At 71.2% G+C, this 53,965-nt stretch carries 60 protein-coding genes and 1 pseudogene (1 of these 61 cut by a window edge); 36 read left to right on the forward strand and 25 right to left on the reverse strand.

Annotated features, from left to right (window positions below; genetic code table 11):
• The first annotated feature begins 202 nt into the window (after positions 1–202).
• Complete coding sequence (locus tag ACIBAD_RS33765; protein ID WP_134072273.1) at positions 203–472, forward strand: DUF1876 domain-containing protein; 270 nt, start codon at positions 203–205, stop codon at positions 470–472.
• Between the two features lie 238 nt (positions 473–710).
• On the opposite strand, the pseudogene ACIBAD_RS33770 reads toward ACIBAD_RS33765, so the two are convergent.
• Positions 711–992 (reverse strand): annotated as a pseudogene (locus ACIBAD_RS33770) (Scr1 family TA system antitoxin-like transcriptional regulator); the annotation flags it as partial.
• 162 nt (positions 993–1,154) lie between these two features.
• On the opposite strand from ACIBAD_RS33770, the gene ACIBAD_RS33775 reads away from it, so the two are divergent.
• Positions 1,155–2,309, forward strand: coding sequence for a polymorphic toxin type 44 domain-containing protein (locus ACIBAD_RS33775; protein WP_398910611.1), 1,155 nt, complete (start codon positions 1,155–1,157; stop codon positions 2,307–2,309).
• Positions 2,306–2,617 (forward strand): hypothetical protein, encoded by a 312-nt coding sequence (locus ACIBAD_RS33780; RefSeq protein ID WP_134072267.1) that lies wholly within the window; start codon positions 2,306–2,308, stop codon positions 2,615–2,617. The genes ACIBAD_RS33775 and ACIBAD_RS33780 overlap by 4 nt, the downstream gene beginning before the upstream one ends.
• 7 nt (positions 2,618–2,624) lie before the next feature.
• Here the strand turns inward: ACIBAD_RS33780 and ACIBAD_RS33785 are convergent, their stop codons facing one another.
• Positions 2,625–3,353: a hypothetical protein gene (locus ACIBAD_RS33785; RefSeq protein ID WP_398910613.1), complete on the reverse strand. Its 729-nt coding sequence runs from the start codon at positions 3,351–3,353 to the stop codon at positions 2,625–2,627.
• Between the two features lie 121 nt (positions 3,354–3,474).
• A complete protein-coding gene (argS, locus tag ACIBAD_RS33790) occupies positions 3,475–5,268 on the reverse strand; it encodes an arginine--tRNA ligase (protein WP_134072263.1) in 1,794 nt (597 codons plus the stop codon).
• 181 nt (positions 5,269–5,449) lie between these two features.
• Between argS and lysS the strand changes: the two genes are divergently transcribed.
• Positions 5,450–7,186: a lysine--tRNA ligase gene (gene lysS, locus ACIBAD_RS33795; RefSeq protein ID WP_134072261.1), complete on the forward strand. Its 1,737-nt coding sequence runs from the start codon at positions 5,450–5,452 to the stop codon at positions 7,184–7,186.
• Between the two features lie 111 nt (positions 7,187–7,297).
• On the opposite strand, the gene ACIBAD_RS33800 is transcribed toward lysS, so the two are convergent.
• The 3 genes from ACIBAD_RS33800 to ACIBAD_RS33810 all read right to left on the reverse strand — a co-directional run bounded on the left by ACIBAD_RS33800 (position 7,298) and on the right by ACIBAD_RS33810 (position 10,738).
• Positions 7,298–8,830 carry a DUF2637 domain-containing protein gene (locus ACIBAD_RS33800; protein WP_398910616.1) on the reverse strand — a complete coding sequence of 511 codons (1,533 nt, stop codon included), beginning with the start codon at positions 8,828–8,830 and terminating at the stop codon, positions 7,298–7,300.
• A 116-nt stretch (positions 8,831–8,946) separates the two neighbouring features.
• A complete protein-coding gene (locus ACIBAD_RS33805) occupies positions 8,947–9,723 on the reverse strand; it encodes a DUF3558 family protein (protein WP_398910618.1) in 777 nt (258 codons plus the stop codon).
• A 166-nt stretch (positions 9,724–9,889) separates the two neighbouring features.
• Positions 9,890–10,738, reverse strand: a complete 849-nt coding sequence (locus ACIBAD_RS33810; protein ID WP_398910620.1) for a DUF3558 domain-containing protein — start codon at positions 10,736–10,738, stop codon at positions 9,890–9,892.
• Between the two features lie 172 nt (positions 10,739–10,910).
• Here ACIBAD_RS33810 and ACIBAD_RS33815 point away from each other — a divergent pair, with 172 nt between their 5' ends.
• On the forward strand, positions 10,911–12,104 hold the full coding sequence (locus tag ACIBAD_RS33815) for an RtcB family protein (RefSeq protein ID WP_398910622.1): 1,194 nt from the start codon (positions 10,911–10,913) through the stop codon (positions 12,102–12,104).
• Positions 12,105–12,279: 175 nt separating this feature from the next.
• Entirely contained in the window at positions 12,280–13,347 is a 1,068-nt protein-coding gene (locus tag ACIBAD_RS33820; RefSeq protein WP_398910624.1) for an MBL fold metallo-hydrolase, read from the forward strand.
• Between the two features lie 44 nt (positions 13,348–13,391).
• Here the strand turns inward: ACIBAD_RS33820 and ACIBAD_RS33825 are convergent, their stop codons facing one another.
• Complete coding sequence (locus ACIBAD_RS33825; RefSeq protein WP_134072253.1) at positions 13,392–14,156, reverse strand: SDR family oxidoreductase; 765 nt, start codon at positions 14,154–14,156, stop codon at positions 13,392–13,394.
• Positions 14,157–14,218: 62 nt separating this feature from the next.
• On the reverse strand, positions 14,219–14,554 hold the full coding sequence (locus ACIBAD_RS33830) for a YnfA family protein (RefSeq protein WP_134072251.1): 336 nt from the start codon (positions 14,552–14,554) through the stop codon (positions 14,219–14,221).
• Between the two features lie 121 nt (positions 14,555–14,675).
• Between ACIBAD_RS33830 and ACIBAD_RS33835 the strand changes: the two genes are divergently transcribed.
• On the forward strand, positions 14,676–15,176 hold the full coding sequence (locus ACIBAD_RS33835; protein ID WP_134072248.1) for a hypothetical protein: 501 nt from the start codon (positions 14,676–14,678) through the stop codon (positions 15,174–15,176).
• A gap of 20 nt (positions 15,177–15,196) precedes the next feature.
• Here the strand turns inward: ACIBAD_RS33835 and ACIBAD_RS33840 are convergent, their stop codons facing one another.
• Positions 15,197–15,934: a Mut7-C RNAse domain-containing protein gene (locus ACIBAD_RS33840; protein WP_134072246.1), complete on the reverse strand. Its 738-nt coding sequence runs from the start codon at positions 15,932–15,934 to the stop codon at positions 15,197–15,199.
• Positions 15,935–16,063: 129 nt separating this feature from the next.
• Here ACIBAD_RS33840 and ACIBAD_RS33845 point away from each other — a divergent pair, with 129 nt between their 5' ends.
• Positions 16,064–16,465 carry a hypothetical protein gene (locus ACIBAD_RS33845; RefSeq protein WP_134072244.1) on the forward strand — a complete coding sequence of 134 codons (402 nt, stop codon included), beginning with the start codon at positions 16,064–16,066 and terminating at the stop codon, positions 16,463–16,465.
• A 35-nt stretch (positions 16,466–16,500) separates the two neighbouring features.
• On the opposite strand, the gene ACIBAD_RS33850 is transcribed toward ACIBAD_RS33845, so the two are convergent.
• Positions 16,501–16,917, reverse strand: a complete 417-nt coding sequence (locus ACIBAD_RS33850) for a helix-turn-helix domain-containing protein (RefSeq protein WP_134072241.1) — start codon at positions 16,915–16,917, stop codon at positions 16,501–16,503.
• A gap of 186 nt (positions 16,918–17,103) precedes the next feature.
• Here ACIBAD_RS33850 and ACIBAD_RS33855 point away from each other — a divergent pair, with 186 nt between their 5' ends.
• Complete coding sequence (locus ACIBAD_RS33855; protein WP_398910677.1) at positions 17,104–18,006, forward strand: NADP-dependent oxidoreductase; 903 nt, start codon at positions 17,104–17,106, stop codon at positions 18,004–18,006.
• A gap of 312 nt (positions 18,007–18,318) precedes the next feature.
• Positions 18,319–19,407, forward strand: a complete 1,089-nt coding sequence (locus ACIBAD_RS33860) for a serine hydrolase domain-containing protein (protein WP_398910628.1) — start codon at positions 18,319–18,321, stop codon at positions 19,405–19,407.
• Positions 19,408–19,422: 15 nt separating this feature from the next.
• On the opposite strand, the gene ACIBAD_RS33865 is transcribed toward ACIBAD_RS33860, so the two are convergent.
• On the reverse strand, positions 19,423–19,860 hold the full coding sequence (locus ACIBAD_RS33865) for a hypothetical protein (RefSeq protein WP_030161262.1): 438 nt from the start codon (positions 19,858–19,860) through the stop codon (positions 19,423–19,425).
• 305 nt (positions 19,861–20,165) lie between these two features.
• Here ACIBAD_RS33865 and hemL point away from each other — a divergent pair, with 305 nt between their 5' ends.
• From hemL to ACIBAD_RS33905, 8 genes are all read left to right on the forward strand, one after another.
• Positions 20,166–21,500 (forward strand): glutamate-1-semialdehyde 2,1-aminomutase, encoded by a 1,335-nt coding sequence (hemL, locus tag ACIBAD_RS33870; protein ID WP_134072239.1) that lies wholly within the window; start codon positions 20,166–20,168, stop codon positions 21,498–21,500.
• On the forward strand, positions 21,497–22,171 hold the full coding sequence (locus ACIBAD_RS33875; RefSeq protein WP_099890064.1) for a histidine phosphatase family protein: 675 nt from the start codon (positions 21,497–21,499) through the stop codon (positions 22,169–22,171). Before hemL ends, ACIBAD_RS33875 begins: the two co-directional genes overlap by 4 nt.
• A 75-nt stretch (positions 22,172–22,246) precedes the next feature.
• Positions 22,247–23,476, forward strand: coding sequence for a hypothetical protein (locus ACIBAD_RS33880; protein WP_134072237.1), 1,230 nt, complete (start codon positions 22,247–22,249; stop codon positions 23,474–23,476).
• A 66-nt stretch (positions 23,477–23,542) separates the two neighbouring features.
• On the forward strand, positions 23,543–24,139 hold the full coding sequence (locus tag ACIBAD_RS33885) for a TlpA disulfide reductase family protein (RefSeq protein WP_134072235.1): 597 nt from the start codon (positions 23,543–23,545) through the stop codon (positions 24,137–24,139).
• 76 nt (positions 24,140–24,215) lie between these two features.
• The gene (locus ACIBAD_RS33890; RefSeq protein WP_078860573.1) at positions 24,216–24,923 is read left to right on the forward strand and encodes a cytochrome c biogenesis protein CcdA; all 708 of its coding nucleotides are present in this window, start codon (positions 24,216–24,218) and stop codon (positions 24,921–24,923) included.
• Between the two features lie 11 nt (positions 24,924–24,934).
• Positions 24,935–26,632, forward strand: a complete 1,698-nt coding sequence (locus ACIBAD_RS33895) for a cytochrome c biogenesis protein ResB (protein WP_398910631.1) — start codon at positions 24,935–24,937, stop codon at positions 26,630–26,632.
• The gene (gene ccsB, locus ACIBAD_RS33900; protein WP_134072229.1) at positions 26,629–27,747 is read left to right on the forward strand and encodes a c-type cytochrome biogenesis protein CcsB; all 1,119 of its coding nucleotides are present in this window, start codon (positions 26,629–26,631) and stop codon (positions 27,745–27,747) included. The genes ACIBAD_RS33895 and ccsB overlap by 4 nt, the downstream gene beginning before the upstream one ends.
• 42 nt (positions 27,748–27,789) lie before the next feature.
• On the forward strand, positions 27,790–28,299 hold the full coding sequence (locus tag ACIBAD_RS33905) for an SRPBCC domain-containing protein (protein WP_134072227.1): 510 nt from the start codon (positions 27,790–27,792) through the stop codon (positions 28,297–28,299).
• Here ACIBAD_RS33905 and ACIBAD_RS33910 read toward each other — a convergent pair.
• Together ACIBAD_RS33910 and ACIBAD_RS33915 are read right to left on the reverse strand one after the other, a co-directional pair.
• Positions 28,275–28,745, reverse strand: a complete 471-nt coding sequence (locus ACIBAD_RS33910) for a hypothetical protein (RefSeq protein WP_398910634.1) — start codon at positions 28,743–28,745, stop codon at positions 28,275–28,277. The genes ACIBAD_RS33905 and ACIBAD_RS33910 overlap by 25 nt on opposite strands.
• A gap of 31 nt (positions 28,746–28,776) precedes the next feature.
• The gene (locus ACIBAD_RS33915) at positions 28,777–29,256 is read right to left on the reverse strand and encodes a MarR family transcriptional regulator (RefSeq protein WP_134072225.1); all 480 of its coding nucleotides are present in this window, start codon (positions 29,254–29,256) and stop codon (positions 28,777–28,779) included.
• A 76-nt stretch (positions 29,257–29,332) separates the two neighbouring features.
• On the opposite strand from ACIBAD_RS33915, the gene ACIBAD_RS33920 reads away from it, so the two are divergent.
• Positions 29,333–29,704 carry a cupin domain-containing protein gene (locus ACIBAD_RS33920; protein ID WP_398910637.1) on the forward strand — a complete coding sequence of 124 codons (372 nt, stop codon included), beginning with the start codon at positions 29,333–29,335 and terminating at the stop codon, positions 29,702–29,704.
• A 10-nt stretch (positions 29,705–29,714) separates the two neighbouring features.
• Here the strand turns inward: ACIBAD_RS33920 and ACIBAD_RS33925 are convergent, their stop codons facing one another.
• Positions 29,715–29,999 (reverse strand): PLD nuclease N-terminal domain-containing protein, encoded by a 285-nt coding sequence (locus tag ACIBAD_RS33925; RefSeq protein WP_385580534.1) that lies wholly within the window; start codon positions 29,997–29,999, stop codon positions 29,715–29,717.
• Positions 30,000–30,090: 91 nt separating this feature from the next.
• On the opposite strand from ACIBAD_RS33925, the gene ACIBAD_RS33930 reads away from it, so the two are divergent.
• From ACIBAD_RS33930 to mqnP, 3 genes are read left to right on the forward strand one after another with little or no spacing between them, the layout of a single operon-like run.
• Positions 30,091–31,548 carry a menaquinone biosynthesis decarboxylase gene (locus ACIBAD_RS33930; RefSeq protein WP_048474519.1) on the forward strand — a complete coding sequence of 486 codons (1,458 nt, stop codon included), beginning with the start codon at positions 30,091–30,093 and terminating at the stop codon, positions 31,546–31,548.
• Positions 31,545–32,021, forward strand: a complete 477-nt coding sequence (locus tag ACIBAD_RS33935) for a hypothetical protein (protein WP_398910639.1) — start codon at positions 31,545–31,547, stop codon at positions 32,019–32,021. The genes ACIBAD_RS33930 and ACIBAD_RS33935 overlap by 4 nt, the downstream gene beginning before the upstream one ends.
• On the forward strand, positions 32,018–32,941 hold the full coding sequence (gene mqnP / locus ACIBAD_RS33940) for a menaquinone biosynthesis prenyltransferase MqnP (RefSeq protein WP_398910641.1): 924 nt from the start codon (positions 32,018–32,020) through the stop codon (positions 32,939–32,941). Before ACIBAD_RS33935 ends, mqnP begins: the two co-directional genes overlap by 4 nt.
• Before the next feature lie 7 nt (positions 32,942–32,948).
• On the opposite strand, the gene ACIBAD_RS33945 is transcribed toward mqnP, so the two are convergent.
• Positions 32,949–33,551 carry a rhomboid family intramembrane serine protease gene (locus tag ACIBAD_RS33945; RefSeq protein ID WP_398910643.1) on the reverse strand — a complete coding sequence of 201 codons (603 nt, stop codon included), beginning with the start codon at positions 33,549–33,551 and terminating at the stop codon, positions 32,949–32,951.
• Between the two features lie 79 nt (positions 33,552–33,630).
• On the opposite strand from ACIBAD_RS33945, the gene ACIBAD_RS33950 reads away from it, so the two are divergent.
• Positions 33,631–34,317, forward strand: coding sequence for a UbiX family flavin prenyltransferase (locus ACIBAD_RS33950; protein WP_134072217.1), 687 nt, complete (start codon positions 33,631–33,633; stop codon positions 34,315–34,317).
• 20 nt (positions 34,318–34,337) lie between these two features.
• Here the strand turns inward: ACIBAD_RS33950 and ACIBAD_RS33955 are convergent, their stop codons facing one another.
• Positions 34,338–34,478, reverse strand: coding sequence for a hypothetical protein (locus ACIBAD_RS33955; protein ID WP_166682056.1), 141 nt, complete (start codon positions 34,476–34,478; stop codon positions 34,338–34,340).
• Positions 34,479–34,616: 138 nt separating this feature from the next.
• Here ACIBAD_RS33955 and ACIBAD_RS33960 point away from each other — a divergent pair, with 138 nt between their 5' ends.
• From ACIBAD_RS33960 to ACIBAD_RS33990, 7 genes are all read left to right on the forward strand, one after another.
• Positions 34,617–35,072, forward strand: a complete 456-nt coding sequence (locus ACIBAD_RS33960) for an Lrp/AsnC family transcriptional regulator (protein WP_134072215.1) — start codon at positions 34,617–34,619, stop codon at positions 35,070–35,072.
• A gap of 56 nt (positions 35,073–35,128) precedes the next feature.
• Entirely contained in the window at positions 35,129–36,292 is a 1,164-nt protein-coding gene (gene mqnE, locus ACIBAD_RS33965) for an aminofutalosine synthase MqnE (RefSeq protein ID WP_134072213.1), read from the forward strand.
• Between the two features lie 88 nt (positions 36,293–36,380).
• Positions 36,381–36,905, forward strand: coding sequence for a GNAT family N-acetyltransferase (locus tag ACIBAD_RS33970; protein ID WP_134072211.1), 525 nt, complete (start codon positions 36,381–36,383; stop codon positions 36,903–36,905).
• A gap of 136 nt (positions 36,906–37,041) precedes the next feature.
• A complete protein-coding gene (locus ACIBAD_RS33975) occupies positions 37,042–37,308 on the forward strand; it encodes a DUF4229 domain-containing protein (RefSeq protein WP_051696588.1) in 267 nt (88 codons plus the stop codon).
• Between the two features lie 340 nt (positions 37,309–37,648).
• A complete protein-coding gene (locus tag ACIBAD_RS33980) occupies positions 37,649–38,956 on the forward strand; it encodes a dicarboxylate/amino acid:cation symporter (RefSeq protein ID WP_398910647.1) in 1,308 nt (435 codons plus the stop codon).
• Between the two features lie 214 nt (positions 38,957–39,170).
• A complete protein-coding gene (locus ACIBAD_RS33985; RefSeq protein ID WP_398910649.1) occupies positions 39,171–39,557 on the forward strand; it encodes a hypothetical protein in 387 nt (128 codons plus the stop codon).
• On the forward strand, positions 39,554–40,417 hold the full coding sequence (locus ACIBAD_RS33990) for a hypothetical protein (protein ID WP_398910651.1): 864 nt from the start codon (positions 39,554–39,556) through the stop codon (positions 40,415–40,417). Before ACIBAD_RS33985 ends, ACIBAD_RS33990 begins: the two co-directional genes overlap by 4 nt.
• Before the next feature lie 6 nt (positions 40,418–40,423).
• On the opposite strand, the gene ACIBAD_RS33995 is transcribed toward ACIBAD_RS33990, so the two are convergent.
• From ACIBAD_RS33995 to ACIBAD_RS34005, 3 genes are read right to left on the reverse strand one after another with little or no spacing between them, the layout of a single operon-like run.
• The gene (locus ACIBAD_RS33995) at positions 40,424–40,744 is read right to left on the reverse strand and encodes a hypothetical protein (protein WP_134072202.1); all 321 of its coding nucleotides are present in this window, start codon (positions 40,742–40,744) and stop codon (positions 40,424–40,426) included.
• The gene (locus tag ACIBAD_RS34000) at positions 40,741–42,132 is read right to left on the reverse strand and encodes a hypothetical protein (RefSeq protein WP_398910653.1); all 1,392 of its coding nucleotides are present in this window, start codon (positions 42,130–42,132) and stop codon (positions 40,741–40,743) included. Before ACIBAD_RS34000 ends, ACIBAD_RS33995 begins: the two co-directional genes overlap by 4 nt.
• A complete protein-coding gene (locus ACIBAD_RS34005; RefSeq protein WP_398910655.1) occupies positions 42,129–42,566 on the reverse strand; it encodes a hypothetical protein in 438 nt (145 codons plus the stop codon). The genes ACIBAD_RS34000 and ACIBAD_RS34005 overlap by 4 nt, the downstream gene beginning before the upstream one ends.
• Positions 42,567–42,704: 138 nt before the next feature.
• Between ACIBAD_RS34005 and ACIBAD_RS34010 the strand changes: the two genes are divergently transcribed.
• Positions 42,705–43,364 (forward strand): hypothetical protein, encoded by a 660-nt coding sequence (locus tag ACIBAD_RS34010; protein ID WP_398910659.1) that lies wholly within the window; start codon positions 42,705–42,707, stop codon positions 43,362–43,364.
• A gap of 9 nt (positions 43,365–43,373) precedes the next feature.
• Here the strand turns inward: ACIBAD_RS34010 and ACIBAD_RS34015 are convergent, their stop codons facing one another.
• A complete protein-coding gene (locus tag ACIBAD_RS34015; RefSeq protein WP_134072198.1) occupies positions 43,374–43,565 on the reverse strand; it encodes a DUF397 domain-containing protein in 192 nt (63 codons plus the stop codon).
• The gene (locus ACIBAD_RS34020; RefSeq protein WP_134072196.1) at positions 43,562–44,422 is read right to left on the reverse strand and encodes a Scr1 family TA system antitoxin-like transcriptional regulator; all 861 of its coding nucleotides are present in this window, start codon (positions 44,420–44,422) and stop codon (positions 43,562–43,564) included. Before ACIBAD_RS34020 ends, ACIBAD_RS34015 begins: the two co-directional genes overlap by 4 nt.
• Before the next feature lie 158 nt (positions 44,423–44,580).
• Between ACIBAD_RS34020 and ACIBAD_RS34025 the strand changes: the two genes are divergently transcribed.
• The 3 genes from ACIBAD_RS34025 to ACIBAD_RS34035 all read left to right on the forward strand — a co-directional run bounded on the left by ACIBAD_RS34025 (position 44,581) and on the right by ACIBAD_RS34035 (position 46,585).
• A complete protein-coding gene (locus ACIBAD_RS34025; RefSeq protein ID WP_398910661.1) occupies positions 44,581–44,988 on the forward strand; it encodes an ATP-binding protein in 408 nt (135 codons plus the stop codon).
• A 325-nt stretch (positions 44,989–45,313) separates the two neighbouring features.
• Complete coding sequence (locus ACIBAD_RS34030) at positions 45,314–46,105, forward strand: helix-turn-helix domain-containing protein (protein WP_398910663.1); 792 nt, start codon at positions 45,314–45,316, stop codon at positions 46,103–46,105.
• Positions 46,106–46,150: 45 nt separating this feature from the next.
• A complete protein-coding gene (locus ACIBAD_RS34035; RefSeq protein ID WP_134072190.1) occupies positions 46,151–46,585 on the forward strand; it encodes a VOC family protein in 435 nt (144 codons plus the stop codon).
• Positions 46,586–46,602: 17 nt separating this feature from the next.
• Here ACIBAD_RS34035 and ACIBAD_RS34040 read toward each other — a convergent pair whose 3' ends face one another.
• Positions 46,603–47,697: a hypothetical protein gene (locus ACIBAD_RS34040; protein WP_398910666.1), complete on the reverse strand. Its 1,095-nt coding sequence runs from the start codon at positions 47,695–47,697 to the stop codon at positions 46,603–46,605.
• A 529-nt stretch (positions 47,698–48,226) separates the two neighbouring features.
• Positions 48,227–49,846 (reverse strand): ATP-binding cassette domain-containing protein, encoded by a 1,620-nt coding sequence (locus ACIBAD_RS34045; RefSeq protein ID WP_134072186.1) that lies wholly within the window; start codon positions 49,844–49,846, stop codon positions 48,227–48,229.
• Between the two features lie 179 nt (positions 49,847–50,025).
• On the opposite strand from ACIBAD_RS34045, the gene ACIBAD_RS34050 reads away from it, so the two are divergent.
• Positions 50,026–51,882 carry an AMP-dependent synthetase/ligase gene (locus tag ACIBAD_RS34050; protein WP_398910679.1) on the forward strand — a complete coding sequence of 619 codons (1,857 nt, stop codon included), beginning with the start codon at positions 50,026–50,028 and terminating at the stop codon, positions 51,880–51,882.
• Between the two features lie 171 nt (positions 51,883–52,053).
• On the opposite strand, the gene ACIBAD_RS34055 is transcribed toward ACIBAD_RS34050, so the two are convergent.
• On the reverse strand, positions 52,054–52,482 hold the full coding sequence (locus tag ACIBAD_RS34055; protein ID WP_398910668.1) for a heme-binding protein: 429 nt from the start codon (positions 52,480–52,482) through the stop codon (positions 52,054–52,056).
• A gap of 119 nt (positions 52,483–52,601) precedes the next feature.
• On the opposite strand from ACIBAD_RS34055, the gene ACIBAD_RS34060 reads away from it, so the two are divergent.
• Positions 52,602–53,033, forward strand: coding sequence for a MarR family transcriptional regulator (locus ACIBAD_RS34060; protein WP_134072180.1), 432 nt, complete (start codon positions 52,602–52,604; stop codon positions 53,031–53,033).
• 88 nt (positions 53,034–53,121) lie between these two features.
• Here ACIBAD_RS34060 and ACIBAD_RS34065 read toward each other — a convergent pair whose 3' ends face one another.
• Positions 53,122–53,965: the 3' portion of a lipase family protein gene (locus ACIBAD_RS34065; RefSeq protein ID WP_134072178.1), read on the reverse strand. Its footprint extends 317 nt past the window's final position; 844 of the gene's 1,161 nt are visible here — the last part of the coding sequence; its start codon lies off the right edge, out of view — the gene reads right to left on this strand; it ends in the stop codon at positions 53,122–53,124.

Raw genomic sequence — 53,965 nt, forward strand, 5'->3', positions numbered from 1 at the left:
GAAGGCCATCGCGAAGCGACGCGACCGCAGGGAGCGCCCTTGACGGACCGACCCGACACGGAAGGACAGTGGACTGACGGGACGCCCCCGGACACACCACCGACCCCGACCGGCCGGGATCCCGACCTCCTCGCCCCCGCTCGCGTTCCTGGTGCCCCAGGCGCACCCTGGAGGCAGGGTGACCCCCTGGAGGTGATGCACCATGCCCACACTCGTCGGGTGGCACGTGGAGCTCGAATTCACCGAGGAAGGCCACCGCACCAGCGCGGCGGCCATGGTCAGGCTCGGTGACGGCTCCGAGATCAGGGCGCGTGGCTACGCCATGCGCCACCCCTCCGACCCGGAGCAGCTGCGGGTCGGGGAAGAGATCGCCGGCGCTCGCGCGCTGATGGATCTCGCGTCCCAGATGTTGCAGAAGGCCCACTCGGAGATCGACGAGGCGACGGGCCGACACTCCTACCCGATCAGCTAGTGACCCACTGAGCGAGGTGGGACCACGCTGGGAGAAAGAGCGAGGGAGAGCGAGCGAGGGGCCGTGAGGGACTTTCGAGTCCCTCACGGCCCCTCGCAGGGCCAGAGCGGCCACCTCCGCGCAGGCGCCGCCCCCGTCGCCGCTGTAGCTCGACTTGCGCCGTCCGACCGCGACCTCGCTCCCGGACGACGAAGCTGAGGGTCGGGGGACCGGGCGCGCCAGGTCCAGGCGCCGGCCGCCTTCGCTGACGCTGCCGCTGGGCTCTCCCGGCGCTCCGTACGGCGGGCGGCCTGCACCTCGATCTCCTCGGCGACGAGCCCGGGTACGGCATGCGGCACCCGAAGAGCGCGCGGACGTACGCCTCCGACTGCAGGAGGCCCCGTACGACCCGACCGGGTGTCGAACCGGAAATCGCAGCGGCCTCCCGCTCGTGGTCCATGTACTCCTCCGCCCACGGCGGGGTCACGTCCACCGACGGCGTCCACCGACGGCGTCCACCGACGGCGTCCACCGCCGGCATCTGGTCCCGGGACGGCGGCCGGGGCCTGCTCGTCGGCGAGGCGGGTTGCCGATCTCTGGGGCGTGAGCCGGTGCATGCCTGGCAAGGTGGTGTGGTGCGAGTTTCGAACTCACCTTGCTGACATGCACAGTTGGGGGAAATGTGCTCACGTACCAGGAAGTGATGACCACGAACTTCGGCCTGCTCGCCACGGCGGCGAGCGCGTGGGACGCGATGGCCGGTGAACTGAAGAAGGTCGAGGACCGGTACGCCGCGAGCGTCCAGAAGGTCACCATGGGCCCGTCCGTCGGCCAGAACTGGCTCGGTCTCAGCGCCGGGGTCGCGCAGAACAACTTCGCCACCACCCGGCGCGAGTACGCCGCCGCCCAGACCGAGGCGAAGGCGGTCGCCGCGCTCCTGCGCGACGCCCACGCCGGTTTCGTGGACCTGAAGAAGAAGGTGGAGTCGGCCCGCAAGGACGCCGTCGACGCCGGTATGGCGGTGTCCACGGCGGGCCGGGCCAGCTTCGACTTCACCCGGGTCGAGGACCCCGCCCAGGCGCGCGTCCTGCGCCGCGACCCCGGGATGCGGGAGGCCGAGGACTCGTGGACCGCGCACATCGCGGAGGCGGTGCGCGCGGTGGACGAGTTCGACAAGGCCATCAGGCAGGCGCTCCAGGCCGTGGTGGTCGACTCCAACCCCTTCGACGGCACCATGGGCGGCTTCAACGCCACCGCCAAGCCGGTGATCCCGCCGACCGGATCGGCGCGCAGCGAGCAGAAGTTCACCGAGGCCGAGAAGTGGATCTTCGACGAGATGAAGCGGAACGTGGACTCCGACACCGTCCACCAGCTTCAGACCCTGCTGCGCGAGCCGCACTGGTACGACTTCGGGCGCGACTACGGCGGCGACATCAACGCGGCGCTCGTGATGTGGGGCCTGAAGGTGGCGCCCGGCCAGGACTGGGACCACAAGCCCCAGCTCCAGCAGCACTTCGACCTCCAGACGAAGAACGACTACTTCTTCAAGCAGCCGGGCCAGAACCGGGAGGTGTTCTACGACATCTACTCCAACATCCACTACGGGTACATCGGCCGGGCCGCCGGATTCGACCCGGACACCCTCATCAAGGGCGCCTCGCTGGGGGAGACGCTGCTGACGGGTGACGACGACGAGGGCGATCAGATCACCATGAGGATCGGAATGGACCTGTACGACAAGTACGGCAAGGACATGACGGAAGACCAGCTCAAGCAGGGGATCGAGGACGCCATGGACCGGATGGAGCAGGCGAAGCGGGAGGGCAAGGACGTCCCGCAGATCAGGAGCACCCCGTGACGCGCGGGCAGCTGGGCTGTGTGGTCGCCCCGCTGGCCGGGGTGGGGACGGGCGTGCTCGGGGCGGTGTTGCTGGGTGCCGCCTGGCGGGCCTGCGACGTCGGGGTGAACGGGGCCGCCAACGGCCTCGCCCTGCTCTTCTACGGGGCGCTGCTCGCCCTCCTCGCGACGGCCTGGTGGGGCGTGCTCGTCGCGTACGTCGGCCGCTGGAACCTGGCCGCCGCCCTCATCGGCGGCCTGGCCGGCGCGGCGGTCATGGTCTGGGTCTTCGTGGCCCTCCTCCAGGTCCCCGACGGCTACCGCTGCTAGAGCCTGATCAAAAGGAGAGGCCGACGTACCGGCTGCCACCGATCAGCAGGGCCACGACCAGGAGGTTCAGTGCCGTGCCCGCGTAGACCAGCACGCTGGACGGGCCACGGAACAGGAACAGGCCGCGGACGAGGCCGAAGAGGGCCATGAGCAGCGAGACGACCCCCATGGCGAGCGCGATGGTGAGCGACACCGGGAGATCGAGCATGACCACGAGCCAGGCGAGGAGCAGGAAGACCGTGAACTGGGGCAGCCCGAGCATGAAGACCAGCCACGCGCTCGAACGGTAGGGCCGGTACGCGGGCATCGGCGGGATCACCACCACCTGGGGCGCCGTGGGGGCCACGGGTGCCGGTGGTCCCCAGGGCGGGGCCGGGGGCCCCTGGAAGGGGATCTGGTTCGCCGTCACCGAGCCCAGGCCGATCGAACCCGTCGTGGCGGTGGATCCCGCGGTGCTTGCGGCGGGCGGCACTCCGTACGCCGCCACGGCCGCCGCTCCGCCCAGCAGCTGCTCCAGCAGGTCGTTCAGGGTGTCCCCGAACGCCGGGTCGCGGGAGATCTCGTCCGCGACCACCGGTACGGCGATGGCGGTGGAGGCGTCACCCGGCTCGTCGCGGAGCTTCGTCAGCACCGCGGTGCCCAGCGCGCCGCTGCGCAGCCTGTCCTCCACGTGGACCCGTATCCGCGCCTGGAGGGCGGACTGCGCCTGCGTGCCGCCACCGGCGCCGGTCAGCACTCTCAGCGCGGCGCGCGCCAGTGGTAAACCGTGCCCACCCTGTGATCCGTTCACGATCGGCCTCCCCTGCCGTCAGTACGGGAAGGCCGATCGTACGGAGCAGTGCGCCCCGCGAACAGGGTCAGAGGCGCTCGGGCGTGCGGATGCCCAGCAGGGACATGCCCTTCGTGAGCGTGCGGGCGGTCAGGTCGCACAGGAACAGGCGGTTCTCGCCGACGACGAGCTCCGGCTCCGGCTTGATGACGGGGCACTGGTCGTAGAACGTCGTGAACAGGGAGGACAGCTGGTAGAGGTACGCGGCCAGCTTGTGCGGGGCGTGCTCCGCGGCCGCCTCGGCGATCAGCTCGCCGAAGCCGTCCAGGTGCAGGCCCAGCGCGCGCTCGGCCGGGGCCAGCTCCAGCTCCGGGTGCGCCAGCGGGGTGCGCTCGCCCGCCTCGGCCGCCTTGCGCAGGATCGACTTGATCCGGGCGTACGCGTACTGGAGGTACACGGACGTGTCGCCGTTCAGCGAGACCATCTGGTCCAGGTCGAACTTGTAGTCGCGCGAGGGGGAGGTGGAGAGGTCCGCGTACTTGACCGCGCCGATGCCGACGTACCGGCCGTTCTCGACGATCTCCTCCTCCGACAGGCCGACCTTCTCCGCCTTCTCGCGGACGACCGCCGTGGCCCGGTCCACCGCCTCGTCGAGCAGGTCGACCAGCCGGACCGTCTCGCCCTCACGGGTCTTGAACGGCTTGCCGTCCTTGCCGAGTACCGTGCCGAAGGCCAGCTGCACGGCCTTGACCTCGTCGTTCAGCCAGCCCGCGCGGCGGGCCGTCTCGAAGACCATCTTGAAGTGCAGCGACTGGCGGGCGTCGACCACGTAGATGAGGGTGTCCGCCTTCAGGTTGCCCACGCGGTCCCGGATCGCCGACAGGTCGGTCGCGGCGTAGCCGAAGCCGCCGTCCGACTTCTGGACGATCAGCGGGGTCGGGTTGCCGTCCGGGCCCTTGTACTCGTCGAAGAACACGCACAGCGCGCCGTTGGAGCGGACGGCGACGCCCGACGCCTCCAGCAGCTCGCACGTCTCGACCAGCATGTCGTTGTAGCCGGACTCGCCGACGACGTCCGGGTCCTGGATGTCCATGTCCAGCTTGTCGAAGACGGAGTAGAAGTAGATCTTCGACTCGTCGACGAACCGCTGCCACATCGCGAGGGTCTGCTCGTCGCCCGCCTGCAGGTCGACCACGCGGGCCCGGGCACGCGTCTTGAACTCCTCGTCCGAGTCGAACAGCGCGCGCGAGGCCTTGTAGAGGCGGTTGAGGTTGGACATGGCCTCCTCGCCGGAGGCCTCGATGTCCGCGTCCGCGTCCGCCGACTTGTGGTCCAGCTCGTGCGGGTGCTCGATCAGGTACTGGATGAGCATGCCGAACTGGGTGCCCCAGTCGCCGATGTGGTGGCGCCGGACCACCTTCTCGCCCGTGAACTCCAGGATCTCGACCATCGCGGCGCCGATCACGGCGGACCGCAGGTGGCCGACGTGCATCTCCTTCGCGACGTTCGGCTGCGCGTAGTCGATGACCGTCGTGCCCGCGTCCGCGGCGTACGGGACGCCGAGGCGGTCGTCGCCGGCGCGGGCGGCGAGCGTCTCGATGATCGCCCGGTCGGAGACGGTGATGTTGAGGAAGCCGGGGCCCGAGACCTCGATGTCCTTGATCAGGTCACCGGTGGGGATGGACCCGACCACGGTCGTCGCCAGCTCGCGCGGATTGGCCTTGGCCTTCTTCGCGAGCGCCAGGATGCCGTTGGCCTGGAAGTCGGCCCGGTCGCTTCGTCGCAGCAGCGGGTCGGCGCCACCGGCCTCCGGCAGGGCCGAGGCGAGGGCGTCCGCGACGCGCTGATTGACGGAAGAAGCGAGGGAAGGGACCGAGGCCATGAGCTGCCGTTCCTGTGAGGTCGTGCCTGAGGGTGCACTTGGTTGTTCCGACAAGCCCCGAGTATCCCACGTGGGGCCGTCTCGTTTCCCGAGATGAAGGGGGCCCGCGGGCAACCCCGGAGTGTCCCGCTCCGTCTGGGAGAATGGCTGACAGCCAGCATTCGAGATAGAAGGACGTGTCGTGGCTCAGAGCGCCCAGAGCAGCACCGAGACCGACTGGGTCTCCCGTTTCGCGGACGAGGTCATCGCCGAGGCGGAGCGCCGAGCCCCGGGTAAAGCCGTCGTCGTCGCGTCCGGACTCTCCCCCTCCGGCCCGATCCACCTGGGCAACCTCCGCGAGGTCATGACCCCGCACCTGGTCGCCGACGAGATCCGCCGCCGCGGCATCGAGGTCCGCCACCTCATCTCCTGGGACGACTACGACCGCTACCGCAAGGTCCCGGCCGGCGTCCCCGGCATCGACGAGTCCTGGGCGCAGCACATCGGCAAGCCGCTGACGTCCGTGCCCGCCCCGGCCGGTTCCGCGTACCCGAACTGGGCCGAGCACTTCAAGGCCGCCTTCGTCGAGGCCCTGGCCGAGATGGGCGTCGAGTACGACCCGATCAGCCAGACCGAGCAGTACACCTCCGGCGCGTACCGCGAGCAGGTCCTGTTCGCGATGAAGCACCGCGGCGACATCGACGCGGTGCTCGCCCAGTACCGCACCAAGCAGAAGCCGGGCGGCAAGAAGCCCCAGCAGAAGCAGGTCGACGAGGCCGAGCTGGAGGCCGCCGAGGGCTCGGGCGCGGCCGCCGAGGACGACGGCAGCGCCGGCGAGAGCGGGTACTTCCCGTACAAGCCGTACTGCGGCCGGTGCGGCAAGGACTTCACCAAGGTCACCTCGTACAACGACGAGACGACCGAGATGACGTACGTCTGCACCGAGGACGAGTACACCGAGACGGTCAAGCTCAGCGAGTTCAACCGCGGCAAGCTGGTCTGGAAGGTCGACTGGCCGATGCGCTGGGCCTTCGAGGGCGTGATCTTCGAGCCCTCGGGCGTCGACCACTCCTCGCCCGGCTCGTCCTTCCAGGTCGGCGGCCAGATCGTGCACATCTTCGGCGGCGAGCAGCCGATCGGACCCATGTACGCGTTCGTCGGCATCAGCGGCATGGCCAAGATGTCGTCCAGCAAGGGCGGGGTCCCCACCCCGGCCGACGCGCTGAAGATCATGGAGCCGCAGCTGCTGCGCTGGCTGTACGCGCGCCGCCGCCCCAACCAGTCCTTCAAGATCGCCTTCGACCAGGAGATCCAGCGGCTCTACGACGAGTGGGACAAGCTGGAGTCCAAGGTCGCCGACGGCTCCGTGCTGCCGGCCGACGCCGCGGCGCACACCCGTGCCGTGCGCGTCGCCTCGCACGAGCTGCCGCGCACCCCGCGGCCGCTGCCCTACCGCACGCTCGCGTCGGTCGCGGACATCACCGCCGGGCACGACGAGCAGACCCTGCGGATCCTGGCCGACCTGGACCCGTCGCAGCCGCTGACCTCCCTGGACGAGGTACGGCCGCGGCTGGACCGCGCCGAGAACTGGATCACCACCCAGGTCCCGGCCGACCAGCGGACGCTGGTGCGCGAGGACGCCGACACCGAGCTGCTGGCGTCCCTGGACGCCGAGGGCCGCGAGTCGCTGCGGCTGCTGCTGGACGGGCTCGACTCGCACTGGTCGCTCGACGGGCTGACCACGCTCGTGTACGGCGTGCCGAAGGTGATGGCGGGGCTGGAGCCGGACGCGAAGCCGACGCCGGAGCTGAAGGTCGCGCAGCGCACGTTCTTCGCGCTGCTGTACCGGCTGCTCGTGACCCGGGAGACCGGTCCGCGCCTGCCCACCCTGCTGCTGGCGGTGGGGGCGGAGCGGGTGCGCAAGCTGCTGGCCGCCTGAGCCGTTCCGCTCCGCAGGTACGCGGAAGGGCCCGCACCCCTCGGGGTGCGGGCCCTTCCGCTTGCTGCGTCCCTCGCGCTGCCTGCCGTGCGCTGCCTCGGGCGGTGTCCGCTAGGCGATGTGCTCGCTCTCCAGCTCGCGCTGGTAGCGCAGCTTCAGGCCCGGCATCAGCTTGCGGATCATCGAGGAACTGCGCGGGTGGTCGATCCCGTGGCGGTCCGAGAGGTGTATGTCCACCTGCTCCGGGGTCGGGAAGTCCGAGTGCTCGTCGAGGTACGACCGGAACACCTCGTAGGCCGCCTCGTTGAACTTGGCCTGGTCGAAGCCGGCCTCGGCGTCGGCCTTGGCGTCGGCATCGGCCTCGGCGCCTTCGGCGGTCGCCGGCGGTACGGGGAGCTGCCCCTGCTGCGGAACCTCCTCGTCCGGGCCGGTCGGGGGCATGACCGGGGTCGGCTCCAGGCCCTCGACGTACTGGGGGTTGTACCCGCCCTCGTACGCGGCCTGCGGGGCCAGGGGCGCGGCGAACCAGGCGCTGTCGTGTGCGGCGGGCATGGCCGTCGGGTCGACCGCGAAGGGCGGCGGGGTGTGGCCCTGGGGGGCTGCGCCCCTGGCTTCCCCGTCCCGAACGTGGGGCTCCGCGCCGGCGGCGTACGCGGCGGCCGCCGCTTGCGGCGCGCCCTGCCCCGCCGGCCCCCCGGCTCCACCGGGCAGACCCGGCAGACCCGGCAGACCCGGCTGTCCCGGGATGCCCGCGGCCGCTCCGGCCAGGCCGGGCTGGCCCGCTGCGCCCGGCTGTCCGGGGATGCCCGCGGCCGCCCCGGCCACGCCCGGCCGACCCGCCTGGCCCGGAAGGCCGGCGGCTTGCGCGTCCCGGCCCGCCTCCAGGGCCGGAGCGGGCGGCGCCGACACCGCCGCACCCGTCGCGATGGCCGCGGCCGCCGGAGGCAGCAGGATCGGGTCGATGCCCGCCGCCGCCAGGCCCTCCGGGGCCGTCTGGGACAGCGGAACGCCGATGCGGGCGAGGCGGAGCGGCATCAGGGCCTCCACCGGGGCCTTGCGGCGCCATGCGCGCCCGTACCGGGCCTGAAGCCGCGCCTGGTATATCAGCCGGTCCTGCTCCATGCCGACGGCCTGCTCGTAGGAGCGCAGCTCCCACAGCTTCATCCGGCGCCACAGCTTGAACGTCGGGAGGGGGGAGAGCAGCCACCGCGTGATGCGGACGCCCTCCATGTGCCGGTCCGCGGTGATGTCCGCGATCCGGCCCACCGCGTGCCGGGCCGCCTCCACCGTGACCACGAACAGGATCGGGATCACGGCGTGCATGCCCACGCCCAGCGGGTCCGGCCACGCCGCAGCCCCGTTGAACGCGATCGTCGCCGCGGTCAGCAGCCACGCCGTCTGGCGCAGCAGCGGGAACGGGATCCGGATCCACGTCAGGAGCAGGTCCAGCGCCAGCAGTACGCAGATGCCCATGTCGATGCCGATCGGGAACACCAGCGAGAAGTTCCCGAAACCCTTCTGCAGGGCGAGCGCGCGCACCGCGGCGTACGAACCGGCGAAACCGATCCCCGCGATGACCACGGCTCCTGCGACCACGACGCCGATGAGTATCCGGTGCGTACGAGTCAGCTGCATCGCGGCCACCCGCGATCCCCTCCCCTTGTCGAGCTACGGCAGGCACAGCGTACGGGTGACCGCACAGGTGACTGAATGTCAGCCTCCTGTTAAGCGCCCGCCACGCCGCCCGGACCCGCCTGCGCCTACTGCGCGGAGGGAGAAGCCTGCTGTTCAGGCTGCTGCGAGGGCTGCTGCTGCTGGTTGGCGGCCGCGACCGAGGCCACCGTCTCCTTCGCCGCGGCGATCGCGTTCTCCAGCAGCTTGGCCTGATCCGGAGCGCCGGCGCCCTCGTACGCCGCACCGTTGTAGTCGAGCGTGATCACCACGTTCTGCGAGCGCGCCACGATCGTCGTGTTGAAGAAGTCCACGTCCTTCTTCACGCCGTACACGACCGACGACGCCTGGTCGCCGATCCCGCCCGCCTGCTCGACCTTCACGTTCTGCGCGCCCTCGGCCGCCTTCGCGGTCGCGACCTGCTTGTTGAACTGGTCCTCGGCGCGCTTGTTCGCACCGCCGAGCGAGGAGTGCGACTCGTAGCGGACCAGGGAGATCGACAGCCAGCGGTACTGCGAGCCCTTCAGCCCGTCCTCGTCCAGGCCGTTCCAGGAGCAGCTGGCGCGGGAGGCCAGGTCGTTCGACTTGGTGGCGGTGCCGTTCTTGTCCTTCGCCTCCGGGACGAGGGTGTCGACGGTCTTCGCCTGGATCGACTTGCACGGGTCGGGCAGCGTCGCGAACGCCGCCTTCTCCAGCGCGGCCGAGGCCTTGCCGCTCGGCTTGGCGGAGGAGGACGCGCCGGGCTTCTTGTCGCCGCCCGAAGCGGAGTCCTTGCCCGAGTCGGACGAGCAGCCGGCGACGGTGAGGATCACCGGGACGGCTGCGCAGGCGAGAACGCGAGTGAGGCGCGAGGCAGATCGGTGCATGGTTCCTTCAGTCAGTACGTTGTGGGGCGCGTTCTGTGGACGCGGTGCGGGCTCGGTTCGGGCTCGGTTCGGGTTCGGCGGGCGGGCGCGGGGCCCGAACAACGGTAGCCCGACCCGGCGCGCGCCTGCTGTGCGCGCCGTCACGCCGAGCCCCGCGCGCCCCCTCTCACTCGTTGAAACGCTCGACGAGGGCCTGGGTCAACTGCCGTGCCTTGTCCTGGGTTTCGGGGCTCGACGGCACCGTCCCGGGCAGCGCGGGCTGCACGCTGTACTCGACCGTGACGATGACGTTCGAGGTGCGGAACACAATCCGCACGGTCCGTGCCTGCGCCGCGCTCGCACCGGCCGCGCTCAGTTTGTCCTCGATGTACGCCTCGGTCCCGAGCCCTTCGAGCACGCGGGACCCGAGCTCGGGCGGCGGCGCGGAAGGACTCCCGGCCCCGGGGGAGGGCGACTGCCCGGCGGGCGGCGGGGGAGTGCTGGCGACGGGGGCGCCGGAGCTCGCAGCCGTACTCGGCGTGGGGCTCGTGGTGGGACCGGGGAACGGCAGGTGCGCGTCCGTCAGCCGGCGCACATACACCTGGTGCGCCTTGTCGTCGTCGCTGGTGAGCGTCCGGTCGTACGAGACCACGCGCTCGAAGCCCACCGACAGCAGCCGGGTCTCCTCGGGCGTCTGCGCCGTCCAGCGGCAGCCGACGTGCCGGTCGCCGTCGTAGGAGGTGTCCGCGACCCCCGCGTACAGCTGGGCGCGCTGCTCGTCGGTGAGGCTGTCCCCGGTCGGGAGCATGGCCTTGAGGCGCTTGCCGTCGGCGGCCTTGCAGGGCGCGGGCAGGCTGCGGTACTTGCCGGCCGGCGCGGGCGCGGGGCTGCTGTCGCCCGCCTTGGAGTCGGTGTCGGACCCGTCGCCGCTGCCGCTGGTGCACCCGGTCAGGCCGGTCAGGCCGGCCGTGAGTGCGGTGAGCATCGCGATGCCCGGCAGGACCCGCCGTCGTTGCCGTACCGCCTTGCGCTGCACGTCCACTGGCTCCCTTCGACCGGCCGGCGTCCCGGCGGTCAGGAAAATGCGTTGCCGCGCTTTGGACGCGGATGAACACAATGTCTATCGCACACGCTGGTGCCGGCGCCGGTCCCCTGTCTGGTTTGGGACCAAGAGCGAGGTTTTTGCTTATTCGGGGGATTCAAGTCGTATGTCGTATGTAGAGGTGCCGGGAGCGAAGGTCCCGATCCGGATGTGGGCCGACCCCGCGTCGGTCGAGGCGAGCGCGATGCAGCAGCTGCACAACGTCTCCGGCCTTCCCTGGATCAAGGGCCTGGCGGTCATGCCGGACGTCCACTACGGCAAGGGCGCCACGGTCGGCTCGGTGATCGCGATGAAGGACGCGGTGTGCCCGGCGGCGGTGGGGGTGGACATCGGCTGCGGCATGTCGGCGGTCAAGACCTCTCTGACGGCGAACGACCTCCCGGGGGACCTGTCCCCCCTCCGCTCGAAGATCGAGCGCGCCATCCCGGTGGGCGCGGGCATGCACCGTGACCCGGTGGACCCGGACCGGCTGTACGGCTTCCCGGTGAAGGGGTACGGGGGGCTGTGGGAGCGGTTCGACTACATCGCGGATGCGGTGAAGTTCCGGCGGGACCGGGCGATGCGACAAATGGGAAGCCTTGGCCAAGGCAATCACTTTTGTGAAGTCTGCATCGATGAATCCGGTTCGGTGTGGCTCATGCTGCACTCGGGCTCGCGGAACATCGGCAACGAGCTGGCCGACTTCCACATCAACGTGGCCCGCGGGCTCTCGCACAACCAGAACCTGGTCGACCGGGACCTCGCGGTCTTCCTCGCGGCGACGCCCGAGATGGAGGCGTACCGCAACGACCTCTTCTGGGCCCAGGAGTACGCCAAGTACAACCGCGCCGTGATGATGAGCCTGTTCAAGGAGGTCATCCGCCGCGAGTTCCGGAAGGCGAAGGTCTCCTTCGACCAAGAGATCAGCTGCCACCACAACTACGTGGCGGAGGAGCGGTACGAGGGCATGGACCTGCTGGTCACCCGCAAGGGCGCGATCCGCGCCGGCAGCGGCGACTACGGGATCATCCCGGGTTCCATGGGGACGGGCTCGTACATCGTGAAGGGCCTCGGCAACGAGAAGTCGTTCAACTCGGCCTCGCACGGCGCGGGCCGGAAGATGAGCCGGACGGCAGCGAAGAAGCGCTTCTCGGCGCGCGACCTGGCGGATCAGACCAAGGGCGTCGAGTGCCGCAAGGACTCGGGCGTGGTCGACGAGATCCCGGGCGCGTACAAGTCGATCGAGCAGGTCATCGACCAGCAGACGGACCTCGTCCAGGTCGTGGCCAAGCTCAAGCAGGTCATCTGCATCAAGGGCTGAACCCTGGGTGCAGGTGTCGGGGGAATGGAGGGGCCCGGACCGAACTCGGTCCGGGCCCCTCCGTGTGCCCCCTGCCCGCCGGAGGGCTCCCGGGGACAGGGGGGCGGGTGCGGCGTACGCTCGGCGTGAGGGGGACTCGCGGCGGGCAGGGCCCGACGGGACCTCGGGAGGATCCATGGCCGCGCTCGGTGAGCTGATCGGGATCGACGACCGGACCGTGCTGGTCCTCGGCCAGGAACTGGACGTCGAGCGAGGTCAGCCGGACGTCGGCAACGCCCTGGTCCACCGGGCCGGCGACACCCTGGTGGTCGTGGACACCGGCGTCACCGCGGCCTTCCGCGCGGCCCTGCGGGAGGCGATGGACCGGGTCGGTCCCTGGTCCCGCGCGCTGTTCCTGACCACGCACGGCCACCCCGACCACGTCGCCAACAACGACCTGGCCGACGAGCTGGGCGTGCCGGTCGAGCACTGCGTACCCGCCCCCGACCTCGACCAGATGCGGGACCCGGACTCGTACTGGGTGCGGTCCTTCGAGCGCATCGCCGGGGCCGCGCCACTGCCCCCTCCCGCACTGGCCGGCCCCCGCCTGGTGTCGCTCTTCCAGCCGTACCGGCCCTTCGGCGCCACGACCCGGACCTACGAGGAGCGGCCCCTGGAGCGGATCCGGATCGGCTCGGCGCGCTTCACCGGCTGGACCTTCGCCCACGGCGCGGTCCGCGTGCTGCGCAGCCAGGGCCACTGCGCCGGGCACGTGATCGTGCACCTGAGGGACAGCGGCGTCCTCCACCTGTCCGACGAGGCCAACGGAGCCTGCGGTGCGATGGCCGACGCCGACCAGCTCAAGATCCAGAGCGTGCTCGGCGCCGTCGCCCTCCTCTTCGAGGAGGGGGAAGCCGCGTTCCTCACCGACGGGCACACCTTCGCCGTGCGCCGTGGCGCCGAGACCGTGGTGCCGTATCTGGACGGCCTGCTGGAGCAGGCCGCCGCCCTGCAGGCGGCGGCGCTGGAGCTGGCCGGGGGGGACGGCCCGGTCCGGCCGGGCGAGTTCACCGCCCGGTACGCGGAGGCCTGCGCCGAACTGGGCGCCGGCGGGGCCAACCCGAGCGTGATGTTCACCGCGATGATGGCGGTCAACCAGCTCCGCGAGCTCGGGCTGCGGCCGGAGTCCGCCGAGGCCGACGCCCCCTGGTCCCGCCCCGCGCTCCACGATCGCCCGCCGGGGGCCAGGCCCTCTGCGGGGTGACCGGGGGATTGACGGGGCGGGGGGCGGCTGGAGGTCGGCGGCGGTTACAGGTCGCGGTGGACCTTCGTGTTCGAGGCCTGGGCGCGGGGGCGGACCACCAGGAGGTCGATGTTGACGTGGCTGGGCCGGGTCACGGCCCAGGTGATGGTGTCGGCCACGTCGTCGGCGGTCAGGGGGGCCGCGACGCCCGCGTAGACCTTCTCGGCCTTCTCGGCGTCGCCGCGGAAGCGGGTCTTCGCGAACTCCTCGGTCTTCACCATGCCCGGGGCGATCTCGATGACGCGGACCGGCTGGCCGACGATCTCGAGGCGGAGGGTCTCGGCCAGGACGCGGGCGCCGTTCTTGGCGGCGACGTAGCCGGCGCCGCCCTCGTACGTGGCGTGGCCCGCGGTGGAGGACAGGACCACGACCGTGCCGTCCCCGGAGGCGATGAGGGCGGGGAGGAGGGCCTGGGTGAGGTTGAGGGTGCCGATGACGTTGACCTCGTACATGGTGCGCCAGTCGGCGGGGTCGCCGGTGGCGACGGGCTCGGCTCCGATGGCGCCGCCGGCGTTGTTGACCAGGACGTCGCAGCGGTCGAGGGAGGCGGCGAAGGCGTCGACGGCGGGCCGGTCGGTGACGTCGAGGGCGTGGGCGGCGGCCGAGTGGCCGGCCGCCGTCAGCTCGGCGGCGAGGGCCTCGATGCGGTCCTTGCGGCGGGCGGTGAGGACGACGTGGTAGCCGGCGTCGGCGAGCTGACGGGCGGTGGCCGCGCCGATGCCGCTGCTCGCGCCGGTGACTACGGCGGTCCGGGTGGCGGCCGTGCTCATGTGCGGGCTCCTCAGTCGTTCGGTCGTTCGTACGGGCGAATACCCGCCAGCATAGGCGGGGCTCAGCGGCCGCGCGGGGCGTACATGATCACCGCCATGCCGGCGAGGCAGACGAGGGCGCCCACGACGTCCCAGCGGTCGGGGCGGTAGCCGTCGGCGACCATGCCCCACACGAGGGAGCCGGCGACGAAGACCCCGCCGTACGCGGCGAGGACGCGGGCGAAGTCGCCCTGGGGCTGGAGGGTGGCGACGAAGCCGTAGAGGCCGAGGGCGATGACCCCGGCGCCGATCCAGGCCCAGCCCTTGTGCTCGCGCACGCCCTGCCAGACGAGCCAGGCACCGCCGATCTCCAGGACGGCGGCGAGTGCGAACAGGGCGACGGAGCGGGCGATCAGCATGGCCCGCAGCGTACGCAGGCGGGCCGCGTGGCCGGATCGCCGCCCGCCGGTTGGGCGAGGGCTCGCCCTCGTTCGTGTGATGGTCCGACCGGGCGGGGGCGGTGCTGGCTAGCCTCCGCGCGTGGAGGTGGTGGCGGTGCGCCGTGGTGCCGTACGGAGTGTGGTGGTGGCGGGCTTGCTGGTGCTCGGGGTCTCCGGGATGTCGGGGACGGAGGCGGGCGCAGCCGCCCGCAGCGGTCCCGAGGCCGACGTGGCGTACCACGGGCGGGTGTTCCTGTCGCAGGGGCGGCTGAGGGTGTGGGTGGTGCCGCAGAACGAGGGTCCGGCCGCGCTGCCCAACGCGACGCTGCGGGTGCGGCTGTCGGCGGAGCTCGCGGACCGGCAGGAGCTGGCGCAGGGCTGTGCGCGGGCGGGGCTGCGCGAGGTGGTGTGCGAGACGGGCGCGCTGCCGCTGCACGGCAGCGGCCGGCACATCGGGCTGCTGCTGGATCTGAAGCAGCCGGTGACGGAGGTGGTGGTCCGGATCGACACGTGGTGGAACGGCGGGGCGTCCGACCGCGACCTGTCCAACAACCAGCTAGCGGTGCTGGCGCTGGACACGGGCGACTCCTACGCCTTCTGACGCCCGACGGCCCGAAGGGCCTACGGGGTGGCCACGCCGCCGAACTCCTCGACCGCTTCGCTGACGATCCGCTCCAGCCGGGCGTGGTGGGCGCCGCGCCAGTAGACGCGCTCGCACGCCGTGCACTGCGCGAAGACGTCGTACGAGCGGTGCGTCCCGCTTTCGAGGCGGTCGCCGACGCTGTCCTTGTCGGCCTCGCGGAGCGACCCGTTGCACGCGGTGCAGCGGGTCCACGGGGCGAGGGCGGGCGCGAACCGGCCGAGGACGTCCCGCAGTTGCTCGTCGGGGTTGTCGCTGTAGACGTACGCGCCCGCGAACAGCTCGCGGCGGCGCAGCAGTCCGCGGTCGCGGGAGAGCAGGACGCGCTGCTCGGCGGCGGAGCGGGTGGCGAGGGCGGGGTCGCCGATGTCCTCGTTCTCGTACGCGGTGTCCACGCCGAGCAGGCGCATGCGGCGGGCGAGCGTGCCGAGGTGGACGTCGAGCAGGAAGCGCAGCGGGGCGCCCTCGATCTGCTGCGGGCGCTCGACGCCGAAGACCTCCACGTGCTGCCCGGCCCGCGGCACGTACGAGACGGGCACCTCGTGGCCGTCGACGAGGAGCCGGCCGACCTCGGTGAGCGGGACGCCGGCCGATTCGACGACGTGGCCGAGGCTGGAGGCGCCGTCGGTCGTGGTCGGTACGCGCGTGCCGCGCCGGGCGGGTGCGGCGAACACGTGCAGTTCGGTGGCGAGGGTGAGGGTGATGGCTGGTCCGTTCACGGGGCCAGCATGCCACTGCCGGACGCGACCCCGCGGCGGAATTACGAGCGGAATTTCGGGGGGACGCGGGCGGGACCGCGGGCCGCGGCCGGGACCGTCGGGGGCCCGGAGGGTTTTCATACTTGTGGCATGAGCAGATTCGCAGAAGTCATCGTGCTGGCACGGAGGGCGGAGGAGGTGATGGAGCCGCTGACCCGCCCCGACGAGGACCGGGAGTGGCACCAGTGCTTCACCCGGGTCGACGACTGGATGTTCGCGGGGCAGCGCGGTCGGTCCGAGAGTTGCTATGCCTGGGTCGTCCAGTTCATCCGCCACAACTGGACGGGGCTGATGGCCCACCTGGAATCGCTGCCGTGGCCCGACCCGTGGTCGGTCCAGGTCATGGTGCGCGACGAGGACGACGACTGCTTCGGGCTGTGGATGCTCTACGACGGAAAGCTGGTCGAGGTGCCGCTGCCCCACACCCGGCGGGATCCCTTCTCCGCCAGCCTCAGCGGCGTGCTCACCCGTACGGACCGGCCCCGCGGCTGAGAAGACGAGGGGCGCGGTGGCGGGGTGAGTGGGGGTCAGGGGGTCGCCGTCGTCCTGTCGTGGTGCTCGCGGTGGGCGTTGACCGCGTCGAAGTGGTTCTCGGCCCACTGCTTCACGGAGGTGAGGAGGCAGGCCAGGCTGCTGCCGAGGCCGGTGAGGCGGTAGTCGACGCGGACGGGGACGGTGGGTGTGACGGTGCGGGTGACGAGGCCGTCGCGTTCGAGGGAGCGCAGGGTCTGGGTGAGCATCTTCTGGCTGACGCCGGGGATCTTGCGGCCGAGGTCGCTGTAGCGCATGGAGTTGTCCTCGGCTTCGGCGAGCGCCGCGACGATGAGGCCGACCCACTTGTCGCTGATGCGGGCCAGGAGCTGGCTGGTGGGGCACTCCTTGAGGAAGGCGTCGTAGGCGTGGCGGGCCTCTTCGCGGCGGGTCGCGGCGGTACGGGTGGCCATGGGACGCCCCACTTCCGGGTCGGGTACGCACCTTCGAGTACGTACTTACGAAAGGAGAGTACCTCTCCCTAGGTTAGTGCTCAGCGGAACGCAGAAACGAGCGGACGAACCGCACCGCACCGCGCCGCACCGAACCAACCGAACCGGGGAGACATCATGAGCGAGAACGCGCAGACCGTACGGACCATGCAGGCGGCCGTCGTGAACGGCTTCGGCGGGCCTGAGCAGGTGGAGATCGTGCGGGTGCCGATCCCGCGGCCGGCCGCCGGCCAGGTCCGCATCCGGGTCGCTGCGGCCGGGGTGAACCCGGTGGACGGCGCGGTCCGCGCCGGCGTCTTCGGCGGCGCCGGGACGCGGCTCGGGCTCGGCTGGGACGTGGCGGGCGAGATCGACGAGGTCGGCGCCGGGGTCACCGGCTGGTCGGCGGGGCAGCGGGTGGTCGGACTGCACTACGGGCCGGTCAAGCCGCTGGGCACGCACGCGGAGTACGCGGTGCTCGACGCCTCGGCGGTGGCGGCCGCTCCGGCCGCCGTGGACGCCGCGGCCGCCGCCGCACTGCCGCTGAGCGGGCTGACGGCCGCGCGGGCGGTGGGGCTGCTGGGGCTGGCTCCGGGCTCCTCGGTACTGGTCACGGGGGCCGCGGGCGTGGTCGGCGGGCTCGCGGTGCAGCTCGCGGTACGGGCGGGACTCGTGGTGACGGCCCTGGCGGGGGAGTCGGACGAGGAGTTCGTACGGTCGCTGGGCGCGACCGCGTTCGTCCCGCGCGGCTCGGCTCCGGCCGCTCCGGTGGACGGAGTCGTGGACGCCGCCGTACTGGGGGAGCAGGCGCTGGGCTTCGTCCGCGACGGCGGGGTCTACGTGGGCCTGCGCCCGCACGCCGGCCCGGCCGCGGAGCGGGGTATCCGGGTGGTGGAGCAGGAGGTCGCGGCGGACGGCGCGCACCTGGCGGAGCTGGTGGCCCTGGTGGACGCGGGCGCCCTGACCCTGCGGGTCTCGGAGGCCATCCCGCTGGCGGACGCGGTGAAGGCGCACGCCCGTCTGGCGGAGCCGGGCACCCGCGGCCGCCTGGTCCTGACGACCACCCGATGACCGCCCGAGGGGCCCGAGGGCACCCGCCCCCGGCGCCCGAGGGGCCCGAGGGCACCCGCCCCCGGCCCCCCGCCGGCCCCGGTGAAGAACGGCTTCGTCACCGTCGACGAGCCGCTCTTCCCGTACGACCTGCGAAGGGGCCGGCCGGCTCCGTCACTCCCGAGCGGTTCGCCGCCCAGGCCGTGCGACCGGGGATGACGCCGCTCGCGATCACCCCGGCTTGTGATCATCCCCGGCGCGGCTACGGGCACTCGCCGGGCGCCATGGCCACGCTGGGTGGCGGGATCACCATCCACCGAGCCGGAGGCGTAGATGAACCCGCAGAACCCGCAGAACCCGAAGAACCCGATGGACCAGCCCGTACCCACGTTCACGACCGCCGAGACCGGCGCACTGCACGACGTGCTGCACGAGATCGTCGCCGACGGCGCCGCACCGGGGGGTGTGGTCGTCTGCGGTACGAGGCGTGCCGGCGGTACGGAGGCCGGCGGCCGCGCCGTCCTCTCGGCCGGGGTCGTGTCCCCGTTCACCGGCCCCGGCACGCCCGACGAGCACACCGTCTACGACATCGCGTCCCTGACGAAGGTCACCGCCACCTGGCCGCTCGTCGGCCGCGCCCTCGACGCGGGCCTGCTCGACCTCGACGCGCCCGTACGGGAGTTCCTGCCGCCGATGGACGGCGCGATGCCGAGCGGGGAGGCGACCGTACGGCAGCTGCTCTCGCACACCTCCGGCCTGCGGGCCGCCACCCGCTTCGACCTCTACGACCTGACCGCGCGTCCCCTGCACGAGCTGATCTGCCACGAGCTCATGGAGAACCTCCCCGGCGTCCACCGCTACATCAACCGCGGCTACATCCTGCTCGGCCTGGCCCTCGCCCATGTCCACGGCCGGCCGCTGGACGCCCTCGCCCGCGACATGTGGGCGGAGCTGGGCATGCACGACACCGCGTACGGCCCGGTCAGGCAGGAGCCCCGCGTCGCGCCGACCGAGCGGCAGGAAGGCCACGACCGGCTCTGGGGCGCCGTCCACGACGACAACGCGGCGATCATGGGCGGCGTCGCCGGGCACGCCGGGGTCTTCGCGCCGGCGGCCGACCTCGCCACGTACGCCGAGCACCTGCTCGCCGGGCGCGAGAGCCCCCTCGGCCAGTGGTTCCGGATGAGCCTCGTCCCCCAGGCGGAGATCGAGCCCGGCCTGCAGCGCGGCCTGGGCTGGATCCTCGGCGCCGGCGGGACGGTGGCCTACCACCACGGATTCACCGGAACGAGTCTCCACCTCGCCCCCGCCACCGGCCGGTACGTGGTCATCGTCACCAACGCCGTCCACAACGGCGCCGCCGCGCGCATCCGGATCACTCCCCTGCGGGAGCTCGCCCACAAGTTCCTGGCCGCGGGATGAGCGGTGCGCGGAGGGTCAGGGCCAGACCAGGCAGTACGGCTGGTGCCCCGCCTCGTGCAGCCGGTGGCTGAAGTCCTGCCACTCGTGGAGCAGCTGGTAGACGTTGAAGGCGTCGCGCGGCCCGCCCCGGTCCGGGACCGTGGACCAGATGAACGCGGCCGCGCCGACCGACTCCTCGCCGATGCCGCGCAGCGGGTCGACCACCGTCATCGGGAGCTTGACGACCGCGTAGTCGGGGTGGAGCACGACCAGCTCCAGCGGGGGCACCTTGTGCAGGGGTATGCCCTCGATGCCGGTCAGGACCATCGCGGCCACCGTCTCCGGCTTGATCTTGGTGAAGAGGCCGCCCATGCCGAGCTCGTCGCCGCCGAGCTCCTCCGGCCGCATCGTGACCGGGACCCGGGCGGCCGTCGCGCCGTCGGGCGCGCCGAAGTACTTGTACGTCACGCCCATGCCGCGGCCCTTGGGCAGGCCGTCGGGGGATTCCAGCGGGCCCGGTACCGGATCGGCCGCGTCCGCGGCCCGGCGCCGGTGCTTGCCTCGGCGGCGGGCTTCGCGCGCCTCGCGGGCGCGCTGCGGGTCGAGGCCGTCCGTACCCTCGCCCGGTCCACCACCGCGTTGCATATCTCCACCCGACTGGTCTTGCCTGCCCCGGCCCCGCGGCCCCCGCCACGCAGCCTGATCATCATGGCAGTGACCTCCCCCGGGGCGGCGCGGTGAAACGCCCGTCCGCAAGTCAGTCGCGGCCTGATGAGACCATGGCTGGTGTGAGCTACCCGTACCCGTATGAAGCCAAAGTCTCGCAGACTCTCTTTGACCGCGCGTCCCTCGTGACGCCTGGCGGCGTGAACTCTCCGGTGCGTGCCTTCCGCGCCGTGGGTGGAACGCCCAGGTTCATGGTGTCCGGTACCGGTCCGTACCTGACCGATGCCGACGGGCGCGAGTACGTCGACCTGGTCTGCTCGTGGGGACCGATGATTCTCGGCCACGCCCACCCGGCCGTGGTGGAGGCCATCCAGGCCGCCGTCGCCCGCGGCACCTCCTTCGGCACGCCCGGCGAAGGCGAGGTCGCCCTCGCCGAGGAGATCGTCGAGCGCATCGCGCCCGTCGAGCAGGTCCGCCTGGTGTCCTCGGGCACCGAGGCGACCATGTCGGCGATCCGGCTGGCGCGCGGCTTCACGGGCCGGGCCAAGGTCGTGAAGTTCGCCGGCTGCTACCACGGTCACGTGGACGCGCTGCTGGCCGCCGCCGGTTCCGGGCTCGCGACCTTCGCGCTGCCGGACACCCCCGGCGTGACGGGCGCGCAGGCCGGCGACACGATCGTGCTGCCGTACAACGACCTCGAAGCGGTACGGGCGGCGTTCGCCGCGCACCCCGGCGAGATCGCCTGCGTGATCACCGAGGCCGCGCCCGGCAACATGGGCGTCGTGACCCCGGCGCCCGGCTTCAACCAGGGCCTCGCGGACCTGTGCCGCGAGAACGGCGCGCTGTACGTCTCCGACGAGGTCATGACGGGTTTCCGCACCTCCCGCGCCGGCTGGTACGGCGTCGACGGGGTCAAGCCCGACCTGATGACCTTCGGCAAGGTCATGGGCGGCGGCTTCCCGGCCGCGGCCTTCGGCGGCCGCGCCGACGTGATGGGCCACCTCGCCCCGGCCGGGCCGGTCTACCAGGCGGGCACGCTCTCCGGAAACCCGATCGCCACCGCCGCCGGCCTCGCGCAGCTGCGGCTGCTCGACGCGGCCGCGTACGAGAAGGTCGACGCGGTCTCCGCGCAGATCCAGGGCCTGGTCACGGACGCGCTCGCCAAGGAGGGTGTGGCGCACCGGCTGCAGACCGCCTCCAACATGTTCTCCGTCTTCTTCACCGAGGACGAGGTCAAGAACTACGACGACGCCAAGAAGCAGGAGTCCTTCCGCTTCAACGGCTTCTTCCACTCGATGCTGTCGCAGGGCGTCTACCTGCCGCCTTCGGCCTTCGAGTCGTGGTTCGTCTCCACCGCCCACGACGAGCAGGCGGTCGAGCGGATCGCGGCCGCACTGCCCGCCGCCGCCCGCGCCGCCGCGCAGGCCACCCCGGAGGCCACCGCATGAGCGAGATCACCGTCGTCCACCTGATGCGCCACGGAGAGGTGCACAACCCGGACGGGGTCCTGTACGGGCGCCGCGCCGGCTACCACCTCTCCGAGCTGGGCCGCGAGATGGCCGAGCGCGTCGCCGACCACCTGCAGAACCGTGACATCACGTACGTGGTCTCCTCCCCGCTGGAGCGGGCGCAGGAGACGGCGGCTCCGGTCGCCAAGAGCCACGGCCTGGTGGTGGCGAGCGACGCGCGGCTGCTGGAGGCGGAGAACGTCTTCGAGGGAAAGACCTTCGGCGTCGGGGACGGCGCGCTGCGCAAGCCCGCCAACTGGAAGCACCTGACGAACCCGTTCAAGCCGTCCTGGGGCGAGCCGTACGTGGAGCAGGTCGTCCGGATGACGAGCGCCATCGAGGCGGCGCGCGACGCGGCGCGCGGCCACGAGGCGGTGGCGGTCAGCCACCAGCTGCCGATCTGGATCGTGCGCAGCTTCGCGGAGAAGCGCCGGCTGTGGCACGACCCGCGGCGCCGGCAGTGCACGCTGGCCTCGCTCACGTCGTTCACGTACGAGGACGACCGTCTGGTGTCGGTGGGCTACAGCGAGCCGGCCCGGGACCTGGTCCCGGCGCACCTGCTCGCGGGGGCGAAGCCGGTGAAGGGCAAGTCCAAGGCGTTCGGCGCCTAAAAACTCGTACAAGTAGTACGGGAATCGCCGCGCCGAGCCTCGACTTCGCTGAAAAGTCCGTTTATGTGACTATTCATGAGCGAAGCGAAGCGCAACTTCACCCGAAGGGGGCTGCTCGGGCTCGGCGCGGCCGCGGTGGCGGCCGGTGTCGTCGGCTGCGGCGCCGACGACCGCCCGGGCCGCCCCGCCCCCGGCGGCCCCGGCACATCCGCGTCCGGAGGCGCGGTCCGGCCGATCGGCGACGGCTCCACCGCCGACACCGGCCCGCAGCCCCACCAGCCGGCCAAGCCCGTACCGCTCCAGCCGGGCGAGACCCCGCCGCAGTTCGTGGTGTTCAGCTGGGACGGCGCGGGGGAGATCGGCAACGGCCTCTTCCCGCGCTTCCTCAAGCTCGCCAAGGACCACGGCGCGGCCATGACCTTCTTCCTCTCCGGCCTCTACCTCCTGCCCGAGTCGAAGAGGGACCTCTACAAGCCGCCGAACAACCCGGTCGGCGCCTCCGACATCGGCTACCTCAAGGACGAGAACGTCCGCAACACCCTGAACTGCGTCCGCCAGGCGTGGCTCGACGGCCACGAGGTGGGGACCCACTTCAACGGCCACTTCTGCGACGGCTCCGGATCCGTGGCCCACTGGACCCCGGACGACTGGCAGAGCGAGATCGACCAGGCCGTGTCCTTCGTCACGGGCTGGCGGACCAACACCGGCTTCACCGACCTGGAGCCGCTGCCCTTCGACTACCGCAAGGAGCTGGTCGGCGGCCGCACCCCCTGCCTGCTCGGCCAGGACAACCTGCTGCCCGTCGCCCGGAAGCTGGGCTGGCGCTACGACGCCTCCTCGCCCGGCGGCGTCCAGGTGTGGCCGGTGAAGCGGGCGGGCGTCTGGGACCTGCCGCTGCAGTCCATGCCGTTCCCGGGGCACTCCTTCGAGGTGCTGTCGATGGACTACAACATCCTCGCCAACCAGTCGAAGAACACCACCCGGGGCGTGCCCTCCAACTACCCGGCCTGGCGCACCCAGGCCACCGGCTCCTACCTCGGCGGCTTCCGGCGCGCGTACGAGACGAACCGCGCGCCGATGTTCATCGGCAACCACTTCGAGGAGTGGAACGGCGGCATCTACATGGATGCCGTGGAGGAGGCCCTCAAGGGCATGTCGGACAAAAAGGACGTACGGCTCGTCTCCTTCCGGCAGTTCACCGACTGGATCGACGTCCAGGACCCCAAGCTGCTCGCCAAGCTCCAGGGGCTGGCCCCGGGTCAGTCGCCGGCCGGCGGCTGGAACGCCTACCTCTCCGCCGCCTGACCAGGGGCTCGGCGCACCCTCGGGGGGCGGGAAAGATCCACAAATCGCTCATGCGAAACTTTTCACATGAGAATTGGCCGTGCTCTCCTGCTCACCGCGGTGACCCTCGCGAGCGCTCTGACCCTGTCGGCGTGCAGCGACGGCGGCGGCAAGCCGAACGGTTCCTCGGGCGGCAACTACGTGACCGGCGCCGGTGGCATCTCCACCGTCGCCAAGGACGCGCGCACCGACGCCCCGAAGCTGGACGGCGAGACCGTCGACGGCAAGACCCTCGACACCACGGCCCTCAAGGGCAAGGTCGTCGTCCTCAACGTGTGGGGCTCCTGGTGCCCGCCGTGCCGCGCCGAGGCCCCGAACTTCGCCAAGGTGTCGAAGGAGCTGGCCGACGCCGGCAAGGACGTCGCGTTCGTCGGCATCAACACCCGCGACACCAGCAAGCAGAACGCGACCTCCTTCGAGGAGAACTTCGGGATCACCTACCCGAGCCTGTACGACCCGGACGGGAAGCTGCTGCTCCGCTTCCCCGCGGGCACGCTCAACCCGCAGGCCATCCCCTCCACGATCGTCCTCGACAAGCAGGGCAGGATCGCCGCCCGCACGCTCGTCGCGATCAACGAGCAGCAGCTGCGCTCCATGATCGACCCCGTGCTCGCGGAGCAGTGACCGAGTGCTCCCCGAGCTCCTCACCCTGGCCGCCGAGCCGACCGGACTGAACACGACGGTCCTCGACGGGGCCCTGATGCTGGCACTGCCCATCTCGGTCCTCGCCGGACTCGTCTCCTTCTTCTCGCCCTGCGTGCTCCCGCTGGTCCCCGGCTACCTCTCGTACGTCACCGGCATCAGCGGAGCCGACCTCGCCGAGGCCCGGCGCGGACGGATGCTGGCCGGAGCCAGCCTGTTCATCGCCGGGTTCACCGCGGTGTTCGTCTCGACCGGCGCGCTCTTCGGGTACTTCGGCGGCACGCTCCAGGAGAACCGGGAGGTCATCTCCCGGGTGCTCGGCGCACTAGTGATCGTCCTCGGCCTCTTCTTCATGGGCCTCATCCCGGGGCTGACGATGCGCGAGTTCCGCTTCCACCGGAAGCCGACCGCGGGCCTGATCGGGGCACCGCTGCTCGGCGTGCTCTTCGGCGTCGGCTGGACCCCCTGCATGGGCCCCACCCTCGCCGCGGTCAACACGCTCTCCATCGACCAGGCCAGCGCCGGCCGCGGCGCGCTGCTGACCGTCGCCTACTGTCTGGGCCTGGGCCTGCCCTTCATCCTCGCCGCGATCGCGTTCCGCAAGGCGCTCGGCGCGTTCGGCTGGGTGAAGCGGCACTATGCCTGGGTGATGCGGATCGGCGGCGGCATGCTGGTGCTGACCGGCCTGCTGCTCGTCACAGGATGGTGGGCGAGCATCGTCAACGACATGCAGAGCTGGACCCAAGGCTTCACGGTGGGGATCTGAGGACTACGCGAATGAGTACGACAGACAAGGCGTCCACCGAGGCGCCGAACCCGTCCGAGGACGCCACCGACGCAGCCGCCGGCGCACAGCTCTCCACCGCCCCCGCGGAGGACTCCGGCGGTCCCGTCGGCATCGGCGTGATCGGCTGGATCCGCTGGTTCTGGCGCCAGCTCACCTCCATGCGGGTGGCGCTGATCCTCCTCTTCCTGCTCTCCCTGGGCTCCATCCCCGGCTCGCTCGTCCCGCAGAACCAGGTCGACGCGATGAAGGTGGCCCAGTGGAAGAAGGACCACTCCTTCTGGGTCCCGGCCGCCGAGAAGCTCCAGCTCTTCGACGTCTACAGCTCGGTGTGGTTCTCCGCGATCTACCTGCTGCTGTTCATCTCGCTGATCGGCTGCATCGTCCCGCGCACCTGGCAGTTCGTCGGCCAGCTCACCGGCCGCCCGCCGGGCGCCCCCAAGCGCCTCGACCGGCTGCCCGCGTACGCGACGTGGCGTACGGAGAAGTCCCCCGACGAGGTGCTCGCGCAGGCGAAGACGATCCTCGGCGGGCGGCGGTTCCGTACCGAGGCGGGCACCTCCGCCGTCGCCGCCGAGAAGGGCTACCTGCGCGAGGCGGGGAACCTGCTCTTCCACGTCGCCCTGATCGTGATGCTGATCGCGTTCGCCTGGGGCCAGCTGTTCAAGTCCGAGGGCGGCAAGCTCGTCCTGCGCGGCAAGGGCTTCTCGAACACGCTCACCCAGTACGACGACTTCAAGTACGGCAGCTGGTTCGACCCCGACGACCTGTCGCCCTTCTCCTTCACGCTCGACAAGTTCGACGCCACGTACGAGGAGAGCGGCCCGCAGAAGGGCACCGCCCGCGACTTCAAGGCGTACGTCACCTTCAGCGAGGGCGCGGCCGGCGCCCCGCAGAAGCGCGAGATCCAGGTCAACAAGCCCATGGAGGTGGACGGGTCCAAGGTCTACCTGCTCGGCCACGGCTACGCGCCGGTCGTCTCGGTGACCGACCCGACCGGCAAGGTGATCTACAAGGACGCCGTGCCGATGCTGCCCTTCGACGCGAACCTGAGTTCCTCCGGCGCGGTCAAGGTGGCGGACGGCTACCGCGACAAGGACGGCAACAAGGAGCAGCTCGGCTTCAACGCCATGTTCGTGCCGACCTTCGCCGGCGAGGGCAAGGGCACGATGCTCTCCCAGTTCCCCGACCTGAAGTTCCCGGTCCTCGCCCTCAGCGCCTACCACGGCAGCCTCGGCGTCGACTCGGGCCTGCCGCAGAACGTGTACCAGCTGAACACCGCCAAGATGCAGGAGTTCAAGGACCCCGACGGGCAGCTGTTCAAGAAGCGGCTGCTGCCCGGCGAGACCATGGAGCTCCCGAACGGCGCGGGCACCGTGAAGTTCGAGGGCATCGAGCGCTGGGCCACCTTCTCCATCACCCGGCAGCCCGGAAGCGGCCTCGCCCTCTCGGGCGCGATCGCCGCGATCGGCGGCCTGGCGGCGTCGCTGTTCATCCAGCGGCGCCGGGTCTGGGTGCGCGCGGTGGCCGGCGAGGACGGCGTGACCGTCGTCGAGATGGCCGGCCTCGGCCGCAGTGAGTCGGCCAAGCTCCCGGAGGAGCTGGGGCAGCTCGCGGCCGCCCTCCACCAGCAGGCGCCCACGGCGCCCGACCAACCTGTCAAGGCAACTGTCGAAGGGGAGCGCGGATGACGCCGCTCGCAGCCGAAGTCAACGAGAATTTGGCGCAGATCAGCAACTACCTGATCTATTCGTCGATGGCGGTCTACATGCTCGCCTTCTTCGCGCACATCGCCGAGTGGACCTTCGGCAGCCGCAGCAAGGTCGGCCGTACGGCCGCGGCGCTGACCGGCGCCAAGGCCGCGGCCGCCGCCGCCCCCGCCGTCCAGGTGCGCCAGAAGGGGGCGCGTAGCTCCCTTGGAGCCGGTGAAACCGGGGGGACCGCGGTCCTCGACAAGCCGAAGGTCGTCACCCGCTCCGCCGCCGGCACCCGCGACGTCCCGGACGGCCCCGGCGCGGCCGGCGGCACCGAGAACGGCGACCTGTACGGCCGGATCGCGGTCTCGCTGACCACCCTGGCCTTCGTCATCGAGGCGGGCGGCGTCGTGACCCGCGCGATGTCCGTGCAGCGGGCCCCCTGGGGCAACATGTACGAGTTCTCGGTGACCTTCTCCACCGTCGCCGTCGGCGCCTACCTGGCGCTCCTGGCGCTGAAGAAGAACGTCCGCTGGCTCGGACTGATCCTGGTCACCACGGTCCTGCTGGACCTCGGCATCGCCACCACCTGGCTGTACACCGCCAGCGACCAGCTGGTCCCGGCCCTGCACTCGTACTGGCTGTGGATCCACGTCTCCACCGCGATCTTCTGCGGCGCGGTCTTCTACATCGGCGCGGCCGGCGCGGTGCTCTACCTCTTCCGCGACTCCTACGAGAGCCACCTGGAGCAGGGCCGCACGCCGGGCCGCTTCCGCTCCTCGGTGCTGGAGCGGCTGCCCTCGGCGGCCTCGCTCGACAAGTTCTCGTACCGGATCAACGCGGCCGTGTTCCCGCTGTGGACCTTCACCATCGTCGCGGGCGCGATCTGGGCGGGCGACGCCTGGGGCCGCTACTGGGGCTGGGACCCCAAGGAGGTCTGGTCCTTCGTGACCTGGGTGGCGTACGCCTGCTACCTGCACGCCCGCGCCACCGCCGGCTGGAAGGGCCGCAAGGCCGCGTACCTCGCGCTCTTCGCCTTCGCCTGCTGGATCTGGAACTACTACGGCGTGAACATCCTGCTCAGCGGCAAGCACTCGTACGCGGGCGTCTGACGCGCGCGGGCGTACGGCCCGCGGGAGTGGGACGCTGGTGGCATGACGCTGACACCGGTGAGTCATGCCACCAGTGAGAGCCGCGGCGGGGACCGCTGGCTGCTGCGCTTCGAGGTGCACGTGCCGAGTGCGTACGAGGCCGTGTGGCCCGCCCTGACCACGGCGGAGGGGCTGCGCGGCTGGCTGGCCGCGGCGGACGTCCTGGAGCGCAGGCTCGGCGGGGCCGTCACCCTGCGCTGGCTGAACACCGGGACGACGGTCTCCGGCCGCGTCACGGCGTGGGACGTCGAACGGGTCGTCGAGTACACGGTCGACGAGCACGGCCGGATCCGCTTCCACCTGGAGGCGGTCGGCACGGACTCGACCGTGATCCGCTTCCTGAACGAGCGGTCCGGCTCGGACGAGGACCGCCTCGACTGCCTGGCCGGCTGGCACCACCACTTCGAGCTGCTGGAATCCGCCCTGCAGGGCCATCCGACGGACTGGTCCCGGTGGACCGACGCCCGCTGGGCCGAGCTGCGCGCCTCCTACGGGTCCTTCTCCAGGACGTAGGCGCTGCGCGCGTCCGGATCGCCGTAGAAGAAGTACAGCTCCAGCGCCTGCCGGTGGTCGCGGCGCATCTCGAAGGTCCACTTGTAGAGGTCGGGCAGGCGCAGGCGCACGTGCTGGCCGTAGTTCCAGCCGGCGGGCTCCCGGCTGATGAGCTTCCAGGTGCCGGTCCCGGAGAGCCGCCAGCCGTGGTCGTAGTCCCTCTCCTGCCCGTTGAGCAGGGTGACGGTGGCGGTCCCGTCGGCCCGGAACACGACCTCGGTCCCCTCGACGCAGCGCCAGGTGCCGACGATCTCGTCGGCGCGGGCGTCGTAGACGGCGGGGGTGGCGTGGGCGGCGTACGGATCGCCGCCGGCCATGGCGAGCAGGGCGGCGACGGCGACCCCGTACGCGAGGAGATTGCGCAGGATCGTGTCGACGACCCGCGGTCCCCCGCTGTTCCTCGGCATCCGCCCATTCTTGCAGCCGCCTTGAACGCGTTCAATGCCAGACGGGCCGCAGGGGCGGAAGATCCCCGTCCCCGTTGAGTGCGCGCAGCAGGCCGGTGAGTTCCCCGCGCAGGGCGGCGAGGTCGACGCGGGTGCCGAGCTCCGCCTCCAGCTCGTGCAGGATGCCCCCCGCGACGGCCAGGTGCTCGTTCGCTGCCCGGGTCAGGACCACCAGCTTGCGCCGGCCGCCCTCGGGGTGGGGCTCGCGCCTGACGTAGCCCCGCTTCTCCAAGTCGTCCACGAGCTGCCCGGCGGCCTGCTTGGTGACCCCGAGCCGTTCGGCGAGCTCGGTGGCGGTGGCCCCGGGGCCCTTGAGCGCCTGGAAGGCCATGCCGTGCGCGGGCCGCAGGTCCCCGTACCCCGCAGCGTCGAGGCGCCGGGTGAACTCGCCGATCAGCAGCTGGAATCCGAGTCCGAGCAGGAAGCCGAGCTCGATGCCGGTGGTGTCTTCGTTTCTCGTCACGGAAAACATCGTGACACGACTGGGTCAAGCTGCTTTACTCGTGGAGTAAGTAAAGCAGCTTGACTCGTAAGTGAGGGATCTTCGCATGCACGTCATCACCACCTCGACCGACCACGTCATCACGACCCCCAACGCGGTCATGACCGGCCTGGCCGCCCCCAGCCGGGGCAGCGCCGAACTCAGCACCTGGCGCGTCGCCATGGCCGCCGGCGCGTCCGGCCCGGAGCACTCCGTCGACCGCGAACAGATCTGGACGGTCACCGCGGGCAGCCTGGAGGTCACCTCGGCCGGCCGCACGCACAAGGCCGCGGCGGGCCAGACGCTGGTCCTCCCGCCGCACGTACTACGCCGCGTCCACGCCTCGGAGGCGGCCGAGGCCCACGTCGCGATGCGCTCGGACGCCCTGGTCACGGTCCCGGGGGAAGCGGAGCCCCGTGTTCTGCCCTGGGCCCGGTGACGGGGGACCGTCAGTCCTTGTCCTTGTCGCGGTCCTCGCTGAGGGAGCGCAGGAACTCCGGGTTGTCGTCGGGTGCGACCCACTGCGTCCGGCGCGCCCGGCCACCGCCGACCGCGGAGCGCTGCCGGCCCGCGAACAGCCACACCACCGGTCCGACGATCGAGAAGAGCAGGATGATGATCACCCAGACCACCTTGGGGAGGTGCTTGACCTCTTCCTCCGGCGTGTTCAGGCAGTCGATGAAGGCGTAGATGGTCAGCGCGATGATCAGCAGGAACGGCAGATAGCGCAGCACGGTGTGGGACCGACTCCCCAGCAGTGAGGGGGGACCCGCCCTCGGGCCCCGGTGACACTCCCAGGCTAGCCGGTGACGGATACTGGCCCCTATGGCTTACGACGATCTCCGCTCGCTGCTCCGGGCTCTGGAGCGAGAGGGCGACCTCAAGCGCATCAAGGCCGAAGTCGACCCGTACCTGGAGGTCGGGGAGATCGTCGACAGAGTGAACAAGGCGGGGGGTCCCGCCCTCCTGTTCGAGAACGTCAAGGGCTCGGCGATGCCGCTGGCCATGAACGTCTTCGGGACCGACCGCCGCCTCCTCAAGGCCCTCGGCCTCAAGTCGTACGGCGAGATCAGCGAGAAGATCGGCGGCCTGCTCAAGCCGGAGCTCCCCCAGGGGTTCATCGGCGTGCGCGAGGCCTTCGGCAAGCTCGGCTCGATGGTGCACGTGCCGCCGAAGAAGGTGAAGGGCGAGTCCGCCCCCGTCCAGGAGGTCGTCCTCACCGGCGACGACGTGGACCTGGACGCCCTCCCGGCCCTGTTCACCTGGCCCAAGGACGGCGGGTCCTTCTTCAACCTCGGCCTCACCCACACCAAGCACCCCGAGACGGGCGTGCGCAACCTCGGCCTCTACCGCCTCCAGCGCCACGACAAGCGCACCATCGGCATGCACTGGCAGATCCACAAGGACAGCCGCAACCACTACGCGGTCGCCGCCAAGCGCGGCGAGCGCCTCCCGGTCGCGATCGCCTTCGGCTGCCCGCCGGCCGTGACGTACGCGTCGACCGCTCCGCTGCCCGGCGACATCGACGAGTACCTCTTCGCCGGGTTCGTCGCGGGCAAGCGCATCGAGATGGTGGACTGCAAGACCGTCCCGCTCCAGGTCCCGGCCAACGCCGAGGTCGTCATCGAGGGTTGGCTGGAGCCGGGCGAGATGCTCCCGGAAGGCCCCTTCGGCGACCACACGGGCTTCTACACCCCGCAGGAGCCGTTCCCCGCGCTGAAGATCGACTGCGTGACGATGCGCAAGCGCCCGCTCCTCCAGTCGATCGTCGTCGGCCGCCCGCCCACGGAGGACGGCCCGCTCGGCCGCGCGACGGAGCGTTTCTTCCTCCCGCTGCTGAAGATCATCGTGCCGGACATCGTGGACTACCACCTGCCCGAGTCGGGCGGCTTCCACAACTGCGCGATCGTCTCGATCGACAAGAAGTACCCCAAGCACGCCCAGAAGGTCATGCACGCCATCTGGGGCGCCCACATGATGTCGCTGACCAAGCTGATCATCGTCGTGGACTCCGACTGCGACGTCCACGACCTGCACGAGGTGTCCTGGCGGGCCCTCGGCAACACGGACTACTCCCGCGACCTCACGGTCGTGGAGGGGCCGGTCGACCACCTCGACCACGCCTCGTACCAGCAGTTCTGGGGCGGCAAGGCGGGCATCGACGCGACGAAGAAGCTCCCCGAGGAGGGCTACACCCGTGACGGAGGCTGGCCCGACATGGTGGAGTCCGACCCGGCGACGGCGGCCCTGGTGGACCGCCGCTGGAAGGAGTACGGCCTGTGAGCACGGCGATGGGCGGCCCCGCCCTCTTCATCGGCACGGACACGGCCTACGTGGCCGTCGTGCGCCCGCGCCTGGACCCGGCCGACCCCGAGGTCCGTGAGGCCGCCGAGCAGGCCGGCGTCTCGCCGGAGGAGTTCGCGGGCCCCGGCAACGTCTGGGCCCTGATGTGGGAAGAGGAGTCCGGGGAAGGCGGCGGCTTCGAGCTGCCGGGCCTGCGGGACGCCGAGGCCGAGGACTTCGCCGACCGGCTGCTGGCCGAGCTCTCCTTCGAGAGCGGCCCGTTCGTCGTCGGGGCGGGCGAGGTGCTGCGCCTCCAGGCCTATCCGGGAGACGGCGGCGCGGACTGCCGCTTCGTGTGCACCGTCACCCCGCCCGAGGGCGAGGAGCTGCCCCCGGTCACGCTGGAGATCCCGTCCCTGGACGCCGACGCGCTCCGCGCCGACCTCGAAGACTTCCGGAGAGCCCTCGCATGATGACCACCGCCGACGGAGTCATCGGCCCCGGTTCCGCGCCGCAGGCACCCGGCAAGGTGAAGGCGTTCCTGCGGCTCGTGATGATCGAGCACTCGGTCTTCGCGCTGCCCTTCGCCTACATCGCGGCGCTGACGGCCATGTTCCAGCTCGACCGCACCATGCACTGGACCGAGCTGCTGCTCGTCACCGTCTGCATGGTCGGGCTGCGGACGTTCGCGATGGCCGCCAACCGGATCATCGACCGGGAGATCGACGCCCGGAACCCGCGTACTGCCGGGCGCGAGCTCGTCACGGGCGCCGTCTCCGTACGGTCGGCCTGGACCGGGGCCGGGTTCGCGCTGGCCGTCTTCCTCGGCTCGGCGGCGCTGCTGAACCCGCTGTGCCTGGCGCTGGCGCCGATCGCGGTGATCCCGATGGTGGTGTATCCGTACGGCAAGCGGTTCACGAACTTCCCGCACGCGATCCTGGGCCTGGCCCAGGCGATGGGCCCGGTGGGCGCCTGGCTGGCGGTGACGGGGGAGTGGTCCTGGGACGCGGTGATCCTGGGCCTGGCGGTGGGCGTGTGGATCGGCGGCTTCGACCTGATCTTCGCCTGCCAGGACGTGGCGGCGGACCGCGCGGACGGCGTGAAGTCGGTTCCGGCCCGCTTCGGCGTCCCGGCGGCGCTGTGGGGGGCGCGCGGCGCGCACGTCGTGACCACGGCCCTGCTGGCCTGGTACGCGCTCGCGACGGACGCGGGCCCCTTGTTCTGGTTCGGCCTGCTGGTCGTCGTCGGCGCCTTCCTGTACGAGCACACGATCGTCAAGCCGCACGACCTGTCCCGCCTGAACCGGGCCTTCTTCACGGTGAACGGCTTCATCGGCATGGCCCTCTTCGCCTGCGCCCTGGCGGACCTGGTGGCCCGCGGCCTCACGCCGTAGCCAGGGCCTACTCGCGCAGGGGGCGCCGGGGGAAGAGGTACGCGGCCGCCATGCCCGTCAGCAGGCCGAAGAGGTGCCCCTGCCAGCTGACCGTCGTGTTCGTGGGCAGGATGCCGGTCAGGATCCCCGCGCCCCAGTACGCGGCGATCGCGACGGCGACCAGCACGCCCAGCGGGCGGCGTTCGACGAAGCCGCGGACCAGCAGGTAGCCGAAGAGGGAGAAGACCAGCCCCGAGGCGCCGGCGGTCACGGTGTTCGACGCGGAGACCAGCCACACCCCGAGTCCGTCCACCACCACGGCCAGCGCGCACAGCGCCAGGAAGCGCCGTATCCCGCTCAGCGCGGCGACGAAGCCGAGAACCAGCAGCGGGACGCTGTTGGACGCCACGTGGTCGAAGCCGAAGTGGAGGAACGGGGCCAGCGGGATCCCGCTCAGGCCCTCCACCGACCGCGGAGCGATCCCGTACGCGTCCAGCGCGTGCCCGGTGGCCAGATCGACCGCCTCGATCAGCCACAGCAGGCCCACCCAGCCCAGCATCAGCTTCGCGGCGGCCTTGGCCCGATCCGCCTGGCTCCACTCGTCGGGACGTACGACGCCTGCCTCGGCCATGTCCTCGAAACCCCCACCCGTCGACGCTCGGGACACCTTACTCAGCGTCGTCCGCCGGTGGCCGGATAGTCTCGGAGCTATGACTGACGGCAAGCGCACCCCGTGGGTGGTCGGGGTTTCCGGGGCGTCCGGGACGCCGTACGCGGCGGCGGTGATCCGGGGACTGCTGGCGGCGGGGGAGAGCGTGGACCTCGTGGTCAGCCGCGCCTCGCGGCTGACCCTCCTCGACGAGACCGGAATCGCGTTCCGCGACGCGCACTGGCGGGACGATCTCGCCGCCTGGCTGGAGCGCGGAGCGGACGGCAAGCCCGCGACGCATCCAAGGCCGGAACTGGACGACGTCCGCTACTGGGGCGCCGGCGACCTTGCCGCCGGGCCGAGTTCGGGCTCGTACCCCGTGAAGGGGATGCTGATCGTGCCGGCGTCCACGGCCTGTGTGGCGGGGGTGGCGCTCGGGCTGTCGAAGGACCTGCTCCAGCGCGTCGCGAGCGTGACGCTCAAGGAGCGGCGGCGACTGGTGGTCGCGGTGCGGGAGACCCCGCTGAACGGGCAGACGCTCAAGCATCTGGTGGCGCTGGACGAGGCGGGCGCAGTGGTGCTGCCCGCCTCTCCGGCGTTCTATGCGGGTGCGACGCACATCCAGGACCTGGTGGATTTCGTCGCGGGGCGGGTGCTGGATGCGGCAGGGGTGCCGCACCGGCTGTACCGCCGGTGGGAGGGGGAGCTCGGTGGAGCGTCCCGCCCCCGGGAGGCAAACGGTGGCTAGCGCAGGAACGAGCGCGGCGACTAGCGCTTCTTGGCGCGGACAGCGCCCGGCTTGCGGGTCCGGTCGACGCGGTGGGCGGCGGCGGGCTGGTCGGTGCGGGATCGGTTGGCCAGCTCCTGGAGCTGTCGCATGTGCGCGTAGGCCATCTCGATCGTGTACACGGTGAACCACTCCTGATGTCGTCAGATCAGCGAGATCATCGCCGATCTGTTGAAAGATTCACAGGGTGTTGACCCTGTGCGCCTTTGATTCTATACGTAAACTTGCGGGATCGCCGAATAATGGAAGGCTCCAGGTATATGGACGCGGTGGATAGGCAGCTCATCCAGGCACTTCGTGAGAACGGACGTGCCTCGTACGCGGAGCTGGGCCGGCTCGTAGGCCTCTCCGGCCCCAGCGTCACCGACCGGATCAACCGGCTCGAATCGGCCGGAGTGATCACCGGCTACCGCGCCACCGTCAACGCGGCCTCGCTCGGCCTCGGCGTCACGGCGCTCATCGGCATCTCCCTCTCCGACGCCGCGGACCACGAGGACGTCGCCCGCCGCCTGCGCGACCTGGCGGAGATCGAGGACTGCTGGTTCATCGCCGGCGACGACTCGTACATGCTCAAGGTCCGGGCCGGCGACGTGGACGGGCTGGAGCGGATCATCCGCAAGCTCTCCAGCACCAAGGGCGTCTCACGCACCCGTACCACCATCGTGCTCTCCACGAAGTGGGAGAACCGGGTCGGGGAGCTGCCCGAAGAGCGCTAAGAGTACGGTGGGTGGCGGTTGCAGGCAGGACAGGACCCGTAGAGGAGACGACCGGAATGGACGCTGGGCTCAAGCGTGAGCTGGAGGACAAGGTTCGCTCCGGCGAGCGGCTGACCCGTGAGGACGGCATCGCCCTCTACGAGTCCGACGACCTGGCCTGGCTGGGCGGCCTCGCCCACGAGGTGCGTACGCGCAAGAACGGCGACGTCGTCCACTTCAACGTCAACCGTCACCTCAACATGACGAACGTGTGCACCGCCTCGTGCGCCTACTGCTCGTTCCAGCGCAAGCCGGGCGAGAAGGACGCGTACACGATGCGCATCGAGGAAGCCGTGCGCCTGGCCAAGGCCATGGAGAACGACAACCTCACCGAGCTGCACATCGTCAACGGCCTGCACCCGAGCCTGCCGTGGCGGTACTACCCGCGCTCGCTCTCCGCGCTGAAGGAGGCGCTGCCGAACGTCTCGCTGAAGGCGTTCACGGCGACCGAGATCCACCACTTCGAGACGATCTCCGGGATGTCGGCCTCCGACATCCTGGACGAGCTGATCGAGGCCGGTCTGGAGTCCCTCACCGGCGGCGGCGCGGAGATCTTCGACTGGGAGGTCCGCCAGCACATCGTCGACCACAGGACCCACTGGGAGGACTGGTCGCGCATCCACCGGCTGGCGCACTCCAAGGGCCTCAAGACCCCGTCGACGATGCTCTACGGGCACATCGAGGAGCCGCGCCACCGCGTGGACCACGTGCTGCGGCTGCGCGAGCTCCAGGACGAGACCGGCGGCTTCCAGGTCTTCATCCCGCTGCGCTACCAGCACGACTTCGTGGACATGCAGGACGGCAAGGTCCGCAACAAGCTGCAGGCGCGCACGACGATGGCGACCGGTGCCGAGGCCCTCAAGACCTTCGCCGTCTCCCGTCTCCTCTTCGACAACGTGCCGCACGTGAAGGTCTTCTGGGTCATGCACGGTGTGCAGACCGCCCAGCTGGCGCTCCAGCACGGTGCGGACGACATGGACGGCTCGGTCGTCGAGTACAAGATCACGCACGACGCGGACAACTACGGCACGCCGAACAAGCTCGGCCGCGACGATCTGCTGGAGCTGATCCGTGAGGCCGGCTTCCGTCCGGTCGAGCGCAACACGCGCTACGAGATCATCCGCGAGTACCCCGGCCCGGACGCGGCCCTGCGCGAGACCCCGCAGGCGATGCGCGTCTGACGCCGTCGACGCCGTGAAAGGCCCCGGTCCCACAAGGACCGGGGCCTTTCCGTTGCCCACCCGGCCGGGTAATAGATATTCTCCGCAAATGACCCTTACTTTCACCTTCGAGCCGGCGGTCGACCGGGGGCTGCGCGACGGCCTCGTACAGCTGTGGACCGACGTCTCCAACGCGGGCGGGGCGGTCGGCTTCGTCCCTCCGGTGACCGCGGACGACATCCGCCCCGAGCTGGTCAAGCACCTCGTGGCCATGGCCGAGGAGCGCAATCGGCTCGTCGTCGGGCACGACGCCGACGGGCGGGTGCGCGCGGCCGCGTGGATCGGGCACAACGGCCACGCGCTGCAGCGGCACTGGGCCTGGGTCTACACCGTCATGGTCAGCCCCGGACTCCAGGGGCGCGGTGCCGGGCGGGCGCTGATGGAGGCCGTCGCCGACGCGGCGCGCTCCCTGGGCGGTCTCGACGCGCTGCGGCTCAGCTGCCGCGGGGGCCACGGGCTGGAGCACTTCTACGCGGCCTGCGGCTACAAGGAGGTCGGCCGCATCCCGGGCGCCATCCGGGTGGCCCCGGGCGACGACCGCGACGACGTCACGATGCTGCTGCCGCTGTACTGAGCCCCGGCGGGTGACCCCCGGCGGGTTTGTCCGTACCTGCGCCGTGCTTCACTGGACGGGCACGCAGCCGAGTACCGACGAGAGAGAAGGGGTCACCGTGTCCCTCAAGCCGAGCGCGACGATCCGCTACACCGCGATGCGGCTGGGCATCTTCGTCGGATGCCTCGTCCTGGTCGCCGTCCTGGTCAACGTGGGCTGGGTGCCCGCCGGCCTCGGCGACGCCAACCCCGCCTGGGTCGTGCTGCTCGCCCTCGTGATCTCCGCGCCGCTCTCCTTCGTGCTGCTGCGCAAGCAGCGCGACGAGATGTCCGCGCAGATCTCCGGACGCGTCGCGGGCGCGAAGGAGAAGCTCGCCGCGAACCGCTCCCAGGAGGACGCGGCCGACGACGCCGCCCGTGCTTGAGTCCACGCCCGCGCGCGAGTTCCCGCGCCCGCGTTAGCTGCGTCACACCCTGAACCACACCGAACCGCCCCCGCGCCGGGATCTGCCCTGCGCGACGGGGCGGTTCGGCGTTTCGCGGGGCTCTCTGACTCAAAGTGCACCTTTGAGATCCTCAAAGGGAAAGTGTTAGCGTGTTAAACATGTTGACCACAGTTGCGCACGAAATGACCCCGAGCGTCCCGCTCGTGGCGCGCCTGCACGTCGACCTCTGCCGCCGCGTGTCCGCGGCCTGTTGTGGCTGTCGCTGAGCCCACGCCGTTCTTCTTCTCTTCCCCCCTTCTTTGCGCATCACCCCCGGAGTGTGTCCGTGTCCGCGACCCCTCAGGCCCCCGCCAAGGCCTCCTTCAAGTTCCCGTTCTGGGCCCAGATCGTCACCGGCCTCGTGCTCGGCGTCCTGTTCGGCTGGCTCGCCCGCAGCCAGGACGTCAGCTGGCTCGCCAAGACCCTTGAGCAGATCGGCGACATATTCGTCCAGCTGCTGAAGCTGGCCGTGGCCCCGCTCGTCTTCTTCGCGATCCTGGTGTCGATCACCAACCTGCGGAAGGTGAACAACGCCGCCCGCCTCGCCTCGCGCACGCTGCTCTGGTTCATGATCACCTCGCTGATCGCGGTCGGCATCGGCCTCGCGATCGGCCTGCTGACCAACCCGGGCGCCGGCACCGGCCTCACCCCGCAGGACGGCAAGCTGCCCAAGCGCACCGGCTCCTGGCTCGACTTCCTGACCGGCATCGTGCCGACCGACGTCATCACGCCGTTCACCGAGCTGAACGTGCTCCAGATCGTCTTCATGGCCGCCGTCGCCGGTATCGCCGCCCTCCAGCTCGGCGACAAGGCCCAGCCGATCCTCACCGTCGCCGAGTCCGTCCTGGAGCTCCTCCAGAAGGCCCTGTGGTGGGTCATCCGCCTCGCCCCCATCGGCACCGTCGGCCTGATCGGCACCGCGATCGCCTCGTACGGCTGGGAGCTCATCGGCAAGTACGCGACCTTCACCGCGGACGTGTACATCGGCTCCGCGCTCGTCATGTTCGGCGTCTACCCGCTGCTGCTGGCGACGGTCGCCAAGGTCAACCCGATCCAGTTCTTCAAGGGCGCCTGGCCCGCGATCCAGCTGGCCTTCGTCTCCCGCTCCTCGGTCGGCACGATGCCGGTCACCCAGAAGGTCACCGAGCGCCTCGGCGTCCCGAAGGAGTACGCCTCCTTCGCCGTCCCGTTCGGCGCGACGACGAAGATGGACGGCTGCGCCGCGATCTACCCGGCGCTCGCCGCGATCTTCATCGCGCAGATCTTCGACGTCCAGCTGACGATCACCGACTACCTGCTGATCGCCTTCGTCTCGGTGGTGGGCTCGGCCGCCACGGCCGGCCTGACCGGCGCCACGGTCATGCTGACCCTGACCCTCTCCACCCTGGGCCTGCCCCTGGAGGGCGTCGGCCTGCTCATGGCGATCGACCCGATCCTGGACATGATGCGCACCGCCACCAACGTCGCCGGCCAGGCCCTGGTCCCGGTCGTGGTCGCGGCCCGCGAGGGAATCCTGGACAAGAAGGCCTACGAAACGGCCTCGTCCTCCCCGCTGGACGAGCGCACCCCGGTCGCCGTGGCCGCCTGACCGGCCCGGCCCCCTGCAGCCCCCGCCCCCGTCCGGGCGGGGGCTGCGATGCGTTCGGACGCCCCCTCCCGGGCCGTTCGCGGCGCCCGTGACGATGCATTAACTTGTCTGCTCTCACGGGAAGTTCACCCGTGCACGCATGCCGCTGACCGGGAGGAACAGGGTGCTGACAGAAGCGCTGGAGTTACTGGCTGCCACGGGTGGAACGGCTTTGGTGAGCGCGGCCGCGACCGATGCCTGGCAGACGACCCGCTCCGGCTTCACCCGGTTCCTGGGACGCGGGAACCCGCAGGCCGAACAGACCGCGGCCGGCCGCCTCGACCGCCTCGCCGCGCAGGTGGGCCGGGCCGGCTCCGCGCAGGAGCAGGAGTCCGTACGACGTGCACTCGAAGCCGAGTGGCGCGTCCGGCTGAAGGACCTCCTGGAGGAGCAGCCCGAGATGGCGGCGGAGCTCGGCGAGCTGATCGCCCGCGTCCAGGGCGAGCTGCCGGCGGCCCAGCAGACCTTCGTACAGAACAACACGGCATACGGAGGCGGCATCCAGAACATCACCCAGGGCGGCGACATCATCGTCGGCGACCCCGTCCGGCGGCAGCGGTGACCGAGCCCGACCGCCAGGACAACGCCGCCTATGACGGTGGGACCCAGAACATCACCCACGGCGGCGACGTCATCCACCACCACTACCCACCGCCCGCCGAATCGACGGCGGCGCCGACGCGCGGCCTGCGGGCCCTGTCGGGCCGCACCGTCGCCCTGGCCGCCGCCGGGGCCGCCGCGGTGATCGCAGTGCCGACGACGGTCCTGGTCCTCCAGCACGACCCGCTGAAGACCGCGAACGCCGACAGTGCGCACTCGGCCCCGGCCGCGGCCCCGCCCTCACCCGCCGCATCCCCCAGCAGCTCCGCCGCCTCACCGTCCACCCCGCCGGCCACCCCCTTGCCGCAGGCTGCGGGGATCGCGGCTCCGCCTGCGGCAACGCCGGCGCCGTCGGCCGGGTCCACCCGCAGAACGGCCACGCCCAGCTCTCCGTACCCGTCGGACGACGTGGCCTGTCGGAACGACTGGACGAGCAGCTATGTCACCAACATCGACTTCCAGCCCTGCACCCAGGCGGTGAGCGGGACGGGAGCGGTCCAGTTCGGTGTGAAGGTCAGGAACGCAGGTACCACCCAGATGGTCGTCGCGGTGCTGGTCAAGCCCTGGGTGGCCCAAGTGGGAGCCGGAGAATGCCCCATGCATCCGGGGCCGTGGCAGGAAGTCGTGATCGACGCCGGAAAGACGTGGTACAGCCAGTTCTCGCAGTGCTCGCTCAGCGCCGGAATCAAGGGCCACCGGGTCCAGTCCTCGGCCAGGGTCGCCCTCGACCCCGCCAGCGATGCGGACTTCGGGAACGCCAAGCTGGACTACTCGCGGGCCTTCGACATCCAGCCGGACGGCAGGGCCCTCGTGGCCAAGTGAGACGGCTCAGCCCAAGGTCTCGCCGCGGATGAAGGCCGTCAGGCCGAGGATCAGCGGCGGGGCCAGCCACCACAGGCCCATCGTGCGGCGGACGGTCGGGATGACGGTGATGAGCAGGCCCAGCACGCTCAGGGACATCGAGATCAGGCACATCGCGCCGACCCCCGCGTAGCCCTGGTCGTCCCACTCGCCCTGCGGGCCGGCGTACAGGGCCGCGAACACGGCGACGGCGTTCAGGAGGTGGACGAGGCCGAGCGGGACTCCCAGGACCCACTGGAGGCAGCCCCGGTCCTCGGGCAGGTCGATGCTCTCGCGCCCGTACGTCATTGCATCGCCTTCTTCACGTTGCCGAGGTTGTTCCGGAAATCATCGCCGTAGTCCTGGGCCTTCTTCGACTCCCAGTACGGGCCGCCGTTGTAGCGGGCGGCGATCTCCTGCATCTGGGCCTCGGTCAGCTGGTCCGCCGGGACGTTCGCGTACCCGGTCTCCTCCTTGATCTGCGCCAGGAACCCGGCCGCGATGAAGGCGTTCTGCTTCGGGTCCTGGAGCGCGGACTTCACCACGTTGCGCTGCTGGTCCGTGAGGTTCTCCGGGTCGTAGCCGAGTACCTCCGCCCCGCGCCGCAGCTGCACCGCGATCGGCCCGAAGGAGGTCTCGTCCGGCTTGCCGCCCGCCCGATCCGGCAGGTTCTCGGCCGTGACGGGGCTCAGCCCCCACGGGGCGTCGGCGGCCTGGCGGAAGAAGTCCACGCCGTCGTCGAAGATGCCCGGCTGGCCGCCGACCTCCTTCCACGCGATGCCGGCCACCATCTCCTCCGGCAGGCCCGCCCGCTGCGCCGCCGCCCGCAGGATCTCCTTGTTGTTGCGGATCCACTCGGCGCGGCCCTCGTCCGACTGCGGCGGGTCCCAGTAGTTGTCGTCCGCCTCCGGCAGTCCCGCGACCCGCATGCGGATGTCGCGCAGCTCGGGGGAGACCGGCTCGCTCCCCACCGGCCCGGTCATGTCCTTCTTCGGCCCGGAGCCGGGCAGGTGCGTCAGGGGGTTCGTACGGGCCTCCGCCGCCTCACGGCGGATGTCGGCCATCGCCGCGTACACGTCGACCCCGCCCCCGCCTCCCTTGACCTTGAACTCGGGCAGCAGCTCGTACGCCTGCTTCAGCGCGTGCACGCACACGCTGCGGGCCTCCGCCTCGGCCGTCTTGGCCAGGTGGAAGCTGCCGCCCGCGTCGTCGTGCAGCCGGTCGGCCTCCTCCCGGATGTCGTCCACGTCCATCGTCAGCTCGGCGAAGAAGTCCATGACACCGGTCGTGGCCCGCATGTCCTCCCACTGGCACATCGGCTCCGCCTCCTGGGCGGTCCGCGTGATCGCCGTGCCCTTCGTGGCGATGAGCGCCGCGAGCTTGCGCTCGGTGCGCTTGCCGTTCGAGTAGTGCGACTTGGCGGTGGTCAGAGCCGCGGCGTACGTGTGCAGGGCCCCGGCCGCCTTGTCGTACCCCTCGGCCATGTGGAGGACGAGCTCGCGGGCCTCCGAGAGGCGGGAGGTGTACGTGTGGCTGCCGTCGCTCTGCCACTGCGTACCGGTCTCGGCGCGCCGGGCGGGCTCCTCGACCTGCACCAGCAGATCGCGCAGCCGCTTGAACTCGGCGGCGTTGCGCTCCACCAGCGCCGGGTTGCACTCCTCCAGGAACTGGACGTCCTTGCGGTGGCTCAGGCTCACTTCGACTCCGGCTTCACGTACTGGCCGCCGTCGAGGATGCCGTCGAGGAAACTGCGGGCCGTGCCGTCGTCCACCTGCGCGAAGCTGGTGCCGGTGGTCTTGAGCTTGGTGGCCAGGGCGGCGAACAGGTTGATCGTGTCCTTGAACTGGTCGTCGGCGAAGCGGGCGAAGCGCAGGGCCTGCGCCGAGACGTCCGCGTGGGCGCGGGGGGCGCGGGCCATGGTGCTCGCGTCGCCGTCGGGCCGCCCCTCGTGCAGGAGCGCGGCGATCTCGATCAGCAGGTTGGCGTTGCCGTTGATGGACTGCGCCCCGGCGACGAGGCTTCCGGCCGGGCTCCCGGACTCGGCGGGCGCGTGGTTGAGGCGCATGGCGGGTGACGGCTGCTGCGCGAGGGCGGCGGCCTTGTGCCGGGCCCATTCCGCGTCGAACGACATGTGTCCCCTGGGTAGTTGATAACCGGACATGACCAGATTCGACTGGTCATGTTCATGGGAGACGCGGAAGAGGATCATACGGTTCCAGGCCTGCGGCTATAGTCGGCCGCTGTTGATCAACCGACCTTGTGCGGGGGCATGGTGACGGTGCGGGAGATGCGCGCCGCGGCGCAGCTGATCGGGCGGCGCAACGCGCTGCGCTACCTGGCGCTCGGCGTCGGTGCTTCACTGGTCGCGGCGTGCGCCGGCAAGGGCCAGGACAAGAGCCCGGCCGCGGCCGGTCCGGCCGGGACCCCGACGGCCGCGGCCGGGACGGCCGCAGGCGCGTCCTCGCCGACCCCGCCGGTGGCGGCCTCCCCGGGCGTCCTCGCCCGGGCCTTCGACGCGTTCGTCAAGGGCGACTGGAACCTGGAGTCGACCACGCCGAACGGCGAGACCGTGAAGGGGAGGGCCACCGTCAACGCGGACGGCGGCGGAAACTCCGGCTGGACCATCACCTGGACCAGCGGCCCCGCCCCGGTCACCTGGAACGGGGGCTGGCTCCTGCGCGGCGGCCACCTGGTCCTCGACGTGTACGAGGCCCCCAAGGGCGTGAGCCGGCTGACGGGCGGCGAAGCCCTCACCGTGCCCAAGGAGGTCGCTGAGAACGCCTCGTTCACCTTCCCCTGGAAGCCCCCGGGCCACAAGGACACCAGCGACGGCCAGGTGCTGAAGGTGACCTACAAGAACAACGTCGTGCGGATCGTCCACAGCGAGGGCGGGCACAGCGAATCGGTGCACGTCTGCACCCGCGCCTGAAGCCAGTCGTCAGTTCCCGGCGGCGTGGGCCACGAACCCGGCCCACGCGCCGGGCCCGACCGTCAGGTGGGGCCGCTGAGTGTCCTTGGAGTCCCGGACGAGGACGGCACCGGGGGTGTTGGCCACCTCGACGCAGTCGTTCCCGTCACTGCTGTCGCTGTAGCTGCTCTTGAACCAGTCCAACTCGGCGTAGTGGATCATGTTTCTCCCAGCAGTTCCTCGATGAAGGCCCGCGATTCTCGGGGCGTGAGCGCCTGAGCTCGGATGATGCCATAGCGCAGCTCAAGGAGCTGGAGTTGCTTGGGATCAGAGACCGGGCGCCCATGGAATACCCCGTCCGCTCGGCCCAGGGCCGTTCCGTCGCTGAACTTCAGGAACTGGATCAGCCCCAGCATTCCGGCGTGATCCTCACGGTCGGTCGGCATCACCTGGAACTCGATGTTCGGCAACTGGACTACCTCCAAGAGGTGTTCGAGCTGTCCGCGCAGCACCATTGTGCCTCCGATCGGACGGCGGAGCGTCACCTCTTCCTGGACAATGCTGAGCGCTGGCCCGGGAGACCGTTGGAAGATGGACTGCCGTGCCATGCGGGCGGAGACCATCCGCTCCATCTCATCCGGCGTGTAGGCGGGACGCAACGTGCGAAAGAGCGCCCGCGCGTAGTCCTCTGTCTGTAGCAAACCATGGATGTTGTGGTTGTTGTATGCGCCGATCTCGACGGCCTTGGCCTCCCGCTCCTTCAGGTCCCGCACCTTCTTCGGGTACCGAACCTGTTCCAGATCGGCCTTCATGGCGGCGATCTTGCCGCCCGCCCCCAGGACCTCATCGGCCCGATCCAGGTACTCGGGGCGCGGGATCCGCTTCCCCGCCTCGACCTTGCGGACCTGGTCCTCCCCGTACTGGATGGCCGCCCCGAACTCGGCGGCGCGCAGGCCGGCCGACTCCCGCCAGGCCTTGAGCTGGCGGCCCAGGGCGGCCACCACCGCCACGCCCTGTTCGTCCTCCGGGTCCACATCCCAGCCGGGCTCTTCCGTACCGTCACTGCTGTCCACGCTCATGCGCGCGCCCACCTCCGACGAGCCGATTGTCCTCAGCGCCCCGTACCCGCCCCCTCGGTCCGGACAGCCGCGACAGCACTGGACAAGCACTGGACAAACGCGGGACGTAGGGGCGATACCGCTTTCCACGGTACGCACGCACCGCAACGCTGAGTGACGTGATTCCTCAACTCGTCGACTTCCACGTCCAGCTGTCCGCGACCCCGCGCGGAGCTCGACTCGGCCGCGTGCTGGCTGCCGAACAACTCCGCGCCTGGGGGCTCCCCTTGGAGGTGCCCGAGCAGATCATCGCCGAGCTCGCGACCAACGCGATCACCCACGGCAGGGTTCCCGGACGGGACTTCAAACTCGCCCTCACCCTCACACCCGACACCCTGCTGATCGAGGTGACGGACACCCGGGGTGACCGCATCCCGGAGATCCGCGACGCGGGCCGGGGCCTGGTCCTGGTCGAAGCGCTGGCGGACCGTTGGGGCGTAAGGGAAGCGCCGGTCCCGTCCAAGGTGGTGTGGGCGGAGGTGTCGCTCACCCCCGTGTCCCGGGGTTCCGCGATCCGGCGTGCTTAGACGCATAAAGACCCAAATAACCGGGGGAAAGAACCAACCGACCCCACCCCACCCGCCCGCGTCGCTCGGTCGGGTGAACCGTGCCAACTCGGCTGGATTTCAGCCCGGTTGGCGGGCATATGCTCGCCCCGACAACCTCAGACATGAGACGGCCCCCGGCGGGACTGGCATCCCGGCCGAGGGCCTGACCAACCAGGAAGTAAGCGGCTTCCCAATGGCTCTTGAGCACCCTAGCGCGCCCACGCGCACCTCGCCGGAACTTCATCGGGGGACCCCCCGATCCGGTATCATCCACGTCAACACGCCGCACTCGACTCACTTCACCGTGGTCGGCAACCACCTCCTCCAGCACCGCGAGCTGTCGGCGACGGCGATCGGTGTCGCGGCGTACATCCAGTCGCTCCCTGAGGGCGCCCCGGTCGGCATCAGGGCCCTGGTGGCCCGCTTCCCGGAGGGCGAGATGCGCATGAGCTCCGCCCTCCGCGAGCTGGAACGCCACGGCTACCTGGAGCGGCGAACCGAACGCCTGAGCACGGGCCGCGTGGCCACGCGCACGTACTCGTACAACCAGCCCCGCCCGGCCGGCCCGCCACCCCTGGACGAGGACCCGGACCCGGACAGTGCCCCGGCCCCGGACCCGCGGGAAGCCGCGACCGCCGAGCCGTCGCCCACGTCCACGCCGTCGCCCACGCCCACGCCCACGCCCTCGCCCACGCCCTCGCCCTCGGCCACCCCGCCGCCCGCACAGAAGGTCCACCCGGCGGCGGCCGAGCTCCTGGCCGGTCTCCGACGCCACGACCCCCGCCTGCTCCTCCCCGAACGTGACGTACGGCGCCTCGCGCCCGCCGCCTCCGCCTGGCTGGACCGCGGCGCCGACCCCGAAGCCATCCGCAAGACCCTGACGGCGAACCTCCCCGACCAGCTGCGCAGCCCGGCCTCACTCCTCGCGTACCGCCTGCAGGCCCTCCTCCCGGCCCACCTCCCGGCACCCCCACCCCCGACCCCGGTCAGAAGGCCGGACCCCTTCCAGACCTGCGACGGCTGCGACCGGGCCTTCCGCGCCCCCACCCCCGGCCGCTGCCGCGACTGCCCGCCCCCCGAATCCCGCGCCGCCTGAGCCCGCGATCGCGTGACTGTCAGTGGTGCGCAGTACGGTCGCTTCATGGCAGCCAGAATCGACCTGACGCTTGACGGGGCGGATGTGCGGGCTCTCGCCGTCTTCTGGAAGACGGCCCTGGGCTATGTCGACGAGCCGCCGCCCGCACCCTTCGCGACACGCGAGGAGTGGCTCGCGCAGTTCGACCTGCCGGAGGACGACTCCGCGGACGACGGCGCGTGGCTCTGCGATCCCGACGGCGTCGGCCCGCGCCTGTGCATCCTCAAGGTCCCCGAGCCCAAGACGGCGAAGAACCGGCTCCACCTCGACGTCCGAGTGCCGGGTCACGGCACTCCGGACGAGCGATGGGCGCGGATCAAGGCGGAGTCCGAGCGTCTGGTGCGGGCGGGCGGGAGCGTCCTGGAGGAGTTCGACGGACACCACGTCGTGATGGCCGACCCGGACGGCAACGAGTTCTGCGTCGCCGCAGCCTCCGCGTGACGGGCTGACGGGCAGGCCTAACCCTGCCCCTTGACCTTGTCTTCGTCCTTGTCTGCGTCCTTGTCCTTGTCCCGGCCCTTGCCGTCTTCGAGGCGGGCCGTGAGGACGTTGGGGTCCCGTACGGAGAAGTAGGCGGAGCTCGTCACATAGACGGTCTTCTCCCGCTTCTCCCGCTTCTCCTGCTTCTCCTGCTTCTCCGCCTTCTCCTTGCCGTCCTGCTTTTCGAAGACCGCCACGGCGGTCGGGCTGGAGAGGCCGTCCGGTGAGGTGAGGACGATGGCGTGGGTGCCGTTCGGGCGGACGAGAGCGACTTCGTTCACCGTGAGCAGCGCGGCGAGGACCGTGTCGTCCTGTCCGGTGAAGGCGAAGTCGTCGATCCCGGCCAGTCCGGTCGCCCGGGTCTCGATCGTGCCGGCGGCGCCGTCGTGGCGTACGGGGATGCGCAGCAGGGTCTGGCGGTCGGTGTTGGACACCCAGACGGCGCCATTGTGGATCTTGATGCCGTTGGCGCCGGCCGGAAAGCGCTCGATCTCGGAGAGCGGCTGGAGCGCGGCCCCCGCAGCCCAGATCGTGCCCGTTCCGCCCTTCAGCGGGACGCGCCAGACGAGCCCGCGTGCCGTGTCGGCCACGTAGAACACGCCGAGCTTCTCGTCGAGGGCGAGGCCGTTGGGGAGCGAGTCCGCCGGAAGCTGCGCGATCTGGACGGGCGTGCCGCCGTGCGGCCCGATGCGCCAGATGCCGGTCGTGTTCGTTCCCGTGGCGTAGTTGACGTACAGGGTGCCGTCCTTGGCGCGCACGATCCCCATCACCACGGCCGAGCGGAAGATGGGGGTGAGCGGGTTCGGGACCGCGGGCAGTTCGGAGAGGAGCCGGGTGGACCCGTGCTGGTCGACGCGGACGACCTGCCGGGCGAAGGCCAGGGTCACGTTCGCGGAGCCGTCGGGTTCGAGGGCGATGTTCTCCGGGGACTGACCGGCGGAGCGGCTGAACTGCGCGACGATGCGCGGATCCGACAGGGTCGGCTCGCCCGCCGAAGCGGCACTGGGGACGAGCAGGGTGAGGGCGGCGGCGGCGACCGTGGCGCTGGTGGCCAGGCGTGAGAGTCGGAACATGGGCCTCTCCTTGGGCGGCGCGAGGTGCCGGGGAACGCGGCACAAGGAAGAGGTGATGCCGTATCAGGGTGAAGTGGCGGCAGTCATGGCCGGAGGATCGCCTGCTTGGTCGACGACTTGGGGCCGGCCGGCTCAGCCGAGGATGAGCGGGTGGTCCGGCGCGAGATCCTTCGCGATCCGTTCGGCCACGGTGGACGCCGAGTTGCCCTGGGGGGAGCAGGAACCCTTGGATGGCCGGGGTGTCCGCCGACGTCCACGCGCGGAACGGCTCGGCCTCGATCTCCCGGAGGAACACCGGGTCGGTGACGTAGCCGTGGAAGCCCGAGGTGGAACCGCCCGGCGCCCGAACTACCGCTGTGCGGCGCGGGCGACGGCCAGGACGCGGGCCGCCCGCCCGAGGCCGTGGCCGGGTCCGGGGAGCTGACACACTTCCGTGCGGGTTCCGCGGCGGCCGCGGTCGCCCGGGCCGTCCTGCGCGGGGGCGGGCGGCTCGCCGGGCCGCACGGCGGGCCCGCCGGCGGCTCGCCGCTCAGCGGGCCCGCCGGACGCGGCTCTCGTCCCAGACCGGCTCCGCGGTCTCCCTGACGACCCCGTCCGAGCCGAAGACCAGGTAGCGGTCGAAGGAGCGGGCGAACCAGCGGTCGTGCGTCACCGCCAGCACCGTGCCCTCGTACGCCTCCAGCCCCTCCTGCAGCGCCTCCGCGGACTCCAGGTCGAGGTTGTCCGTCGGCTCGTCGAGGAGCAGTGCGGTGGTGCCGGCCAGCTCCAGCAGCAGGATCTGGAAACGTGCCTGCTGGCCGCCCGACAGCTTGTCGAAGGGCTGGTCCCCCTGGCGCTCCAGCTCGTACCGGCGCAGCGCCGACATCGCCCCGCCCCGGTCCTTGGCGTGCTCCGTCCACAGGACGTCGACCAGGGTGCGCCCCATGAGCTCGGGGTGGGCGTGGGTCTGTGCGAAGTGGCCGGGAACGACCCGCGCACCCAGCTTCCACGTCCCGGAGTGGGCGACGGGCTCGCCCGCCAGCAGCCGCAGGAAGTGGGACTTGCCCGAGCCGTTCGAGCCGAGGACCGCCACCCGCTCCCCGTAGAAGACCTCCAGGGAGAACGGCTTCATCAGGCCCGTGAGCTCCAGGTCCTCGCAGACCACCGCCCGTACGCCCGTCCTGCCTCCCTGCAGCCGCATCCGGATGTCCTGCTTGCGCGGCGGCTCCGGCGGCGGGCCGATCTCCTCGAACTTGCGCAGCCGGGTCTTCGCCGCCTGGTAGCGCGAGGCCATCTCGTCACTGCGCGCCGCGTACTGCTGCATGTCCTGCACGAGCCGCTTGAGCTGCGCGCGCTTCTCGTCCCAGCGCCGGCGCAGCTCGTCGAAGCGCGCGAACCGCTCCTCCCGTGCCTCGGGAAAGCTCGCGAAGCCGCCGCCGTGCACCCACACGTCGGATCCGGCCGGGCCGGGCTCCACCGCGACGATCCGCTGCGCGGCCCGTGCCAGCAGCTCCCGGTCGTGGGAGATGAACAGGACCGTCTTGCGGGTCTCCCGCAGCCGCTCCTCCAGCCACCGCTTTCCCGGCACGTCGAGGTAGTTGTCCGGCTCGTCCAGCAGCAGTACCTCGTCCGGCCCGCGCAGCAGCGCCTCCAGTACGAGCCGCTTCTGCTCGCCGCCGGACAGCGTGCGCACCTCGCGGAACTGCGCCCGGTCGTACGGCACGCCGAGGGCCGCCGTCGTGCACATGTCCCAGACCGTCTCGGCCTCGTACCCGCGGGCCTCGGCCCAATCGCTCAGCGCCTGCGCGTACTTCAGCTGCGCGGCCTCGTCGTCCACCGTCATGATCAGGTGCTCGGCCGCGTCCACGGCCGCCGCGGCGGCCCGGATCCGCGGCTGCGACACCGACACCAGCAGGTCGCGGACCGTGCGCTCGTCCCGTACCGAGCCGACGAACTGGTGCATGACGCCGACGCCGCCGCTGGAGGTGACGGTTCCGCCGTGCGGTCGCAGCTCGCCCGAGATCAGCCGAAGCAGCGTCGTCTTGCCCGCGCCGTTGGCGCCGACGAGGGCCGCCACCGAACCTTCACCGACTCTGAACGAGGCATCACCGAGCAGCACGCGCCCATCGGGTAGGTAGTACTCCAGGTGCGAGGCTTCGAGATGTCCCATGCTCCGCAACCCTGCCTGCCGTACGGCAGGGGCACAACGCGTTTTCGGCGTGCGCGGCGGGAGCGGTGCGGGGGGTGTGGAGGAGTGGGGTGGGTTCGTCCACGGGGCGCGCGAGGGCTGGTCAGGCGGGTTACCCATAGGTAAATTACCGGCGGTAACTCCGGAGTCTAGTCGAGGAGATCGCCGTGGAAGCCGTACCCCAGCCGGTCCCGCCCGTGTTGACCGTCGTCGACGGGGTGGTGCGGGAGGCCGAGGTGCCCGCGCTGGCCGGGGTGCCGGGGAGCGGATCGCTCGGGGACATCCCCTTCCAGAACGCCCGGGAGGCCCCCGGAGAGGCGGTGCTCGCCCGCAAGGAGCGGGACGGCAGCTGGCGCGACGTCACCGCCGCCGAGTTCGCCGCCGAGGTGACGGCCGTCGCCAAGGGCCTGATCGCGGAGGGGCTGCGCGAGGGGGATCGGCTCGCGATCATGGCCAGGACCACGTACGAGTGGACCCTGCTGGACTTCGCGGGGTGGGCCGCCGGGCTGGTCACCGTGCCGATCTACCCCACCTCGTCCGCGCTGCAGGCCCGCTGGATCATCCAGGACTCCGGGGCCGTGGCCTGCGCCGTCGAGGACACCGCGCAGGCCCGCATCATCAGCGCCGAGCGGGCCAACCTGCCCTGGCTGGCGCACCTGTGGGAGTTCGACACGGGCGCGATCGCGCGGCTGGTCAAGGCCGGCGAGGACCTGCCCGACGCCGTCGTGCACGCGCGCCGGTCCGTCCGTACACCGGACTCCGTGGCCACGCTCATCTACACGTCCGGTACGACGGGACGGCCCAAGGGCTGCGTGATCACGCACGCCAACTTCTTCGCCGAGGCCGACAACGCGGTCGAGCTCCTGCACCCCGTCTTCAAGTCCGCGACCACGGAAGCGGCCTCGACGCTGCTCTTCCTGCCGCTCTCGCACGTGTTCGGGCGGATGGTGGCCGTCGGGTGCATGCGCGCGCGGGTCAAGCTCGGGCACGCGCCGAGCATCAAGACCGAGGAGCTGCTCGCCGACCTCGCCGGGTTCCGGCCGACGTTCCTGCTGGCCATCCCGTACGTACTGGAGAAGGTCTACAACACCGCGCGCGCGACCGCCGAACGGATGGGCCGGGCCTCGTCGTTCGACCGCGCCGCGCGGATCGCCCAGCGGTACGGGGAGATCGCCGAGGGCCGCGCCCCGGGGGTGGGCCTGCGGACGGCGCGGGCCCTGTACGACCCGCTCGTCTACCGGCGGATCCGGGCGGCGATGGGCGGGCGCGTGCGGTACGTCCTGAGCGGGGGCTCGCCGCTGGGGCGCCGGCTCGCGGCGTTCTACACGGGCGCCGGGATCGACGTCTTCGAGGGGTACGGGCTCACGGAGACCACCGGCGCCAGCACCGTGACCCCGCCGCTGAAACCGCGGCTCGGGACGGTGGGCTGGCCGCTGCCGGGCACCGCGGTGCGGATCGCGGAGGACGGGGAGGTGCTGCTGCGGGGGCGGCACGTGTTCGCGGGGTACTGGAACTCGGGGGAGGCGGTCGGCGGCTGGTTCCCGACGGGGGACATCGGGGAGCTGGACGCCGAGGGCTACCTGACCATCACCGGCCGGAAGAAGGACCTGATCATCACTTCCGGCGGCAAGAACGTGGCCCCGGCCCCGCTGGAGGACTGGCTGCGGGCCCACCCGCTGGTCGGCCAGTGCATGGTGATCGGCGACAACCGGCCCTACATCACGGCACTGATCACGCTGGAGCCGGAGGGGCTGGCGCACTGGCGGCAGATGCGGAAGAAGACGGCGATGCCGATGCGGGAGCTCGTGCGGGACGAGGAACTGCGGGCGGAGCTCCAGCGGGCGGTGGACGAGGCGAACCGGCTGGTCTCGCGGGCGGAGTCGATCCGCCGCTTCGCGGTGCTGCCGGTGGAGTTCACGGAGGCGGGCGGCCACCTGACCCCGTCCCTGAAGCTGAAGCGCGCCAGGATCGCCCGCGAGTTCGAGCGCGAGATACACGACCTGTACCGCAGGGCGTGACCTTCCGGATCGACGAGGGGGTCCTGCCCGGTCTCCGGATCGGGTAGGGCCCCCTCTTGCCCGGCACGTCAGGACGTGAAGGAGCCGCCCTTCTCGACCTTCGGGTCCGTCAGGGGGACCGGCACTGCGAGCAGCGGGGTGCAGAGCCTCCCGTCCGTGACGGGGTGGCCCTTACGCGGTGATCGCGGCGAGGCCGGCTTCGGCGATCTTGACGTCGTCCGACCAGTGGCCCCCCGAGACGCCGATCCCGCCGACCAGCTGGCCGTCCACGACGATCGGCAGGCCGCCGCCGAACGTGACCAGGCGGTCGATGCCGGTCCGGGCGCCCGGCGCCAGCTGCGGGTCGCTCTCGACGAACTCGTGCCAGTCGGTGGTGCTCAGGCCGAAGGCGGCCGAGGTGTAGGCCTTGTCCTGGGCGATCTGGATGGTCATCAGGCCCGAGCCGTCCATCCGCGCGAAAGCGCTGAGGTGCCCGGACTCGTCCACCACGGCGATGGCGAAGCGCAGCTCCGTCTCCCGGGCGGCGGCGAGGGCGGCGTCGACGATGGCGCGGGCGAGGTCGTTGCCGAGGGCGGGGCGGGTGCGGGCGGCAGCAGGCATGGCGAGAGCTCCTTGCAGAGGGAGTATTCGTATGCATGCAGCTAACAGCATGCGAATAGCTGTACGCAAGCTGGCTGCAATCTCGGCGGGAACTGGCGGCTGTCTCCTACACTCGGCGCATGCATTACTCCGAGCGACTGTTGGTCTTCATCAAGCAGGCCGAGCGCGTGACGCAGGCCGCGAAGGAGGCCGCCGTCCGCGAGGCGGGGATCACCGCCGCCCAGCAGGGCGCGCTCGCCGTGCTCAGCGACAACCCCGGGATCAACGCCGCCGAGCTCGCGCGCAAGCTCTCGGTGACTCCGCAGACGATGAACAGCCTGCTCGGCCGGCTGGAGGCGCGCGGCCTGGTCGCCCGCACCCCGCACCCGATACACGGCACGCTGATCGAGATCCGGATGACCGAACGCGGTGCGGAGGTGTTCGCCCAGGCCGACGCGCTGGTGGCGAAGCTCGACGCCCGCCTCGCCGAGGGCCTCTCGGAGACCGAGTCGGCCGCCGTCCGGGACCTGCTCACCCGCATCATCCGCAACGCCGAAGCCCCAGGTCTCTGAGTCCTGGGGCCTGAGTCCCGGGGCCTGGGCCGGGGCCTGGAGCCGGGGCCTGGAGCCGGGGCCTGCCGCTCGGGGTGCGGGTCTGCTGTCAGCAGTCGGCGTGCGTCGGACGGCCCGCGAAGCGGTCGGCGAGCCAGTTCCCCGCCGCCAGTGAGTGGGTGATCACGCCGCTGACGTGCTCACCGGCCCAGATGGTCTGCCACTCCACGTCCGCGCCCTTCGCGCACCACTCCGAGCGCAACTGCCGCCCCACCGCGTACGGGATCAGCTCGTCGCCGAGCGCGTGGTACTGGTACACCGGCGCCGCCGGAGCCGTCCGCCCCAGCCGGCTCTGCTCCAACCGGGCCTGCCAGTCCGGCTGTTCGAGCGGATTGCGGGTCGTCAGGTCGGAGATCCGCTTGAAGGAGCCGGCGATGGCGTCAAGGGCGACACAGCCCTCCTTCATGCCCGCCACCAGCGCCTTGCCCGCCGGGTTGAGATACGAGTCGAGCCGCAGCTCCGGGAACGCCGCGTCCTGTCCGGCCGCCGCCATGAAGATGAGCCCCGAGCCGTACGAGCCGTTGTTGAAGTCGGCCACCTTCATCAAGTCGGCCGGGACGCCGCCCGTCGCCGTGCCCTTCACCTTGAGCTCGGGGGCGTACGAACCCTGCAGCTCGGCGGCCCAGCTGCTGGCCTGGCCGCCCTGGGAGTAGCCCATGACGCCGACCGGGGTGTCCGCCGGCAGCCCCGCCTCGGGGAGCCGGGTGGCCGCGCGGGCGGCATCGAGCATGGCGCGGCCGGCCGACGGGCCGACCGTGTACGTGTGCACCCCCGGCGTGCCGAGCCCCTCGTAGTCGGTGACGACCACGGCCCAGCCGCGCAGGGTGAGCTGCTGGATGAGGTTGGCCTCCATGGCGGTGCCGTACGGGAGGTTGTTGCTCGGCGCGCAGGAG

It is taken from the genome of Streptomyces sp. NPDC051109, from assembly GCF_044455885.1.
Classification (GTDB): domain Bacteria; phylum Actinomycetota; class Actinomycetes; order Streptomycetales; family Streptomycetaceae; genus Streptomyces.

Bases quoted from the DNA above. Each gene is read 5' to 3' on its own strand.
- ACIBAD_RS33765 (WP_134072273.1), top strand. From the start codon at position 203: ATGCCCACACTCGTCGGGTGGCACGTGGAGCTCGAATTCACCGAGGAA.
- ACIBAD_RS33775 (WP_398910611.1), top strand. From the start codon at position 1,155: ATGACCACGAACTTCGGCCTGCTCGCCACGGCGGCGAGCGCGTGGGAC.
- argS (WP_134072263.1), bottom strand. From the start codon at position 5,268: ATGGCCTCGGTCCCTTCCCTCGCTTCTTCCGTCAATCAGCGCGTCGCG.
- ACIBAD_RS33805 (WP_398910618.1), bottom strand. From the start codon at position 9,723: ATGCACCGATCTGCCTCGCGCCTCACTCGCGTTCTCGCCTGCGCAGCC.
- ACIBAD_RS33815 (WP_398910622.1), top strand. From the start codon at position 10,911: ATGTCGTATGTAGAGGTGCCGGGAGCGAAGGTCCCGATCCGGATGTGG.
- ACIBAD_RS33820 (WP_398910624.1), top strand. From the start codon at position 12,280: ATGGCCGCGCTCGGTGAGCTGATCGGGATCGACGACCGGACCGTGCTG.
- ACIBAD_RS33825 (WP_134072253.1), bottom strand. From the start codon at position 14,156: ATGAGCACGGCCGCCACCCGGACCGCCGTAGTCACCGGCGCGAGCAGC.
- ACIBAD_RS33830 (WP_134072251.1), bottom strand. From the start codon at position 14,554: ATGCTGATCGCCCGCTCCGTCGCCCTGTTCGCACTCGCCGCCGTCCTG.
- ACIBAD_RS33845 (WP_134072244.1), top strand. From the start codon at position 16,064: ATGAGCAGATTCGCAGAAGTCATCGTGCTGGCACGGAGGGCGGAGGAG.
- ACIBAD_RS33850 (WP_134072241.1), bottom strand. From the start codon at position 16,917: ATGGCCACCCGTACCGCCGCGACCCGCCGCGAAGAGGCCCGCCACGCC.
- ACIBAD_RS33855 (WP_398910677.1), top strand. From the start codon at position 17,104: ATGCAGGCGGCCGTCGTGAACGGCTTCGGCGGGCCTGAGCAGGTGGAG.
- ACIBAD_RS33860 (WP_398910628.1), top strand. From the start codon at position 18,319: ATGAACCCGCAGAACCCGCAGAACCCGAAGAACCCGATGGACCAGCCC.
- ACIBAD_RS33865 (WP_030161262.1), bottom strand. From the start codon at position 19,860: ATGGGCGTGACGTACAAGTACTTCGGCGCGCCCGACGGCGCGACGGCC.
- hemL (WP_134072239.1), top strand. From the start codon at position 20,166: ATGGCTGGTGTGAGCTACCCGTACCCGTATGAAGCCAAAGTCTCGCAG.
- ACIBAD_RS33875 (WP_099890064.1), top strand. From the start codon at position 21,497: ATGAGCGAGATCACCGTCGTCCACCTGATGCGCCACGGAGAGGTGCAC.
- ACIBAD_RS33880 (WP_134072237.1), top strand. From the start codon at position 22,247: ATGAGCGAAGCGAAGCGCAACTTCACCCGAAGGGGGCTGCTCGGGCTC.
- ACIBAD_RS33885 (WP_134072235.1), top strand. From the start codon at position 23,543: ATGAGAATTGGCCGTGCTCTCCTGCTCACCGCGGTGACCCTCGCGAGC.
- ACIBAD_RS33890 (WP_078860573.1), top strand. From the start codon at position 24,216: ATGCTGGCACTGCCCATCTCGGTCCTCGCCGGACTCGTCTCCTTCTTC.
- ACIBAD_RS33895 (WP_398910631.1), top strand. From the start codon at position 24,935: ATGAGTACGACAGACAAGGCGTCCACCGAGGCGCCGAACCCGTCCGAG.
- ccsB (WP_134072229.1), top strand. From the start codon at position 26,629: ATGACGCCGCTCGCAGCCGAAGTCAACGAGAATTTGGCGCAGATCAGC.
- ACIBAD_RS33905 (WP_134072227.1), top strand. From the start codon at position 27,790: ATGACGCTGACACCGGTGAGTCATGCCACCAGTGAGAGCCGCGGCGGG.
- ACIBAD_RS33910 (WP_398910634.1), bottom strand. From the start codon at position 28,745: ATGCCGAGGAACAGCGGGGGACCGCGGGTCGTCGACACGATCCTGCGC.
- ACIBAD_RS33915 (WP_134072225.1), bottom strand. From the start codon at position 29,256: ATGTTTTCCGTGACGAGAAACGAAGACACCACCGGCATCGAGCTCGGC.
- ACIBAD_RS33920 (WP_398910637.1), top strand. From the start codon at position 29,333: ATGCACGTCATCACCACCTCGACCGACCACGTCATCACGACCCCCAAC.
- ACIBAD_RS33930 (WP_048474519.1), top strand. From the start codon at position 30,091: ATGGCTTACGACGATCTCCGCTCGCTGCTCCGGGCTCTGGAGCGAGAG.
- mqnP (WP_398910641.1), top strand. From the start codon at position 32,018: ATGATGACCACCGCCGACGGAGTCATCGGCCCCGGTTCCGCGCCGCAG.
- ACIBAD_RS33945 (WP_398910643.1), bottom strand. From the start codon at position 33,551: ATGGCCGAGGCAGGCGTCGTACGTCCCGACGAGTGGAGCCAGGCGGAT.
- ACIBAD_RS33950 (WP_134072217.1), top strand. From the start codon at position 33,631: ATGACTGACGGCAAGCGCACCCCGTGGGTGGTCGGGGTTTCCGGGGCG.
- ACIBAD_RS33960 (WP_134072215.1), top strand. From the start codon at position 34,617: ATGGACGCGGTGGATAGGCAGCTCATCCAGGCACTTCGTGAGAACGGA.
- mqnE (WP_134072213.1), top strand. From the start codon at position 35,129: ATGGACGCTGGGCTCAAGCGTGAGCTGGAGGACAAGGTTCGCTCCGGC.
- ACIBAD_RS33970 (WP_134072211.1), top strand. From the start codon at position 36,381: ATGACCCTTACTTTCACCTTCGAGCCGGCGGTCGACCGGGGGCTGCGC.
- ACIBAD_RS33975 (WP_051696588.1), top strand. From the start codon at position 37,042: ATGCGGCTGGGCATCTTCGTCGGATGCCTCGTCCTGGTCGCCGTCCTG.
- ACIBAD_RS33995 (WP_134072202.1), bottom strand. From the start codon at position 40,744: ATGACGTACGGGCGCGAGAGCATCGACCTGCCCGAGGACCGGGGCTGC.
- ACIBAD_RS34005 (WP_398910655.1), bottom strand. From the start codon at position 42,566: ATGTCGTTCGACGCGGAATGGGCCCGGCACAAGGCCGCCGCCCTCGCG.
- ACIBAD_RS34010 (WP_398910659.1), top strand. From the start codon at position 42,705: ATGGTGACGGTGCGGGAGATGCGCGCCGCGGCGCAGCTGATCGGGCGG.
- ACIBAD_RS34015 (WP_134072198.1), bottom strand. From the start codon at position 43,565: ATGATCCACTACGCCGAGTTGGACTGGTTCAAGAGCAGCTACAGCGAC.
- ACIBAD_RS34020 (WP_134072196.1), bottom strand. From the start codon at position 44,422: ATGAGCGTGGACAGCAGTGACGGTACGGAAGAGCCCGGCTGGGATGTG.
- ACIBAD_RS34035 (WP_134072190.1), top strand. From the start codon at position 46,151: ATGGCAGCCAGAATCGACCTGACGCTTGACGGGGCGGATGTGCGGGCT.
- ACIBAD_RS34040 (WP_398910666.1), bottom strand. From the start codon at position 47,697: ATGTTCCGACTCTCACGCCTGGCCACCAGCGCCACGGTCGCCGCCGCC.
- ACIBAD_RS34045 (WP_134072186.1), bottom strand. From the start codon at position 49,846: ATGGGACATCTCGAAGCCTCGCACCTGGAGTACTACCTACCCGATGGG.
- ACIBAD_RS34055 (WP_398910668.1), bottom strand. From the start codon at position 52,482: ATGCCTGCTGCCGCCCGCACCCGCCCCGCCCTCGGCAACGACCTCGCC.
- ACIBAD_RS34060 (WP_134072180.1), top strand. From the start codon at position 52,602: ATGCATTACTCCGAGCGACTGTTGGTCTTCATCAAGCAGGCCGAGCGC.